The organism is Lactiplantibacillus sp. 30.2.29 (assembly GCF_018991255.1).
In the GTDB taxonomy this organism is placed as follows: domain Bacteria; phylum Bacillota; class Bacilli; order Lactobacillales; family Lactobacillaceae; genus Lactiplantibacillus; species Lactiplantibacillus pentosus.
In genome coordinates this window covers 1-57,671 of record NZ_JAGYGU010000013.1, presented here as the reverse complement: position 1 = coordinate 57,671, position 57,671 = coordinate 1, and the positions used below count along the sequence as shown (strand labels likewise).

General features: G+C 46.2%; 50 protein-coding genes, 1 other RNA gene and 2 other annotated features (1 of these 53 running past the window's edge). Of the genes, 8 read left to right on the top strand and 43 right to left on the bottom strand.

Translation table 11 applies throughout. The features are described from left to right. From KGF65_RS08800 to KGF65_RS08765, 8 genes are all read right to left on the bottom strand, one after another. A protein-coding gene (locus KGF65_RS08800; RefSeq protein ID WP_101873237.1) for a TIGR00282 family metallophosphoesterase crosses the window boundary here: on the bottom strand, window positions 1-445 show its 5' portion. The gene continues 362 nt to the left of window position 1, outside the view; the window shows 445 of its 807 coding nt (coding positions 1-445); it begins with the start codon at window positions 443-445; its stop codon lies off the left edge, out of view. A gap of 123 nt (window positions 446-568) precedes the next feature. Further along, complete coding sequence (rny, locus tag KGF65_RS08795; RefSeq protein WP_050339349.1) at window positions 569-2,128, bottom strand: ribonuclease Y; 1,560 nt, start codon at window positions 2,126-2,128, stop codon at window positions 569-571. A gap of 230 nt (window positions 2,129-2,358) precedes the next feature. After that, the gene (gene recA, locus KGF65_RS08790; protein ID WP_216748359.1) at window positions 2,359-3,495 is read right to left on the bottom strand and encodes a recombinase RecA; all 1,137 of its coding nucleotides are present in this window, start codon (window positions 3,493-3,495) and stop codon (window positions 2,359-2,361) included. Between the two features lie 91 nt (window positions 3,496-3,586). Then, window positions 3,587-4,849 carry a competence/damage-inducible protein A gene (locus KGF65_RS08785; RefSeq protein ID WP_216748360.1) on the bottom strand — a complete coding sequence of 421 codons (1,263 nt, stop codon included), beginning with the start codon at window positions 4,847-4,849 and terminating at the stop codon, window positions 3,587-3,589. A 466-nt stretch (window positions 4,850-5,315) separates the two neighbouring features. Then, window positions 5,316-5,900, bottom strand: coding sequence for a CDP-diacylglycerol--glycerol-3-phosphate 3-phosphatidyltransferase (gene pgsA / locus KGF65_RS08780; RefSeq protein WP_003639171.1), 585 nt, complete (start codon window positions 5,898-5,900; stop codon window positions 5,316-5,318). A gap of 22 nt (window positions 5,901-5,922) precedes the next feature. Beyond that, window positions 5,923-6,795 (bottom strand): RodZ domain-containing protein, encoded by an 873-nt coding sequence (locus KGF65_RS08775; RefSeq protein ID WP_050339353.1) that lies wholly within the window; start codon window positions 6,793-6,795, stop codon window positions 5,923-5,925. A gap of 103 nt (window positions 6,796-6,898) precedes the next feature. Beyond that, the gene (locus tag KGF65_RS08770) at window positions 6,899-8,200 is read right to left on the bottom strand and encodes a pitrilysin family protein (RefSeq protein WP_050339354.1); all 1,302 of its coding nucleotides are present in this window, start codon (window positions 8,198-8,200) and stop codon (window positions 6,899-6,901) included. After that, a complete protein-coding gene (locus KGF65_RS08765; protein ID WP_105923992.1) occupies window positions 8,197-9,462 on the bottom strand; it encodes a pitrilysin family protein in 1,266 nt (421 codons plus the stop codon). Before KGF65_RS08765 ends, KGF65_RS08770 begins: the two co-directional genes overlap by 4 nt. A gap of 209 nt (window positions 9,463-9,671) precedes the next feature. Between KGF65_RS08765 and KGF65_RS08760 the strand changes: the two genes are divergently transcribed. Then, on the top strand, window positions 9,672-11,027 hold the full coding sequence (locus KGF65_RS08760; RefSeq protein WP_050339356.1) for an aspartate kinase: 1,356 nt from the start codon (window positions 9,672-9,674) through the stop codon (window positions 11,025-11,027). Between the two features lie 261 nt (window positions 11,028-11,288). Here KGF65_RS08760 and KGF65_RS08755 read toward each other — a convergent pair whose 3' ends face one another. The 16 genes from KGF65_RS08755 to ezrA all read right to left on the bottom strand — a co-directional run bounded on the left by KGF65_RS08755 (window position 11,289) and on the right by ezrA (window position 31,540). Beyond that, window positions 11,289-12,128 (bottom strand): amino acid ABC transporter substrate-binding protein, encoded by an 840-nt coding sequence (locus KGF65_RS08755; RefSeq protein ID WP_050339357.1) that lies wholly within the window; start codon window positions 12,126-12,128, stop codon window positions 11,289-11,291. A 15-nt stretch (window positions 12,129-12,143) separates the two neighbouring features. Further along, window positions 12,144-12,785 carry an amino acid ABC transporter ATP-binding protein gene (locus KGF65_RS08750; protein ID WP_050339358.1) on the bottom strand — a complete coding sequence of 214 codons (642 nt, stop codon included), beginning with the start codon at window positions 12,783-12,785 and terminating at the stop codon, window positions 12,144-12,146. Between the two features lie 12 nt (window positions 12,786-12,797). Then, the gene (locus tag KGF65_RS08745) at window positions 12,798-13,439 is read right to left on the bottom strand and encodes an amino acid ABC transporter permease (protein ID WP_056952760.1); all 642 of its coding nucleotides are present in this window, start codon (window positions 13,437-13,439) and stop codon (window positions 12,798-12,800) included. A gap of 203 nt (window positions 13,440-13,642) precedes the next feature. Further along, window positions 13,643-13,873: a binding site (T-box leader), on the bottom strand. A gap of 47 nt (window positions 13,874-13,920) precedes the next feature. Beyond that, entirely contained in the window at window positions 13,921-14,727 is an 807-nt protein-coding gene (gene minD, locus KGF65_RS08740; protein ID WP_003639179.1) for a septum site-determining protein MinD, read from the bottom strand. Further along, window positions 14,727-15,395 (bottom strand): septum site-determining protein MinC, encoded by a 669-nt coding sequence (locus KGF65_RS08735; protein WP_101873232.1) that lies wholly within the window; start codon window positions 15,393-15,395, stop codon window positions 14,727-14,729. Before KGF65_RS08735 ends, minD begins: the two co-directional genes overlap by 1 nt. 21 nt (window positions 15,396-15,416) lie before the next feature. Next, the gene (gene mreD, locus KGF65_RS08730; RefSeq protein WP_003639181.1) at window positions 15,417-15,935 is read right to left on the bottom strand and encodes a rod shape-determining protein MreD; all 519 of its coding nucleotides are present in this window, start codon (window positions 15,933-15,935) and stop codon (window positions 15,417-15,419) included. 12 nt (window positions 15,936-15,947) lie between these two features. Beyond that, on the bottom strand, window positions 15,948-16,793 hold the full coding sequence (gene mreC / locus KGF65_RS08725; RefSeq protein ID WP_003639182.1) for a rod shape-determining protein MreC: 846 nt from the start codon (window positions 16,791-16,793) through the stop codon (window positions 15,948-15,950). Between the two features lie 70 nt (window positions 16,794-16,863). Beyond that, on the bottom strand, window positions 16,864-17,868 hold the full coding sequence (locus tag KGF65_RS08720; protein WP_003639183.1) for a rod shape-determining protein: 1,005 nt from the start codon (window positions 17,866-17,868) through the stop codon (window positions 16,864-16,866). A gap of 221 nt (window positions 17,869-18,089) precedes the next feature. Further along, entirely contained in the window at window positions 18,090-18,728 is a 639-nt protein-coding gene (locus KGF65_RS08715) for a JAB domain-containing protein (protein WP_050339362.1), read from the bottom strand. A 1,079-nt stretch (window positions 18,729-19,807) separates the two neighbouring features. Further along, a complete protein-coding gene (locus KGF65_RS08710; protein WP_105923993.1) occupies window positions 19,808-21,133 on the bottom strand; it encodes a folylpolyglutamate synthase/dihydrofolate synthase family protein in 1,326 nt (441 codons plus the stop codon). 141 nt (window positions 21,134-21,274) lie between these two features. Then, entirely contained in the window at window positions 21,275-23,944 is a 2,670-nt protein-coding gene (locus tag KGF65_RS08705) for a valine--tRNA ligase (RefSeq protein WP_216748361.1), read from the bottom strand. 51 nt (window positions 23,945-23,995) lie between these two features. Further along, window positions 23,996-24,229, bottom strand: a binding site (T-box leader). Between the two features lie 37 nt (window positions 24,230-24,266). Further along, entirely contained in the window at window positions 24,267-24,761 is a 495-nt protein-coding gene (gene tpx / locus KGF65_RS08700) for a thiol peroxidase (protein WP_050339365.1), read from the bottom strand. A gap of 160 nt (window positions 24,762-24,921) precedes the next feature. Beyond that, window positions 24,922-26,151 (bottom strand): glutamate--cysteine ligase, encoded by a 1,230-nt coding sequence (locus KGF65_RS08695; protein ID WP_101873226.1) that lies wholly within the window; start codon window positions 26,149-26,151, stop codon window positions 24,922-24,924. Between the two features lie 1,007 nt (window positions 26,152-27,158). After that, window positions 27,159-28,376 carry a tRNA uracil 4-sulfurtransferase ThiI gene (thiI, locus tag KGF65_RS08690; protein WP_105919792.1) on the bottom strand — a complete coding sequence of 406 codons (1,218 nt, stop codon included), beginning with the start codon at window positions 28,374-28,376 and terminating at the stop codon, window positions 27,159-27,161. Between the two features lie 17 nt (window positions 28,377-28,393). Next, complete coding sequence (locus tag KGF65_RS08685) at window positions 28,394-29,548, bottom strand: cysteine desulfurase family protein (protein WP_216748362.1); 1,155 nt, start codon at window positions 29,546-29,548, stop codon at window positions 28,394-28,396. Between the two features lie 270 nt (window positions 29,549-29,818). Beyond that, window positions 29,819-31,540, bottom strand: coding sequence for a septation ring formation regulator EzrA (gene ezrA / locus KGF65_RS08680; protein ID WP_216748363.1), 1,722 nt, complete (start codon window positions 31,538-31,540; stop codon window positions 29,819-29,821). 170 nt (window positions 31,541-31,710) lie between these two features. Between ezrA and KGF65_RS08675 the strand changes: the two genes are divergently transcribed. Together KGF65_RS08675 and rpsD are read left to right on the top strand one after the other, a co-directional pair. Further along, window positions 31,711-32,172, top strand: a complete 462-nt coding sequence (locus tag KGF65_RS08675; protein ID WP_021338328.1) for a GAF domain-containing protein — start codon at window positions 31,711-31,713, stop codon at window positions 32,170-32,172. A 201-nt stretch (window positions 32,173-32,373) separates the two neighbouring features. Continuing rightward, window positions 32,374-32,982, top strand: coding sequence for a 30S ribosomal protein S4 (gene rpsD / locus KGF65_RS08670; RefSeq protein WP_003641475.1), 609 nt, complete (start codon window positions 32,374-32,376; stop codon window positions 32,980-32,982). Window positions 32,983-33,075: 93 nt separating this feature from the next. On the opposite strand, the gene KGF65_RS08665 is transcribed toward rpsD, so the two are convergent. The 3 genes from KGF65_RS08665 to KGF65_RS08655 form a co-directional block, all read right to left on the bottom strand. Then, a complete protein-coding gene (locus KGF65_RS08665) occupies window positions 33,076-33,840 on the bottom strand; it encodes a LytTR family DNA-binding domain-containing protein (protein ID WP_216748364.1) in 765 nt (254 codons plus the stop codon). Window positions 33,841-34,061: 221 nt separating this feature from the next. Then, window positions 34,062-34,391: a hypothetical protein gene (locus tag KGF65_RS08660; protein WP_216748365.1), complete on the bottom strand. Its 330-nt coding sequence runs from the start codon at window positions 34,389-34,391 to the stop codon at window positions 34,062-34,064. A gap of 172 nt (window positions 34,392-34,563) precedes the next feature. Next, the gene (locus KGF65_RS08655; protein WP_101873222.1) at window positions 34,564-35,172 is read right to left on the bottom strand and encodes a DUF1054 domain-containing protein; all 609 of its coding nucleotides are present in this window, start codon (window positions 35,170-35,172) and stop codon (window positions 34,564-34,566) included. A gap of 131 nt (window positions 35,173-35,303) precedes the next feature. On the opposite strand from KGF65_RS08655, the gene KGF65_RS08650 reads away from it, so the two are divergent. After that, complete coding sequence (locus tag KGF65_RS08650) at window positions 35,304-35,768, top strand: YueI family protein (protein WP_088771042.1); 465 nt, start codon at window positions 35,304-35,306, stop codon at window positions 35,766-35,768. Window positions 35,769-35,842: 74 nt separating this feature from the next. On the opposite strand, the gene KGF65_RS08645 is transcribed toward KGF65_RS08650, so the two are convergent. The 10 genes from KGF65_RS08645 to gshAB form a co-directional block, all read right to left on the bottom strand. After that, the gene (locus KGF65_RS08645) at window positions 35,843-36,469 is read right to left on the bottom strand and encodes a DUF1648 domain-containing protein (RefSeq protein WP_101873221.1); all 627 of its coding nucleotides are present in this window, start codon (window positions 36,467-36,469) and stop codon (window positions 35,843-35,845) included. Next, window positions 36,456-36,746: an autorepressor SdpR family transcription factor gene (locus KGF65_RS08640; RefSeq protein WP_003639197.1), complete on the bottom strand. Its 291-nt coding sequence runs from the start codon at window positions 36,744-36,746 to the stop codon at window positions 36,456-36,458. Before KGF65_RS08640 ends, KGF65_RS08645 begins: the two co-directional genes overlap by 14 nt. Before the next feature lie 301 nt (window positions 36,747-37,047). Then, a complete protein-coding gene (locus tag KGF65_RS08635; protein WP_105923968.1) occupies window positions 37,048-38,253 on the bottom strand; it encodes an NRAMP family divalent metal transporter in 1,206 nt (401 codons plus the stop codon). 58 nt (window positions 38,254-38,311) lie between these two features. After that, window positions 38,312-39,058: a LamB/YcsF family protein gene (locus KGF65_RS08630; RefSeq protein ID WP_216748367.1), complete on the bottom strand. Its 747-nt coding sequence runs from the start codon at window positions 39,056-39,058 to the stop codon at window positions 38,312-38,314. A gap of 16 nt (window positions 39,059-39,074) precedes the next feature. Beyond that, on the bottom strand, window positions 39,075-39,857 hold the full coding sequence (locus tag KGF65_RS08625; RefSeq protein WP_101873218.1) for a putative hydro-lyase: 783 nt from the start codon (window positions 39,855-39,857) through the stop codon (window positions 39,075-39,077). Continuing rightward, on the bottom strand, window positions 39,799-41,178 hold the full coding sequence (locus KGF65_RS08620) for an acetyl/propionyl/methylcrotonyl-CoA carboxylase subunit alpha (RefSeq protein WP_101873217.1): 1,380 nt from the start codon (window positions 41,176-41,178) through the stop codon (window positions 39,799-39,801). The genes KGF65_RS08625 and KGF65_RS08620 overlap by 59 nt, the downstream gene beginning before the upstream one ends. A gap of 19 nt (window positions 41,179-41,197) precedes the next feature. Continuing rightward, window positions 41,198-41,626 (bottom strand): biotin/lipoyl-containing protein, encoded by a 429-nt coding sequence (locus tag KGF65_RS08615; RefSeq protein ID WP_101873216.1) that lies wholly within the window; start codon window positions 41,624-41,626, stop codon window positions 41,198-41,200. A 4-nt stretch (window positions 41,627-41,630) separates the two neighbouring features. Then, on the bottom strand, window positions 41,631-42,635 hold the full coding sequence (locus tag KGF65_RS08610) for a biotin-dependent carboxyltransferase family protein (protein WP_216748368.1): 1,005 nt from the start codon (window positions 42,633-42,635) through the stop codon (window positions 41,631-41,633). A gap of 3 nt (window positions 42,636-42,638) precedes the next feature. Continuing rightward, window positions 42,639-43,352: a 5-oxoprolinase subunit PxpB gene (gene pxpB, locus KGF65_RS08605; RefSeq protein WP_088771035.1), complete on the bottom strand. Its 714-nt coding sequence runs from the start codon at window positions 43,350-43,352 to the stop codon at window positions 42,639-42,641. 349 nt (window positions 43,353-43,701) lie between these two features. Then, window positions 43,702-45,951: a bifunctional glutamate--cysteine ligase GshA/glutathione synthetase GshB gene (gene gshAB / locus KGF65_RS08600; protein ID WP_216748369.1), complete on the bottom strand. Its 2,250-nt coding sequence runs from the start codon at window positions 45,949-45,951 to the stop codon at window positions 43,702-43,704. 363 nt (window positions 45,952-46,314) lie between these two features. Between gshAB and KGF65_RS08595 the strand changes: the two genes are divergently transcribed. The 4 genes from KGF65_RS08595 (at window position 46,315) to KGF65_RS08580 (ending at window position 48,862) form a co-directional block, all read left to right on the top strand. Beyond that, window positions 46,315-47,595 (top strand): replication-associated recombination protein A, encoded by a 1,281-nt coding sequence (locus KGF65_RS08595; protein ID WP_050339385.1) that lies wholly within the window; start codon window positions 46,315-46,317, stop codon window positions 47,593-47,595. A 60-nt stretch (window positions 47,596-47,655) separates the two neighbouring features. Then, window positions 47,656-47,843, top strand: a non-coding RNA gene (ssrS, locus tag KGF65_RS08590) — 6S RNA. A 185-nt stretch (window positions 47,844-48,028) separates the two neighbouring features. Then, a complete protein-coding gene (locus tag KGF65_RS08585; protein ID WP_021338337.1) occupies window positions 48,029-48,313 on the top strand; it encodes a hypothetical protein in 285 nt (94 codons plus the stop codon). Window positions 48,314-48,379: 66 nt separating this feature from the next. Then, on the top strand, window positions 48,380-48,862 hold the full coding sequence (locus tag KGF65_RS08580; protein WP_003644650.1) for a universal stress protein: 483 nt from the start codon (window positions 48,380-48,382) through the stop codon (window positions 48,860-48,862). Window positions 48,863-50,192: 1,330 nt separating this feature from the next. Here the strand turns inward: KGF65_RS08580 and KGF65_RS08575 are convergent. From KGF65_RS08575 to KGF65_RS08550, 6 genes are all read right to left on the bottom strand, one after another. After that, on the bottom strand, window positions 50,193-51,089 hold the full coding sequence (locus KGF65_RS08575) for a helix-turn-helix transcriptional regulator (protein WP_003639202.1): 897 nt from the start codon (window positions 51,087-51,089) through the stop codon (window positions 50,193-50,195). Window positions 51,090-51,539: 450 nt separating this feature from the next. Continuing rightward, window positions 51,540-53,114 carry a glycerophosphodiester phosphodiesterase gene (locus KGF65_RS08570; protein WP_216748370.1) on the bottom strand — a complete coding sequence of 525 codons (1,575 nt, stop codon included), beginning with the start codon at window positions 53,112-53,114 and terminating at the stop codon, window positions 51,540-51,542. A gap of 71 nt (window positions 53,115-53,185) precedes the next feature. After that, window positions 53,186-54,298, bottom strand: a complete 1,113-nt coding sequence (locus tag KGF65_RS08565; RefSeq protein WP_003639204.1) for a D-alanine--D-alanine ligase family protein — start codon at window positions 54,296-54,298, stop codon at window positions 53,186-53,188. A 102-nt stretch (window positions 54,299-54,400) separates the two neighbouring features. After that, window positions 54,401-55,429, bottom strand: a complete 1,029-nt coding sequence (locus KGF65_RS08560; RefSeq protein WP_209042088.1) for a zinc-binding alcohol dehydrogenase family protein — start codon at window positions 55,427-55,429, stop codon at window positions 54,401-54,403. Window positions 55,430-55,450: 21 nt separating this feature from the next. After that, a complete protein-coding gene (locus tag KGF65_RS08555; RefSeq protein ID WP_216748371.1) occupies window positions 55,451-56,425 on the bottom strand; it encodes a DUF2785 domain-containing protein in 975 nt (324 codons plus the stop codon). Between the two features lie 160 nt (window positions 56,426-56,585). Continuing rightward, a complete protein-coding gene (locus KGF65_RS08550) occupies window positions 56,586-57,515 on the bottom strand; it encodes an L-lactate dehydrogenase (protein WP_050339390.1) in 930 nt (309 codons plus the stop codon). Window positions 57,516-57,671: the final 156 nt, after the last annotated feature.

Sequence of the window (57,671 nt, the reverse complement as noted above, 5' to 3'; positions counted from 1 at the left end):
CAAAAATATTGGGCGTCTCCTCACGTAACTTGGCGACTAATGGTTGCACGGTCGTGAAGGGATCCGCTAAGTTTTGGCCCATAAAGACGTTGCCTTGTAAATTGATCACCGCTAACTTGACCGCATTGACCTTGACGATGGTATATCCCACGCCCGGCGTCGTTGCCGGTGGAAAGTTCAGTGGTCGGACTAACTTCTTGGCACCATTGATAAAATCAAAAATTTCATCGTTATCCCAAGTATGATTGCCCATCGTAATCACGTCAGCCCCAGCCGTCAGGATATCTTTATACACTGCTTCATTGATTCCCCGTCCACGAGTGGCATTTTCACCATTGACAATTGTGACTTGTGGCTTGTAGCGCCGTTTTAATTTGGGTAAGTACGTTGTAATTGCCGTTTGACCGACATTGCCCATGACATCCCCAACAAATAGAATTCGCATAGATTGCTCCCTTGTTTTAACGTTATACCAATCATTTTAGCATTATTTTGCCTTGAAAACGCGCTTGAATGTGACGGAAAATAAAAAAATGAGCTCAGGTTAAGACCTAAGCTCACTTCCCGGTTATTTAGCGTAATCAACTGCTCGAACTTCCCGAATAACCGTAACTTTGATATGACCGGGATATTCAAGTTCATTTTCAATCTGCTTTTTAACATCGTGTGCCAAAACTGTCGCCTGTAAATCAGAGATTTCATTTGGCTTAACGATGACCCGAATTTCACGACCGGCCTGAATGGCGTAACTCTTCTTGACGCCCGCCTGTTCATTTGCAATCGCTTCTAGCTTTTCGAGCCGATGGATGTAATTCTCCAATGACTCGCTCCGAGCACCTGGCCGCGCGGCTGAAATCGAATCAGACGTTGCAACCAATACGGCAATAATCGACTTCGCTTCCACATCACCATGATGAGAAGCAATCGTATTGATGACTACCGGGCTCTCTTTGTACTTCGTTGTTAATTCCACGCCAATTTCAACGTGGGAACCTTCGACCTCATGATCGACGGCCTTACCAATATCGTGTAATAATCCTGCGCGTTTCGCGAGTGTAACATCTTCACCAAGTTCAGCGGCCAAAACGCCCGCCAACTTCGCAACTTCAATTGAGTGATTCAAAACATTTTGACCATAACTGGTCCGATAATTCAACCGACCAACAAGCTTGATTAAGTCAGGATGCATCCCGTGCAATCCCAAGTCAAAGACAGCTTGCTCACCAGTCTCACGGATTTTTTCGTCCATTTCTTTACGTGCTTTTTCAACCATTTCTTCAATCCGAGCAGGATGAATCCGCCCATCTTGAATCAGTTTTTCAAGCGCGATCTTCGCGATTTCACGACGAATCGGATCGTAACCACTGAGAACGACCGCTTCAGGCGTATCATCGATAATTAAATCAATCCCCGTCAGCGTTTCTAGCGTTCGAATGTTACGACCTTCCCGGCCAATAATTCGGCCTTTCATGTCATCATTTGGTAGCGAGACAACCGATACCGTGGTCTCAGAGACCATATCGGCAGCACTCTGTTGAATCGCTTGGACAATTAAGTTCTTAGCCTCTTTTTCAGACTGCGCTTTCACCTCATCCGTATTTTCTTTAATCAACACGGCGCGTTCATGCGTTAATTGCTCACGAGTCTGGGTCAAGATTTGGTCACGTGCCTGTTCTTGTGATAAGGCGGCGACCCGTTCTAACTCAGCTTGACGTTGCGTGATTAGTGAAGCTGCACTTTGTTGCTGTTGTTCGACACGTTTTTGCTCATTGGCAACTTTTTCTTCTTTTTTGCCTAAAGCATCCTCGCGCTTTTCAAAAGTATTCTCTTTGTGATCTAAAGTTTCTTCACGTTGAAGCAACCGGTCTTCTTGCTTTTGTACTTCATTCCGTCGTTGCTTTAACTCTGTTTCAACTTCAGCCCGGTAACGATGACTCTCTTCCTTAGCTTCAAGGACTTTTTCTTTCTTATGAGTCTCCGCTGCCCGTTTGGCCTCAGAAATAATACCTTCGGCTGTGTTCTTGGCAACATCCAATTCTTTTTCATGGACGTTCTTGCGTACATAGTAACCAATCCCATAACCGACAACAATTGCGATGACTGCGAGGATTATACCGAAAACATTCATGTTTCCACCTCCGCATCACCAAAATCCAGTTAACATAAAATCAACTACAAATTTTCAGATGTTATATTTTGATTATTTACACACTTGTTATTCTAATGTTAGAAACGAACAGTGTCAACTTAAAGTCTTATGGCAACGGACAATCGGCGCCCCTAACTGAGGAGAAAACCAGCGGATTATGTACACAAAACGTCCAAAATAAGTATTTTGGACGTTTGACTAAAGAACGATTATTTATCGGTTTTTGAATCATCAAGATCTAAAGATGTTTCAGTTGCAACTGGCTTTTTAGTCTTGGCTTGTGCCTGTGACTTGTCACTAGGTTTAGTTGCCTTATCCTTGGACTTGTCATCAGCTTGGTCGTCTTCTTCACCCGTCTGGTCCATGCCGTATGCATCCCGGACTTTTTGACGAATCTCAGCCATGACATCTGGATGTTCATCCAAGTACTTCTTCGCATTCTCACGACCTTGACCAATCCGGTCATCACCGTATGAATACCATGAACCACTCTTCTTAATAATATCCTTTTCAGCGGCCATATCAACAATTTCACCGGTTTGTGAGATTCCTTGACCGTACATGATATCAACTTCGGCCCGCTTAAATGGCGGCGCAACCTTGTTCTTCACAACTTTGATCCGAACACGGTTCCCAATGATGTTGGTTCCTTCCTTGATTTGTTCAGCACGACGAACTTCAAGTCGAATCGTCGCATAGAACTTCAGAGCCCGACCACCAGGGGTCGTTTCAGGGTTTCCAAACATCACGCCAACTTTTTCACGAATTTGGTTAATAAATAGTGCGATGGTCTTTGTCTTGTTCAAAGTCCCGGATAACTTCCGCAACGCTTGTGACATTAACCGGGCTTGTAACCCAACGTGGGCGTCACCCATTTCACCTTCAATTTCGGCCCGTGGTACTAACGCCGCAACTGAATCGACAACTAAGATATCAACCGCGCCACTGGAAACTAAAGCATCCGCGATTTCAAGACCTTGTTCACCAGTATCTGGTTGTGAAAGTAACAAATCATCAATGTTGACACCTAAATGTTCCGCGTAAACCGGATCCAAGGCGTTTTCAGCATCGATATAGGCGGCCGTCCCGCCTTGCTTTTGAACTTCAGCGACCGCGTGTAGTGCAACGGTCGTTTTACCGGAACTTTCAGGGCCATAAATTTCAACGATTCGGCCACGTGGGTAACCACCAACGCCTAATGCGTCATCTAAGGCTAGTGACCCGCTGGAAATTGTTGAAATGGTCGTCTGGGCAGCGTCACCCATCCGCATAATCGCCCCTTTACCAAAGTTCTTTTCGATCTTTTTTAGGGCAGTATCTAGTGCTGCTTTCCGTGCATCAGCCAAATTATTTCCTCCTTTGGTGCTCGTTTCTGACTCTTAATATCATAGCTGTTCACAGCTAGAATTGCAAGCAAAAAGCGAACAAAAGTTCGTATTATTTTTTCAGTGTCGAATCGGCCGCCAGTGCATGCCGTAATAGGTCCAATCCGGCCATCACGCTGCGCTGACGAATACGTTGTCGTCCCCCCGCAAAGTGGAATTGCTGAGCAATTGGCGCTTGCTGCCGATAAGCTAAGCCAAGCCAAACCGTGCCAGCCGGTTGCCCTTCTAGCTTATCGGGACCTGCGACACCGGTGAAACTGACGGCAACGTCCGTCTGTAGCTGCTGTTGTGCGCCTAAAGCCATGGCTTTAGCAGTTGCCTCGGACACCACCCCATCGGTATCAATGATGTCTTGAGGCACATTGACCAGCTGATGCTTAACTTCATTTGCATACGTCACAAAGCCACCTGGAAAAACTGCCGAAACACCTGACACGCTCCCAAGGGTACTCTGAAACAAGCCAGCGGTTAAGCTTTCGGCGGCCGTAATGCTCAAGTTAGCATCAATCAGCTGTTTAACCACCACGTTGACCAATGAATTATCATCACCGTAGCCATAGAAATAGCGTCCAATCAACGCTTTGATCTGTTGGTCAACTTGGTCGATCGCCGCTTTGGCAGCCGACTCAGTCTTAGCCTGGGCACTCAAACGTAAGGTCACTTCATTCGTCTTGGCATACGGTGCAATCGTCACCGCCGTCTGATTGTCAATTAGCGGTTGTAACTTGGTCGCAAGTGCCGATTCGGTTATCCCGTAAAATCGCATCACCCGCGAATAAATCTGAGCCTGGTCGCCATAAGCTGCTGCCAGCTTCGGCTTAGCTTCCCGGTCAAACATCACCGCTAACTCACGTGGTGGCCCTGGCAACAATAAGAAATCCGCGCTGTCAGACGATTGATAAAACGCACCGACCGCCATGCCGTTATGATTGACTAACGGCTGAGCGCCTTGCGGATACAGCGCCTGTTGCCGGTTGTTAGCGGTCATGACCTGTTCATTTTTTGCAAACCAGTCGGTCATTTTTTGCATTGCTGCTGCATCTTCGACTAACGGTACATTTAAATAATGTGCCAATGTCTGCTTCGTTAAATCATCCGCAGTCGGTCCGAGACCACCCGTTAAAATCACTAAATCATTGCGTTGTGCCGCAATTTCAATTACTGCTGACAGCCGTTGCGGATTATCACCCACCACGGTCTGATAGTAACTGTCAATGCCTAACTCAGCCAGTCCACGTGCAATGTGCGTACTGTTCGTATTCGTGATTTGTCCTAATAAAATCTCGGTACCGACCGCGATTATCTCTGCCTGCATGCCAAAGAACCTCCTCGTAATCACAACGATTACATCCAATGTGGGCGCCGTTCAGCGCGTCCTACATTTAGTATATACGAAAATTAAGTCCGACCCCATTAAAAAGATTACCTTTTTTTCTCGCAATTCGGCTAACTTGATAAAACTGGCTACGCGTTGTGCTGATTATTCTTTAGCGTTAAGGATGATTAAATCATGCTATTCCTTAAGTTCAAAAGCAGCCAGCTTAGAAACGCCGGAAAATAGGGCGAGTTGGCGCAAATTTGCAGTGGTGGTAACATCCTACACCGGCTTACGTTCCAGCAATTGTCAGCCGGCCCCGGAAGTCGGAATCGGACGCGCATCGGCTGACGAACAGGAATCTGATGCTACAGACTTTGACATTGAACTTACGGTTTAAACAGACCATCCCAAATAAAAAAAACGCCCACTAAGCAATCCGCTCAGTGAGACGTTTCAATCAAGCTTATTTAAACCCATCTGCGAAAACATCCCGGTTTTGGACGAAGTAGTCCACGCCAGAATAAATGACGAAGAATAGGCAGATGTACAGCATAATCAGTGCAAATGGCACGTTGATCGCTGCAAACAACACATTATTCAACAACAAGAAAATAATGGCAATCATCTGTGTCGTCGTTTTAATTTTACCAGGCATGGCAGCTGCCATGACCTTACCGTTGTTTTCAACAATCAACAAGCGTAAGCCCGTCACTGCTAATTCCCGGCACATGATAATTGCAACGACCCAATCAGGAGCGGCATTCATCCGCACCAAAATAATAAAAGCCGTCATCACTAACATCTTGTCCGCAAGTGGATCCGCGAACTTTCCAAAGTTAGTGACTAAATGTTGTCCCCGGGCGATTTTTCCATCCGCTAAGTCGGTTAACGAAGCGACCGCAAAAATCACCGTTGCCACAACCTGGGTGACTGGAATCATGGTACCAGCCCACACCACTTGCCCCCAATTCAGGGGTAAGACCATAATCAAAATAAACACCGGAATCAAGATAATGCGAAACACGGTCAATTTATTAGGTAAATTCAAAGTACCCGCCTCCTCCGCAACACTATTTGATGGTTAACGTGATTGTCCGAACTTTAGAACTACTGTTGTTCGGATTAAAGTTGAACGCCTTCCCATTAATGGTGACGGTGGTTTCAGTGGCGTTACCAAATTGGAACTTGACCGTCTTCGCATTGCTTGGCAGCGTTAACGTATGTGAGCCGTTCGCTGACAACGTGCCTTGCCAAGTCTGACTCCCATTAGTCGTGACTGACGTCCAAGCAGCCTTGCTTGACTTGATAACGACTTTGTTCTTGTCGGCACCATTCGTTAACGTAAAGGCCGTATCACTGCTACCGTTGGCTTTAATCGTCTGTTCCTTGGTCGAAGAAGCCTTAGAACTAGATTTGGCCGAAGAACTGGCCTTCGATGAACTGACTTTCTTCTTCGAGCTTGAAACTTGGACCGACGAACTGTCCGCACTCGTACTAGAGCTCGAGCCAGCATGCGTCCGAACTGCCATAAACCAAATAAACAAGAGAATCAAAACGACGATGGCCGTAATAATGATCGTCGGTAGATAATTTCGAACACGGTTGGCTGGTGAAGCGGGTTGCTCACGACTGGCCACCCGGGTCGGTTGAACTTCATCAACGTTATCAACGATTTTTTCAGTGTGCACACTCGGCAACTCGTCACGATATTCTTCTAACAGCGCGTTACCATCGAGATCGACCGTATCCGCATACTGCTTAACAAACGCCCGGACATAAAAATCACCCGGTAACTTGTCAAACTGTTCGTCTTCAATGGCAATCAAATAGCGCTTTTGAATTTTGGTGATTTGCTGCAAATCATCAATCGTAAGCCCTTTCGCTGTCCGGGCGGCTTTTAGACGCGCCCCAATCGTTGTTTTTTCTTCGTTATTTTCACTCATTGACTTTTTCTCCACCCTAAGTCTATTTTCAAAATCTTACGGTTAATAGTATATCACAGCAACTAAATTTAGCAGCCCCATGACAACTAAATTTCAGATTTCTTTAATTCTTTGCTTGTGGCCGAATTTGATATTCACTAATCGCCTGTGATTGCAATAACTGCTCAGCAACAGCAGTTAAATCATCCAAGGTCAAGCTATCAATAACCGCTGGCTCATCAAAGATCGTCGCCGTTCCAAATAAGCGCTGATCATAACGATTAGCAACGGCCTCCAGGGAGTTAGCCATAAAGACGACCCGGCCAATCATTTCCTTTTTAACTAAGGCCAACGCATCGTCCTGGTCAACCACCGACCGACGCCAATTTTCCAAGACGTCAATAATGGCCGTATCAAATTGCGCAGGGTCATCGGTCTCACCGCTAAAAGTGACAAAGTTGAACCCATTTTGCAATTCAAAATCATAACCAAACGTATCGTCGATGATGCCTTGATCATATAACCGTAAATAATCGGCGGAAGTATCACCGAATAATAATTCTAATAAAACATTGACTGCAGCACGATACTTGAGCGCTGCCGCACCACTTTCAATCGGCACGAGGCCTTTGACCCCCACGATTGACTTGGCACGGTTGACTGGCATGTCAATCGTCCGATAAGGAATAATGTCATGACCGTCAGCAGCCGTTTCAGGAATCTTACGTTCAATTGGCTGAAAAGCAGTGAAGTCTTTGGCGTCTTGATTGGCTTTGACGAGTGCCAGCACTTCATCTGGATCAAAATTACCAACCACAAATAACGTCATATTTTCTGGGTGATAGAACGTGCGATATGCTGCGTATAGATCATCCGCGGTAATCTTAGCAATCGAATCAGTTGTGCCCGCGATATCATACTGTAATGGGTGATTAGGATATAAATTACCAATCATACCAAAGTACAAACGCCAGCTTGGATCATCATCGTACATTTCGATTTCTTGACCGATGATGCCCTTCTCCTTTTCGACGGTTGCCGTTGAAAAGTATGGGTCCTGAACAAAGTCCAGTAAGGTCGTCAAATTTTCCTTGAGATGACGCGTCGCCGAAAACAAATAGCTGGTTTTAGTGAAACTGGTAAAGGCGTTGGCACTGGCCCCATACTGACCAAAGATTTGAAAGGCGTCGTGGTCAGCCTTCTCAAACATTTTGTGTTCTAGAAAATGCGCGATTCCATCTGGAAAACGTTGCAATTCAGTACTGCCCGCAGGCACAAAGGTGTTATCAATGGAACCATAGTTGGTGGTCAACGTGGCATATGTTTTGTGATAACCGGTCTTCGGTAGCATGGTCACGGTCAACCCGTTAGCTAGCTTGGCTTGATAAACACTTTCATTAAATTGATCATATTTTTTTACTTTCATTTGGACTCCCCACTTAAGAAAAAGCCGTTATTCAGGGTCGCCATTTTTGCAACCGCAATAATCTGTTCGCGTGTGACGCTTTGAATCTGACGTAACCAGTCCGCGTCTGACACGTGCTGTTGCGTCAAATCGTCAATCAACGTTTGAACGGCAACGGTTCGTTGACTATCCAGACTGGATTCAAAGTCGTTGATCAGCCCCAATTTGAGTTGGTCAACGAGGTTATCCGTGAAGTCGCCGTTTTGAATCGCAGTTAACTGATCCGCAATAATCGCCAACACTTGGTCATGATTCTTACCATCGATTCCGGCTTGCACTTTCAGCACACCACGGAAGGTATCGAGTGAACTGCTGGCATAGTAGGCCAGACTGGCTTTCTCGCGCACATTAGTGAAAAGTTTGGATAACGGTGAACCCCCAAACAATTCATTGAAAACGAGTGCCGCGTAGTAGTGATCGCCACGATAGAACACAGGGAAATCGTACCCGAGGTTCAGCTTAGCTTGACTGAGCGCTTGTTCTTCATGAACTTCAACGTAGTCTTTTAGATTATGATGTTGATAAAATGGCCGTGGCCGACCCGTTGACCGGTCTTCAAACCCGACTTGCTGCCACTGTTCCAGTACAGCCGCTTCATCGATATCACCAGTCACAATGATATCGATTTGGTCATCTTGTAACAGTTGCTGATAGTAACGATAAAGTGATTGTGCATCGATGGCTGCTAAATCGTCAATCACCCCAAAACTAGGGACTTGTTGGGCCGGTTCATTCGCGAACAATGCGGCATTTAGTTGTTGGGCCGCATAGTATTGCTTGTCGTCAGCAACCGATTTGATAGCCGCTTCTAAGTTGGTCTTTTGCCGGTCAAATGTCGCTTGGTCAAACTGGTGATCACTGGCAAGCGGCTGCCAAATGACCCGTTGTAAGAATTGAATAGCCTGATTAGTCAATGGCTGATCCGTGGCTAAATAGCGTTCATTGGCCACCGTAATCGCTAATTGTAAATTATGTGTCGGCCCCTTACGACTGACACCGGCACCAAACGCTGCGCCATACATGGCTGCGAGTGCATTGGCTAACGTCCGCTGGTCAGGATAGTCTGCGGAACTCGTTTCTAATAAGTTTGAGAGTAGTGCCCGCTGAGTGATCGTCGACCGATCCAGTGGTGCACGAAAATTAATCATAATTTGATTGGTTTTAAATTGATGACTGACAACGGTCGTCAATTGAACCCCTTTTGCTAACTGAGTTTGCAACATTTTTCCTCCTTGCATATGTAATAAATAATAAGCGAAAGGCCGAGTTGACGCAACTTTCCGTCTTGAATGCACGCCAATTTTTTCATAATCAGTTTCAAAATGGCGATTATACCCATTAAATTAAATTATCGTGAGTAACAAATAACATTGCCAAGTCGCGTTTTGTCTGCTATTCTTTTCATTATTGATAAAATTAAGGAGCGGTTAATGTGAAAGTAATTAAATTTGGTGGCAGTTCACTAGCTAGTAGTCGTCAACTGCAAAAAGTCCTCTCAATCGTCGAAGCTGATCAACAACGTAAATATGTGATCGTATCAGCCCCAGGTAAACGGTTTGACGGCGACACCAAGGTCACCGATTTACTTATTCAATATGCACGTCAAACGATTCATCACCAAGATACGCAAGCCGTCATGAATACGATCATTGACCGCTATGCAGAGATCGGTCACGGGTTCGATGTGCCTGAAGCCCAACTGACACCGATCTTCGAGACGATTCGCAACTTACCAAAACAAGCTTACGCTGACAACACGTATTTAATGGCAGCTTTTAAAGCCCATGGCGAACGGCTGAACGCGCAACTTGTCGCGGCGGTCTTCCAAAAAAGTGGCCTCAATGCCCGCTATTTGGATCCCAAGGACGCTGGTATGGTCGTCACGGACGTGCCAGATGATGCGCAAATCATCAAGAGTAGCTATGATCAGCTCGCCAAATGGGCCAATAGCGAACAAATCTTAGTGATTCCCGGCTTTTTTGCCTATAACCGAAACGGTCAGATTTGTACCTTTTCACGCGGTGGCTCCGATATTACCGGTGCCATCATCGCCCGCGGGGTCAATGCCGACCGCTACGAAAACTTTACGGATGTCGATGCCATCTACGCGGTCAATCCCAGCTTAGTGGAAAAGCCAGCAGCCATCAGTGAAATGACGTTTACCGAAATGCGTGAACTTTCTTACGCCGGCTTCTCAGTGTTCCACGACGAAGCCTTGATTCCTGCAATTGAAGGCAACATCACTGTCAACGTCAAAAATACCAATCATCCGGAAGCACCAGGTACGCTGATTCAATCAACGCGTGAACCGAACCCAGACTTCCCAGTGACTGGTATTGCAAGCTCTTCCAGTTTTTGTTCACTATACTTACGTAAATATCTGTTGAATAAGGAAGTTGGGCTCGGTCGCAAGATTCTAACGATTTTAGAAAATCACCACATTAGTTATGAGCACATGCCATCCGGGATCGACGATTTAACCATCATTTTCGATGAACACCAATTAACACCGGAACTCGAGAAAACGTTGGTTGCCGAAATTTCAGCGGCAATTAACCCGGATGAAATCTATTTCACCCATGACTACTCGATTCTGATGCTGGTCGGTGAAAACATGCGCAACCGGGTCGGCATCATGTCCCGGGCAGCAACTGCCTTAGCCGAAAACAACATTAAGTTAATCATGGTCAACCAGGGTGCGTCCGAAATCTCCATCATGTTCGGTGTGCACGATAACGATGCGGATCAAGCAGTGGTTGCGTTGTACCACGAATTCTTCAAAGCATAGGCACTAGCGACGTCGGCTTAGCATACATGACAAGTTGACAAGTTCATCTGACCGGGCTAGTTCGTCAAGCTGCTGGTCATACACGCTACCTCAAACTAGATTCAGCCCAAACAGATGTTGTCTCGAATCCAGTTTGAGTCCACTATCTGACAGGCATATTATTGTAAACTATTAAAAAATCTGTTGATAGCCATCATCAAATTGATGGCTATCAACAGATTTTTTAATCCAGTAATAACGATTGATTTAAATCACGCTAACTTAGTTCTCAACCTTCTGATTACCAAACCACTTCTTATTGATCTTGTCTAACGTACCGTTAGCTTTCAAGGTCTTCAGTCCAGCATTGATCTTCTTGCGCATCGTCTTATCGCCTTTCCGCATCCCAACGGCGAAGTCTTCGGACTTGAAAGTGCCCTGTGTTTCGTTGTAATCCGCTGAATTGGCTTCGTGCTTGATATAATAGTTCGCATAGACGCTATCAATCAATAATCCCTTAATACGACCGGCATTCAGATCCAAGAAGGCATTCGTAAAGGTATCGTATTGAACAGGCGTCTTCTTAGCAATCTTGTCTTTCAGGAGCTTGGGATTATTTTCAAGTGATTCATAACCCGAGGAACCGGACTGCACACCCAGCGTCTTACCCGTCATATCGTCAAATGAGTTGATATGATTCTTCTTCAACGAAACTAAGACTTGCTTGTTCTTCAAATAAGTATCGCTAAATGCCACGACTTTTTCCCGTTGTGGATTCTTCGTATACCCATTCCAGATCAGATCAATCGTGCCGTTACGCAATTCAGTCGCGTTCATGGACCAGTCAATCGTTTGAAAACTAATTTTGATACCGTACAACTTGAAGACGGCGCGTGCCAAGTCAATATCGTAGCCGACTAACTTCCCCGACTTTTCACGAAAGCCCATCGGCACAAAGCTATCATCCAAACCGACGACCACGTAGCCCCGCTTTTTGATCGTCGACCAGGTGTCCTGCGTATCCGCACGCTGCGTCACATTCTGACCACAGCCACTCAATGTCGTCGCGACACCCATCAACATCACCAGCAGCAGGCCTAGCGAAAATAATCTTTTCTTCATCTATTATGCCGCCTCCTACTGTTGTTTATTCGGTTCAACGTGGAACATTTCATCCGCAATATTTTCAGCGAAGGTCAAATCATGGGTCACGACGATTTGAGTCATGCCATCCGCCTTTAATCCCAAAATCAACTTTTCAACTTCTTGACGCAAATTCGGATCTAGCGCTGAGGTCGGTTCATCGTAGCAGAGCACATTAGGCCGCATTGCCAATGCCCGTGCGATTGCGACCCGTTGCTTTTGACCACCAGATAATTGGAACGGATACTGGTCGGCGTGGTCACCTAAGTTCAAACGGTCTAATAGTGTCTGGGCTTGTTTCGTGGCTTCATCGGTAGATTGTTTCAAGACCATCGTTGGCGCTAACGTGATATTTTGCATCACGGTCAAGTTGGGGAACAGTTCAAAGTTTTGGAACACGACTCCAATCACACTGTCATTACTGCGATTCGTGTATGGGTCAAACGGTTGTCCGTCAACCAGAAACTCGCCAGCGTTAACTTTTTCGAGTCCGGTAATGCAGCGTAGCAGCGTGGTCTTCCCAGCGCCAGAGGGGCCAACGATACTCAGAATCTCGCCGTCCTTAACGGTTAAGTTCAAATCCTTGATGATGGTACGGCTGCCAAAACTTTTGGTAATATTTTTGAGTTCTAACATATGATGACCTCCCTATTTCCAGTAACTGTAGTGTTTTTCGACGCGTCCGAGGATAAAGGTCGTGACCGCCGTTAGGGCTAAGTAGATGACCCCCACGAGTACCAATGGAATCAACGTCACATCGCGTGAAGTGGCAACGTTGCCGGCACGCAATAAGTCGCCCAATCCGATGACGTAAACTAAGGATGAATCCTTGATCAAGTTAATGACTTCATTTCCGACTGATGGTAAGACGATTTTGATCACTTGTGGCACTACGATCTTCCGAATCGTTTGCCAGTAGCTCAACCGTAGCACTCGTGCACTCTCATATTGACCGTTATCGATCGATTGTAAGCCACCACGGAAGATTTCCGCAAAGTAGGCGCCGTAGTTCAAGATGAAGGCAAAGAGCGCCGCGTAGTACCGTGGAAAGACGATGCCAATCAGTGGCAGTCCGTAGAAGACGAAGATTAATTGAAGTAATAATGGCGTGCCCCGCATCAGCCAGACGTACAAGTGTAATAACCATTGCAGTGGCTTGAAGTTGGTCATCATGCCGAGCCCGACGACTAACCCTAATGGTAACGACCCAATCAAGGTCCAAATAAAGATTTTAAGTGTCATAACGGCACCAGATAATAATGATGGCAATATTTCTAAAATATAGTGCATGTGCTTTCCCTCCCAAATTTACAGGTCACAAGTCATTTTGTCTATCGATCGTCATGATTTGAGGAACTAAAAAAACCGTCCACTCAAGCCTAACGCTCAAGAGGACGGTCATCCGTGGTTCCACCTCAGTTCGTAATAACCTCACAGTTATTACCTCAGGGAGTTTCGTGATAATAAAAAAATCGTCCTTAGGTCATCATACCTAAGAGGACGATTTAATCGCGGTTCCACCTCATATTCATTAGTTGCTCACACAACTAACCTCAACGAGTTTATCACTAAACTCCGCCGCTAACGAGGCCAACCGGAACGACCTACTTACTTCAGTCGTCCAACTCACAGATGTGGTTCGTCATAAGTCTTGGTTATCTTCCCATCATCGATAACTCGCTGAACAAGATGTTCACAACTACTCTTCTGTTCCCTGTTTTTTAATGTTGAATCCATACTAATTGAAAATTAATCAACCGTCAAGCCTTTTTTACTTGTTGCGATGAAAAATTCCGGCAATTCGTGACCAAACACCCGCTTTAGGGGTCTCCAAATTCATCAATGGCACCGTCTCGCCTTCGATTCGACGCGCAATGTTCCGGTAACCCTGCGACGCTGGATTCTTAGGATCCAAGACGATGGGTTCCCCATTGTTAGAAGTTCGAATGACGGCATCATCATCAAACACGATTCCTAATAGATCAATCGACAAGTGATGGGTAATTTCATCAATATCCATCGTCTCGCCATCTTGCATCATGCGCGTCCGAATCCGGTTAATGACTAGCTTGGGCGCTTCAGCTAACGGATATTGTTCTAGTAAACCGACGACCCGGTCGGCATCGCGAATGGCTGAGATTTCTGGCGTTGAGACAATAATTGCCGCATCAGCACCCGCAATCGCATTCATGAAGCCTTGTTCAATTCCGGCTGGACAATCTAACAGAACGTAGTCAAAATCAGGCTTCAACTCATCCACGATGGCCCGTACCTGGTCTGGATTCAATGAATCCTTATCCGCATTTTGCGCTGCGGGTAACAGGAATAAGAGGTCATCAAACCGCTTGTCCTTAACTAGCGCTTGCCGTAATTGTGCCCGGCCCGCGACCACATCCACAATGTCATAGAGGATTCGGTTGTCGAGACCAAGAATCACGTCCAAGTTACGCAACCCAATATCTAAATCAACTAAGCAAACTTTCTTGCCCATTAATGCAAGGGCCGTCCCTAAATTGGCCGTCGTGGTCGTCTTACCAACGCCACCCTTACCAGAGGTGATGACAATTGCTTTTCCCATCAAATCCGTCCTCCATTTCGTGTAAATAGCTTCGGTCGTACCCGTTTTAATTGATTAAGTGGCTGATAGTCTAACGCTTGAATGTCGTTGATATAAACCACATTGGTCCCCTCAACGACTTTTTCGAGGTCAACTAATTCTAACAATTCGCCCACTCGCACCCGCGGTACCGTCGCCAATGGACTCACGATGACCGCGTCGTTATGGTCGGGATAGCCGGCTTCCAGAGCACCGTGAATCTCACCCATCACAAAGATACTCCCAGTGGCTCGGAGCACCCCGCCCTCATGAATCTTACCGAAGAACAGCACGTCCCCCGTAATTTCAACGACTTGACCGTTACGAATAATCTGATTAACTAAGTGAACCGTATCGCGTTCAATCATCGCGAGCGCATCAGCGGTCAAAATCACGTCCGCCGTGAGCTTATGAATACTGAACAACGGATACTGCTGAATCAACTGCGTGACTTTTTGACTCTGGTCAGCCGTTAACAGCCGACTTGCTGTATCTAAATCAAACGAGATCTGCTCATCACTGGTGTTATCAGCCTGCAAGCGGTCGAGTAAGACTTTCAAGTCAACCATAATATCGTCAAAACTGGCTGCTTGACGCAAAATTAATTCATAGCCATCATTGCTGGCCTTTAAAACCACACTCTGCTGCATGTTAGAATTCCTTTCTGCCGACTAAATAACACTCAGATATAACCGACGCATTGGATAATATAAAATCACAAAGATTGCTAGGTTGACCGCAATCGTTGGTCCTAGCGTGTACACGGCAAAGTCCGCCAAACTACTTGAGATGACGTGCCCCATCGTGTACCAAATGTACGTAAATGCTTCTAAAATCGTTAAATTGATAATATAAATCATCAGTAATGTCAAAAAATTCAAATCCAACCAAGGTTTGATCTGTCGGCATAAATACACGATCAACGGTAAGCCCACCATGTAGACGCCGAAGACCCCGGTATAATACCAGTCAAAGACCAACCCAACAAAGGTCGCCCAGATGCCGACTGGTAACGCGTCGTGATCATCCAAGAAGACGGCGAAGACCAACCACAGTAAGGTCAGATGTAGCACACTGGCATAGGGATAGCTGAACAAATGCCCAGCAAAGACATTCGAGAGCGAGCCGTCTAAAAAGAGTGCAACAAATAACCCGATTGGAAAAATGACTCTTAATCTTGAGAAACTCACCGTTGCACCTCCCTATTGTTCAGCGACCGTCACGACCGTTAAGTCACTCAAGTCAGCTGCGGGCGTAATTTCAACTTCGGAAGCCAGCCCATAATCATCCTGCTTGACCTTGGAAACCTTACCAACGTACAGGCCTTTTGGCGTATTCCCACCCAGACCACTCGTGACGACTTTATCGCCCTTCTTGATCTTAACGTTAGAGGTCACGGAGCCCATCTCTAGCAAATTGCTACTCTTATCATAGCCTGAAATAATCCCATTAACGGTCTTACCAGCACTATTGGTAATTTGAATGGCAAATTTATTGGCGGAAGAACTCGTGTTAGAAATCAACTCAACCTTCGAATTGGTCTGATTGACTTCGACGACCCGGCCAATCAAACCAGATTGTGACATGACGGGCATGTTCTTCTTAACGCCGGCCGTCGCACCTTTAGAAATCACCAATTGGTTCATCCATGAAGAAGGTGTCCGGGTCAAAACATTAGCCGTCACCGTTGTGTAATCAGATAGCGAGTCGTTCAGTTTGAGCTCCTTGCGTAACTGTTTGTTTTCGGCACGCGTCGTTTGCGCACTGACCTTGGCTTGGGCCAATTGGTCAACTTGTTTCTTTAATTTTTGATTTTCTTGATAGGTGTTCAACAAGTCAGAAACTGAGTTGGTCGCGCTTTGTAAACCATTAACCGGCCAGGCAATCACCCGGTCAACCGCACCCGCCACGTCATTTCCAAATTGTTGAATCAATGGTGGTGTTGATTTTTTATCACGAATGGCCACTGAGACACTCATCAAGCCGAAACTAATAATGAAGATAACAATTGCAATTACCAGTTTACGGTTAGAAAAAAACTTTTGCATAATGAACCCCCGGTCGAAAATTCAATGAGTTAACAATAAATAAGCGGGAAGACGTCTTCCCGCTCACCTGTTATCGCTTTTTCATAACGTCGATGCTCTTGAGTGATTCACCCGTCCCAACGGCAACGCAGTCGAGCGGTTCGTTTGCGATGAATACTGGAACTTTGGTTTCATCTGCAATCACTTCAGAAAGATTCTTCAATAAAGCACCACCACCGGTCAAAACAATCCCGTGGTCAATTACGTCTGAGGCAATTTCTGGGGAAGTTTCTTCAAGTGTTTCTTTGATAGCAGAAATAATTTCAGAAACGACTTCTTGAATCGCTTCGGAAACGTCTACTGATGAAATTTCAACCGTCTTTGGTAATCCAGATAACAGATCCCGACCCCGAATGGTTGAGCCTTCAATTTCTTCAGCTGCTTCTAAGGAAGCTGAACCACAATCAATTTTGAGTTGTTCTGCAGTCCGTTCACCGATTAGCAAGTTAAACTTCTGACGAACATGATAAATGATTGAATCATCAATCTTATCACCGGCCATTCGAATTGAACGGCTTGACACGATCCCACCTAACGAAATCGTAGCCACGTCGGTCGTCCCACCACCAATATCAACGACCATGCTACCAGTTGGATCCATTACTGGCAAACCGGCACCAATCGCAGCGGCAAATGGTTCTTCGATAACGTACGCGTCACGCGCACCGGCTACTCGAGTTGCATCGATAACGGCCCGCTTTTCAACTTCTGTGACACCACTAGGTACACAAACCATCACGTAAGGCTTCCCATTTGAGCGGCCTAACGTCTTTTGAATAAAGTACTTCATCATCGCAACCGTCGTATCGTAGTCTGCGATGACCCCGTCCTTCATTGGTCGAATCGCCACAATACTTGCTGGCGTTCTCCCAATCATATCCCGTGCTTCTGAACCAACTGATACAATTTCACCAGTCTTCGTGTTCTTCGCAACTACGGATGGTTCCCGTAATACGATGCCCTTGCCGTCAACGTACACAATTGTGTTGGCAGTACCGAGATCGATCCCGATATTTTTTGTCCCAAATCCGAACACTATATTCATCCCTTCATCATTAACAAATTTAATTTTTTATTTTAGTCATAATAGTAAGTATTATAGCATAGTCGCACTGCATTGAAAAAGCACTGCCTGAAACCTAGCATACCGTAAATCAATAAAAAATACAGTTTCACTATTTAACTTAGATAAAATTTAACAAAAAACGCGATCAGGCCGATGAACAATCGGTCCTAACCCCGTTATTTTACCACATTCTATTGCGAATCCGTATTACAATTTATTAAGCCCTGTTCCGCAAAACTATAGTAATCGTTTACACCGACAATAAAACTATCCAACAATGGCATTCCCATCAATTCGCAAGCCAATTGGAGCCGCTTGGTAAATTCAATATCCTTAGTGGATGGTGTGACGTCACCACTGGGATGATTGTGAACAATGACAATTCTCGCCGTCACCGTCATCAACGCCAACTTAATGATTTCACGTGGCTGTGCGGGACAACTATTGATTGTCCCCTGAAAAACAACTTCACGCCGCAATACGCTGTTTTTGGTATCCAGGCACAAGAGTTGCAGCTGTTCCTGCTCAAGATGCGCATAATCTTCCAACAACGTCCGCGCTAATTGTTCACTACCATACACCTGGTCTAACAATCGACGCGCCGGGCGTGGCAATAACTGCCCACATCGTAATCCGATTATCAGTCGGTTCCACACTGGATCCTTAGACGATTCATGTAACCAATCCGTCGCTTCCTCTAACGGATACGACCGTTCAAACATCCAGACAGCGTGATCGACCTCCTCCGCTGGTAAATACGTCGCAAAATACTGCTGAACTAACTCATGCGCTTGGGTCACTGGTACGTATGCCTCTTCTAATATCGTCATCAAAAACACCCTTTCTAATTAGTAGATACGCAAGCACGACGAGTCTCCATTATTTTTATGGAAGTTTTTTAAAAAAGTTTTTTCGAGTAACATTATTTATCATTGAAACGTGCTGAAGTTCAAGGGCAGCCAGCTGAGACCCGCTGGAAAAAGTGCGACTCAGCGTAAACTTGCTGTTGTGGCGGCGTCCTAGGCCGGCTTCCAGGCATTCTGGTCAATGGCCGGAACGTGGTGGACACAGATTTAAGCCGACAAACCACGTCTTAAATACTGGTCTTTCACTAACCAAGCCAAAAACGCTTGCTAAGTGAAATTTCACCACTGGGCCTTGCCCAGAATGCCTTCCAGCCTGGGATGGTACTCGAAAGGCAGACATTTGTGGACCCAACTTTTTGTTGGATTAGTCGTTGATTCTTAGCCCACAGATATTTTGATATTCCACTGTCAGACTAGTTTCGAATGATAGCTAAGCTTCCTAACCCATGTTTTAACTTTTCAAATCAGCAGTTTCACTGAATTTGTCAGAACTTTCCTTAGTCGTTTGAGATAGTAAAGTCTCAAATTATAAACGAAGGTAATTTATCGACCAAATTCAAGATTAATGTCCGTTGAATTTAGTCGATAAAATTCAACTGATTTTTCAGTGATTAAGCGTGATAAAGCATTATTGAGGCCAATTAAAAGTTTGCCTGAAGGACTAGTCATTTAATATTCAGAGGTCAATTGTACCCAGATAGGTGGCCGTTCATCTGCCATTCGAGTGGCTTCCCGACTGGCGGGGCCGGCTGACAATGCTCAATAGCCAAATTATTCTTAGTCGGAAGTGGGTTGCTTCCGGCTTAGAATAAGACTCGTATTTGAAATTGCACAGTGGTTTTCTGTGTGAGTTCAAATCGACGTCGGCTATGTTCCAGCAATTGTCAGCCGGCCCCAGAAGTCGACGTAGGATGAGCATGTGCAGACGGACAGACATCCGACAATGTGGCACGTTTCAATGATTTTTCATGCCGTTAACAGCTTAAAAAAATCAGCGCACCAAGCTAAAAATTTAAGCTTGGTGCGCTGATTAGTTGTGTGGGTTAATCTGCATCCGCCTGTTTGAAATAAGCGCGGACGTCGCTGATGAAGTAGAGCGAGCCAGTCAGCAATAACACGTCGTCACTCGACATTTCTTGCAACGCCTGCATTAGTGCGGCTTGCCAGTTGTCAAAGACGGCTGCTGAATGACCGCTAGGCATCTCAGCGGCTAATGTGCTGGGATCAGTCGCTTGCCGCTTGGCGTTGGGACCTGCAAATTGTGTTAACAACAAGTGGACGTTGGGTAAAGCGCCCAACGTTTGAATCATCTGTTGATGCTGTTTATCTGCTAAAACGGCAAAAATCACATACACCGTTTGCTGTCCAAAACGTTCACGTAAAGTTGCCGCCAATTCGGTGATTGCGGGCTCGTTGTGTGCACCGTCAATCATGATCAGTGGGTCCGCATTTAACCGTTCAAAGCGACCCGGCCACTGAGTTCCAGCCAGCGCCTTTTTGACATCACTCGCACTAACAGGGACTTGCGTCTGTTGGTGATAAGTGAGGTAAGCCGCCAGCGCGACCGCTGCGTTATCGACCTGATAATCGCCGAGCAACGGGGTCGTCAAATCTTTAAAATGTTCATCTAAACCATCAAAGTTGAACCGCTCCTGCCAACCCTGAGGTGCTAATAACTTAGTCGTGAAATCAACATCCAGCGTCTGTAGCGGTGCTTGCTGGTCTGCCGCCGTTTGAACCATGACATCCTGTGCTTCAGCTGGTAGTTTTCCCACAACGACAGGGATTTGTGGTTTGATAATTCCCGCTTTTTGGGTCGCAATCGCCGTCAGTGTATCACCTAGGATCTGCATATGGTCGTAGCCAATCGTCGTAATCACACTGACAGCAGGTGTCCAGACATTGGTTGAGTCATATAAACCACCCAGGCCCACCTCGATGATGGCAATGTCAATTGGTTGGGCGGCGAAGTATAAGAACATCATGGCCGTTATGATTTCAAACTCCGTCGGTCCTCCGCTCTCCAGGGTTGCATCTAGCTTGGCGACTACCGGTTGCACCTGTTGAACCAGTTCCACCAAGTCAGTATCGCTGATTGGCGTCCCATCGACACTGATGCGCTCATTGAAACGCGTGATGAACGGTGACGTAAACGTCCCGACTGTCAGTCCATCAGCCATAAACAGTTCCCGTAAATTGGCAACCGTTGAGCCTTTGCCATTGGTCCCCGCAACGTGAATCCCATGGACTTGTAATTGTGGGTCTCCAAGTTCATGTAAAAATTGACGCATCCGCTGCAATGTCGGCGCCTTTTTAAATTTCGTTCGGCCGTGAATAAAGGCTAACGCATCCGAATAAGTCTCAATCATTTTTGCCTTTCCTCCCTAAGATGCCACCTACTGACATCGTTTCTACCCGTTCATTTAAAATAAAATGGTAACCCTCCCGAACAACTGGGACGATTACCATTTTACCAATTAACTCAGCGATAAACTGAGTCATACGACTAACTAAGCTTGCGCTTTAATGTCGACTAGCCGTTGCTTCAAAGCAGCCAATTTGGTTTGGTTATCAGCTAATTTTTCTTTTTCACTATTAACCACGTCTTCAGGTGCGTTGGCCACAAAGCGTTCGTTACCGAGCTTCTTAGTCGCACGTGCGACTTCGCTTTCAAACTTCGCCTGTTCTTTTTCTAGCTTCTTGATTTCTTCATTCAGATCAACCAATTCAGCGAGTGGGATGTAGACTTCCGCATCACTAATCACTTGAGTCATGGCTAACTTCGGTGCAACCACGTCAGCGCCAATTGACAAGGTCTTCGGGTGTGCAAACCGTTGAATGTAATCTTCATTAGTCTTGAAGACAGACTGTAGCCGGGCATTATCCGTCTTGATCAACAAGTCGACCGCTGACGACATCTTGGCATTTGCTTCAGCCCGGATACTCCGAACAGCCGTAATCAATTCAATCAATGATGCCATATCACTTTCAGCGTCCGCATCGTCAAATTCTGGATGGTCCACTGGATATTGCGCAACGACTAATGATTGGCCTTCATGTGGCATCGACAACCAGATTTTCTCTGTAACGAATGGCATGATTGGGTGGAGTAACCGTAAGATTTGGTCGAGCACGTAGGCTAACACATTTTGCGTGTTGGCTTTAGCTTGTTCGTCATCCCCGGTCAGCACTTCCTTACTCATTTCGATATACCAATCACAGAAGTCATTCCAGATAAAGTTATAGAGCGCGCGACCGGCTTCACCGAAGTCAAACTTATCAAAGGTCGTCGTCACTTGTTTAACCGTGGCATTCAAACGGCTCAAAATCCACTTGTCAGCCAACGTCCATTCACTGGCAGCTGGTAAGACCGGTTTGTCCATCGCGCCCAAGTTCATGATAACGTAGCGGCTGGCGTTCCAGATCTTATTGATGAAGTTCCAGGCAGCGTCCATCTTGGTGTAGCTGAACCGGACATCTTGTCCAGCTGTCGAACCGTTTGATAGGAACCACCGTAAGGCATCGGCGCCATACTTTTGAATGACATCCATTGGGTCGATCCCATTGCCGAGTGATTTGCTCATCTTACGGCCCTGTTCGTCACGAATCAAGCCGTGCAATAACACGTGTTTGAATGGCCGTTTACCCGTAAATTCAAGGCTTTGGAACATCATCCGTGAAACCCAGAAGAAGATGATATCATAACCGGTAACTAACGTGTCAGTTGGGAAGTAGCGCTTGAAATCTTCCGCATCCGTATCTGGCCAACCCATCGTTGAAAATGGCCAGAGGGCACTGGAGAACCAGGTATCCAAAACATCAGGGTCTTGTTCCCAGTTTTCGGGATCCTTGGGTGCATCCACCCCGACATAAGTTTCACCAGTCGTCTTGTTATACCAAGCTGGAATCCGGTGACCCCACCAGAGTTGCCGCGAGATAACCCAGTCATGAACGTTTTCCATCCATTGATTGAAGGTATCTTCAAAACGGTCTGGCACGAATTCAACTTTGTTATCAGTCTTTTGATTATTCAAAGCTTGTTCAGCGAGTGGTTTCATCTTAACGAACCACTGCGTCGACAGCCGGGCTTCAACTTGGACACCTGTCCGTTCAGAGTGCCCAACACTATGCACGATTGGATCGATCTTAAGCATCAAATCTTGATCTTCCAAATCTTTGACCATCGCTTTACGGGCTTCAAAGCGGTCCATACCTTCGTACTTACCAGCGTTGGCGTTCATCGTAGCATCTTCGTTCATCGTGTTGATGCGCTTCAAGTCATGCCGGTTTCCGACTTTGAAGTCATTTGGGTCGTGGGCTGGCGTGATTTTAACCATCCCAGTCCCAAATTCAGGGTCAACGTAAGCATCCGCAATAATCGGAATTTCACGGTCGGCTAATGGCAAGATGACCTTTTTGCCAACTAATTCCTTATAACGTTCATCACTTGGATTGACCGCTACGGCCGTATCACCCATCATGGTTTCAGGACGAGTCGTTGCAATTTCAATGTAATGCTTACCATTGAACGTGTAATCCTTGTCCGCAAATGGGTACTTGACGTGGTAGAAGGCACCCTGGTCATCTTTATGAATCACTTCAATGTCAGATAACGCGGTCCGTGCTTGCGGATCCCAGTTGATGATGTATTCGCCACGGTAAATCAAGCCCTTGTTGTATAAGTCAACGAAGACTTTCTTAACTGCGTCTGACAAGCCATCATCCATCGTGAACCGTTCACGTGAATAATCTAATGACAGCCCCATCTTGGCCCATTGTTGCTTGATGATTGACGCATATTCGTCTTTCCAATCCCAGACTTGTTGAATAAACTTCTCCCGTCCGAGGTCATAACGACTAACGCCTTGTTCACGAAGTTTGGCTTCAACCTTTGCCTGGGTGGCAATCCCCGCATGGTCCATTCCTGGCAACCACAGTGTATCGAAGCCCTGCATCCGCTTCTGACGAATAATAATATCTTGTAAGGTCGTATCCCAAGCATGGCCTAGATGCAACTTACCAGTAACATTTGGCGGCGGAATCACGATTGAATACGGTTTAGCTTTCTTATCGCCCGAAGGCTTGAATAAATCTTGGTCTAGCCAAGTTTGATAACGGCCCGCTTCAACGGCGGTCGGATCATACTTAGTTGGCATATCAGTAGTTGGTTCTTCTGACATTGGGGCACATCCTTTCCATTTAGGTACAAAAAAATCCACTCATCCCAATTGAGTTAGGACGAATGGATTCGCGGTACCACCTAATTTTAAAGCAATCACAAGTAACTGCTTTACAGCTTAAACATCGTTGTTAACGAACGGTGTATCCCGTTCGGCTATTCCTACTTAAACGTTCAGAATAACAGCTCGCAAGCTACCTTCGTGCTGAAACGCCAAACGTGTTCCACTACTCACGTTCTCTCTAAAGACGTCATTCAGCACTACTCTCTTGCTCATTGCTAGTTGTCACTATTGTAATGAATTTCCTGGTTATCGTCAATCTTTATTCGAATTGTTTTAAAGCTTCCAGTGCAGCCACATAGTTTGGTTCATGACTGACATTGGGCACGATTTCGTGATAAACGATCTTGCCGTCCGCATCCGCTACATAAATGGCGCGTGTCAACGTCCCATTATTGGGCAGATAAAGATTCGTTGCATACCCAAAGGAAAGCTCCTCATCAGAAGCCACCGTCAGATTTTTCACGCCTTCCTTAGCACACCAGCCAGCTTGATCCGCTACTGAGTTGTTGGAAATCGCGACAAACTGAACGTGGGGGTACTTATCGGCTTGTTGATTGAACTTCTTAGTTTGAATCGAACAAACGCGCGTATCAATATCGGGCATGACACTCAATAGGACTGGCTTACCAAGTAAGTCTTTGGTCTTGATCTTCTTATCATGCGTCGTAAATACTTTGAACTTTGGTAATTGATCGCCATCTTCTAGTGGCTCACCGACTAGGTCTAATGCTTGATCATGAAATAATACTTGCACGAAAAACACCCCTTCGATAACTAATGATTGACAATGTATGCCTTGAAACTAGTATAGCTTAAATTTACCGCAATTTCAGGTGCTTCGCAAACTTTAGCCTCATCAATCGTTAATTTATTTTTAGCCTCCTGGTCGGGATTATTTGCAACAAGATAGTGCGTTAAATCCGACGTGCGGCAAGGTGCAGTGCCAATTGGGTGGCTTGCGTGACTGACCCCTGCGTTTCGTGACACCAACGCGCAGCCAAAGTCAATGCTGGTGCACGTAGTCTGGCTGCAATCAACGTTGCCACGTCTTCTGCTGCCGATTGATGTAAGCTTTGCCCAAGCTCACGTAACGTCGCAGCCAACCGCATCCCCGTTTCAAAATATTGGGTCCTCGCAGTCGGCGCTTCTAACGCCACGTGCTGGTTAGCACGTTGACCGGCGTCAATCCACGCGTCCGGGTCAGTGGGACTTGGCAACCACAACATCAATGCGGTAAACCACGTCACCACTTGAAGTTGTTCATTGGTCACACCGATGATCGACCACGGATTTAAATCTAACTGGCGTAACTCTAAATACTGAATGCCCGTTTGGCGCAAGGTCGATAAGTCACGACCACCACGCAACCGCACTTGTCCATAATACTCTTTGACCGCGCTTAACTGCCCACGGGCGACTGCCGTCTGCAAACTATCACAATACTGTGTCAGTGACGCATAGGAAACATGCAGGCCAGGCCGATTCACGTAGCCTTCAGGACCATTGCGCAGACTACGTACTAACCGGTGGCTCTCATGAAACCCCGAATTTGGCCAAACGTGTGGCGTACAGCCATATAAATAAGTTAATATCCACCGATAATGCAAATAATTTTGCGCGATATGCAAGTAACATTGATTCCGAAAACTGACCTGGTCGGTTATTTCTGTCTGCGTCTGAAATAATGCGGTCAGCAGGTCCGGATTTAAGCTGATATTGCAATGCAGACCAGACAGCATTTGCCGGCGCCGGCCGTATCGTTGCGCCAGACCCTCACGATACGCAACCGCCGCGCTGTCCAACTTCGCAATTGGAATCAGCGCTTCGTCCTCAGGCAAGGTTGGTGGGACACTCAAGGGCCAAATCAGTTCAGGCGCGATTCCCTGGCGAACCTGGCGCGTTAATCCAGTCAACGCCCTACCAGCAGCTTCAGCATTGGGACAAACTGGGGTTACTAATTCGACCTGAGTTTCAGCGAAGTCCCGCTGCAGCCCAGATAATTTTCCAATCAAAGCGGGCGCTAAATCCGTTTGCGCCAATTGACCAGTTTCAACGATCCGCTGACCTTCACGCTCGAGGCCGACTTGGAGCATATTCGAATTAATTGCTACTGCATTTAATTTCAATAACTGTTGCCAATCCATGCCCACCGCCCCATTTCTAACGCTATCCTAGCATACCTAGTCCATCGGTTCATAAATGATGACCATTATTTTAGGTCAGCTAACACATTAATTCAACAATATTGATATATTACTGACATTTTGTGCTTGTTATTCTCTAGCATTATAGATGATTAAATCATGCCATTTTTTAAGCTCAAGAGCCGCCAGCTGAGACCCGCTGGAAACAGTGCGAGTTACCGTAAACTTGCTGTAGCGGATGCTTCCTACACCGGCTTTCAGGCATTCGAAAGGCAGACATGTGCGGACCCAACTTTTGGTTAGATTAGTCTTTGCTTCTACGCTATGGGGCCAATTTGATATTCAACTGTCAGACCGGTTCTAACAATAGATAAACTCTTTTGCCCATGCGATAAGGTATCTGACAAACATCCTCACTGAACTTGTCAGGATTTTCTCAAGTCGTTTGAGATTGCAAAATCTTCAATAACAAAGGTAATTTATCGGTTAAATTTAAGATTAGTCATCATCAAAATTAATAGTATTAAAATGAGTGAATCATATTCAGGCAATCTTCTTAGTAATTAAATGCCATCAGTCATCATCGACACCGATTAAGCTTTGCCTGAAGGACCAGTCTCCTAGTATTCAGTGGTCAATTGCACCAAGTTAGGTGGTCGTTCATCCGCCATTCGAGCGGGTTACCGACTGTAGGGGCTGGCTGACAATGCTCAAGGGCGAAGTTCTTCTTGTCCGGGTGGGGTTCCCGGGCTAGAAGAAGACTCGTATTTGAACTCGCGCAGTGGGGTTCTGCGTGAGTTCAAATCGATGTCCGCCCTGTTCCAGCGTTGTCAGCCAGCCCCGGAAGTCGGAATCGGATGCGCATCGGCTGACGAACAGCAATCCCAACCGGCATGATTTAATCATGCTTCATGACGAATTAACTAGCACAATGCGGATGGCTTATTTTATCTGAGCAACAAAAAACGAGCACCCTGTTTAGCTAGGCACTCGTTTTTAAATAAAAATTAAAGTAGTTCCGCAAAAACGTCTTCTTGAGCATTAAGGTAGTTTTCACCGGGTTTGATCTCGGTCATCTTAATTCCCGCTAAAGCACGTTCCATTAAACCATCAACGTCGATGCGTTCTTCGTATGCACGTGAACGATCCAACTTCGGATGAGTCTTTGGTGCTGGTGGCGCAAAGATCGTACAGCAATCTTCAAATGGCATGATTGATAGATCATAGGTGTCAATGTCTTCAGCAATCTTGATGATTTCCGTCTTATCCATTGAAATCACTGGCCGTAAAACGGGTAAAGTCGTCACATCATTGATAGCAATCATACTATCCATGGTTTGTGAGGCGACTTGCCCAAGCGATTCACCGTTAAAAATCGCCTTGCCATGCCGTTGACGCGTCACTGCGTCCATCAACCGCATCATCAAGCGCCGTTGCACGGTCATCAAGTAGCCTTCTGGAACCTTTTCCTTGATTTCCTCTTGAATCTCAGTGAATGGAATCTGGATAAACTTGACGCGACCAGAGTAACTGGCAAGCGTCGAGGCTAATTGTTTGGCCTTGGCGAGCGCTTGTTCACTCGTGTATGGCGGACTAAAGAAGTGCACCATCTCCATGTCAACGCCGCGTTTCATCCCGAGATAACCGGCAACTGGTGAGTCGATACCACCAGATAACATCAACATCCCCTTACCAGCAGTCCCTACTGGCAGGCCACCAGCACCTTGAATCGTTTCGGATGACAAGAAAATCCCATTCAACCGAACTTCGACACGCAGGACGATGTCTGGATTCTTCATCTTAACTTGAATCCCGTCGACGTGGTCAAGAATTTGACCACCCAACATATCGTTGATCTGGTTCGTGTCATATTCGAAGTGGTGGTCAGAACGACGGGTGTTGATTTTAAACGTCATTCCCGGTTGATACTGGGCTTTGATCATTTCGATCGCCGTCGCGTAGACCGCATCCATATCCGTATCCACTCGAATACTTGGTGAAAAGTTTTGAATCCCGAACACTAACTTCAAACGATCCATGACAGGTGCAGCATCTTCATCATTTAACATGATGTGCATCCGGTCACGGTTCGCATGAACTTTTAGCGTTGGAAAATCGTGCAACGCGTTGCGGACGTTACGGCCCAAGCTATCGATAAAGTTCCGCCGGTTCTTACCCTTGGTCGACAACTCGCCGTAACGTACCATAATTTCAGTGTACTGCATGAACAAGTTCCTTTCCGTTATGCATCTGCATTGATTTTAGAGAATTTTTGATAAAGCTGATCAAAAACTTTGATAAATTGGTCGGCTTCTGCCAACGTATTATTTTCATCAAGACTGACCCGGACGGCACTCGTGGCAATATTTTCTTGCACGTGCATCGCCATCAACGTACTTGACGCCATGTGTTTCTTAGACGAACAAGCACTAGTCGTCGAAATATAGATGCCCTGATCTTCAAACGCGTGGACGATGGTTTCGCCCCGCACCCCATTGATCGTGAAGCACAGGATATGTGGTGCAAATCCATCAGTCGGTTGGCTAAAAATCGTGACTTTCGGGAACGTCTTGATGTGGTCGTAGATTCGCTGTTTGATGGCACGTTCGCGAGTGACCTTTTCGTCCTCACCCGTCAATAATAGACGTAGGGCCTTCGCCATTCCAGCGATTGCGGGCAAGTTTTCAGTCCCCGAACGCCAGTTACTTTCTTGACCGCCACCATTCATGAGCGGTGCTAATTTGCGCCCATTCCGCGCATAAATAAAACCAATACCGCGGGTCGCATGAAACTTGTGTCCGGAGAACGTCACAAAATCGACCCGGTCATTCATGATCATGTTCTGAATGCCCTTGCCGATACCTTGAACCGCATCAATGTGGAAATGAATCTTCGGATATTGTTTCAACAAATCCGCGACTTCAAGTAACGGTTGAATCGTACCAATCTCATTGTTGACGGCCATCGTGGAAACCAGAATGGTGTCCGGACGAATCGCTGCTTTCAAATCAGCCACGTTAATACGGCCTTCCTGATCCACTGGTAAGTACGTGACTTCATACCCCAGTTCTTTCAACTGTTCCATCGAATTGTGGATAGCCGGATGTTCGACCGCTGTGGTAATCAGATGTTTCCCAAAGGCACGTTTCTCAATCGCCGTCCCCTTGAGCACCCAATTGTCGCCTTCCGTCCCACCTGACGTGAAGAAGATTTCGTGCGCCTGAACGCCGAGTAAATCGGCAATCTGTTGGCGCGATTGTTCCAATAAATGAAAGGCTGTTTCACCAAAGTTATGCAAACTAGAAGGATTCCCCCAAATTTTCTGTGAGACCTTCGTATAAGTATCTAGTACGGCGGGAGCAGCTTGCGTCGTCGCACTATTGTCAAAATAAATCATTACTACGCCTTCTCTTTCCAAGAAAGTGTGCCTTGCACTTACTTTCGATAAGAATTCTTTGCAATTATACCAAAAATTAGGACTGAAACAAGATTTTTTGTTTCAAAAACGCGATTAATCGACGCTAGCAGCAGTATCGCTGAAGCTCACAAGCAATCATCCTGCAATTGTCGGGCATTTTTTGACGCCAATCAAAAACCAGCTGGCCATGGTTGCGTTCATCACAATCACCACCAACTGGTTGGCATTTATCTTCTTGATTGGCGCTAACTAAGCATCAGCATCTGAACTAGCCGCCTGCTTATTAGCATAGTAGCTGTCCTCGATTCGCTTGTAGGAGCCAGGATCGACCTTATCGACCGCCGTCGCAATAACTTCCAAACTCCGTGCGTAGTCATGCGTTTCGTTGAACAAACGTTGCGCTTCAACGCTCGCTTCTTGAACATCTTCATGACTATTTTTATAACGATTGGCATATTGCAAGAGTTGTTCGGCAATCAATGCAGCATCCGTCAAATCATCGGTCTTCTCTTTTAAGGTAGCCATATCGGCCTGAATCACGATGAGTTGCTTCGTAATATCATCCATGTTAATCACAAGTTTATTGATATCATGGTCTAAGCGCTCGATTTCCTTAGAAACGACCCTGAAGTAATCCAGATAATCCTTAGGTAAACCTGGCAGATTCAGATTTTCCACTTGGCGTTTGACCACATGGATTTCAAAATCAAACCGTTGCAAGGTCTCATGAGCCTTAGATTCCTCAGCAGTCAAGTTGGCAACACCCTGGTTGATTGCCACTTGTTCCTCTTCAATGCCGGTGAGTTGTTTGTCCTGCTCCTCAAAGTGAGCTGCAATCTCACTGAAGACCGCTTGCTTACTCGTAATCGCAGTCGTATCGGCTTGATAAACCGCCTGAATATTCTTCAATTGCTCGTTCAATTCACGCGTCCGTTCAACTTCATTGTTATTGAGTGTATAACTTTGTGCCAACCGGTCCAATTCGACTTGTAAGCGGTGATTTTGATTCATCGCGTGCGTCAAGAACTTGCTGATCTCTTCTTGGCGTTGGTCAACGATGGCTTTAGCGTCGATTTCTGCCTGCATCACATCGTACAAATGGTCGATACGCTTCTCAATGGCATGATTGCCATTTTCCGCATCGGTGACTTTCAAGTCGCCCAGTAACGCGGTGTTATCATCGATGGCTTGTTTGAGTCCTTGAATCTCAGGTTCGATTGAATCCACTTCAAAGTGAAAATGTTGGGCGGTCAATTGTTGATAACCACTCGCTAGTTCAGCTAATTGATCAGGAAAGCCACTCACTAAGTCTTTATAAATCGGTGGAATCCGGTCAATATCCATTTCAAGGGCACCGGTATCATGATGTAACTGGTCTAGGACCTTTTCAGCCGCATCGTGATCGCCAGCCTTCGCTAATTCAGAAAAATGATCGAAGTCACTTTCCAAGTTGGCGAGCTGATCTTCAAGTTTGTCGATACTCGGGCCAAACGAGAAGTTTTGCGACAACAACGTCTTCCGCAAGTTTTGATATTTTTTCTCTAAACTCGCAACCGCTTGACGGTGGGCCGCATCGGCGTCATCTAAGGCTTGTAGCCCGTCACGAATTTCGGCCTGCCGCTGTTCGATTTGATCCAACAGTGCCGCGACTTTTTTTAGATTTTGTTGGGCGTCTAAGAACTTGATGCCGCGCGCCTCGGTGGTAATTGTCGCCAATTTATCGCTTACTGCGGGCAACTGGTCGTTTTCCACTTCTTGACCAGCACTCTGCAACGCTTCCAACTTTTCTAACGAGCCGCCCGTTAGTCCGAGTTGTTCAATTTTTTCGAAATCCGTGGTCTGTGATTGTTTCACTAACGCTTGTTGGCGCTCCGTCAGTTGGCGGACTTGCTTGTCAATATAATATTGAAAGCCCTTGACCGCCGCGTAGATGACAATCGCAACCACCACAATGCCGATTGCTACTTGCATACGAATACCCCTTACATTAATTATTCCGTTTTAATTGCGTTGCGCCTCACCCTGCTGAGAACCGCAGCCTTGCTTTTTTCTGAAAATCCAATTAAAATCTATCTTAAATTATAACATAGACGTAACTAACGGACAGTAACAATTTGTTAACATTCAAGGAGGATTTTCACATGGCTACCACCGAAACATCACTTATGAACCAACAGCTCGACGCGTTACTTTTTCAAGAAACGAACTTGGTCGCGAACCTAGCCAACGCTAGCGCCCTCCTCAACAGTACGTATGACGACTTGAACTGGGCCGGCTTCTACTTATTTAACGATGAGACTGGCGAGCTCGACCTCGGTCCCTTTCAAGGCAAAGTTGCCTGCATGCACATCAAAGTCGGTGCAGGGGTCGTTGGTACGGCCTTTGAAACGCAAACTAACCAACGGATCGCGGACGTTCATCAATTTCCAGGCCACATTGCCTGCGATAGTGCCAGCAATTCTGAAATCGTCGTTCCAATCACCAAAGACGGTCACCAAATTGGCGTCCTCGACGTTGATTCCCCATCCTTAGACCGTTTTAGTGCCGAAGATGAGGCTGAATTGACTGAATTCGTTGCAATTTTAACGACGCACATTGACTAACCATTACTAAACGTGTTATGCTACTCTTTGTGTAAAATAATGCAGCAGTAAGTGGGTAAGCTCGTCAACAGATTGGTGCCAATATTTTGGTCAGTTAGTAACCTGCGGCTGCAATGGTGAACCCTGCAGTCCAATCTGAACGAATATCGAACTTACATCGGATTATTTTACTCCAACTAAAATTATTGGAGGAAACATTTTATGTCTCGTTATACAGGTCCAAGTTGGAAAATTTCCCGTCGTTTGGGAATGTCCCTTTCAGGTACTGGTAAAGAATTAGCTCGCCGCCCTTACGCACCTGGTGATCATGGCCAAGGTCGTCGTGGTAAGCTTTCAGAATACGGTACTCAATTACGTGAAAAGCAAAAGTTACGGATGATGTACGGTTTAACTGAACGTCAATTCGCTAACTTATTCATCAAAGCTGGTAAGATTCGCGAAGGTAAGCATGGTGTTAACTTCATGATCTTACTCGAACGTCGTTTGGATAACATGGTTTACCGTTTAGGTTTGGCAACGACTCGTCGTCAAGCACGTCAATTAGTAAACCATGGTCACATCACTGTTGATGGCAAGCGCGTTGACATCCCTTCATACGAAGTTAGTGTTGGCCAAGTTGTCTCAGTTCGTGAAAAGTCCAAGAAGTTGGCTGTTATCACTGGCGCCGTTGAAGCCGTGGTTGCACGTCCTAACTTCGTTCAATTCGATGCTGATAAGCTTGAAGGCTCATTAACTCGTTTACCAGAACGTGAAGAACTTGAAGCAGATATCGACGAATCATTAATCGTTGAATACTACAACAAGCTTTAATTTCCGGTTATTAAAAACCGTCGCGGTTGCGGCGGTTTTTTTTGTGTCCTTTTAACGATTTAGCTGCTCAAGAATCAGGCTCTGCTGGACACGCTACTGAACCCCAATGACGCCACCCTCGCCTGCATTAAAGCTTCGAATCCTTCTCCCCACTTCAGCCAGCATCCTCCTAGCAACCGGTATCTGATCACCATTATTCATCATTAACATTTGAAGCGAGCGATCCATCACTTCAATATTGGGCACATTCACTACAAATGACCGATGAACGCGAATGAAGCTCGGGTTAGCAACCACTATTTCCGATAGCTTTGCGGTCACGGTTCGTTTGGAAAAATTAGTCACCACGTCAATCTTGTGTGGTTCATCAGCCGTCTGAAAGTAGTTGACGTCCAACAGCGGCAGCTGCAAACTGATCGATTTATTTTCAACGAAAAACCAGCCCCCGTTCTTCTGACTACTACCAATCATCGGCAAACGCAAACTCGCTTTCAGATCAGTCACAATTCGCCGATTCAAGTCGCTGTCGCCTATGCTGTACGTATTTAGTGGGTAAACACGTGACTGGATAATCGCCATCGCATTTACGGGCTGCGTAGTGACTAAACTGATCACTGCGAATTTATCAACCGCTCTAATCAGCCGGCAAACCTTTAAGGCATACGTGTCCCAATGGGCAAAAACCACAAAATAAACCTGATAATTGGGTTTTTGCGTCAAATAACGTGCGACGCGTTTTAATGACGACAAATGGCAGACGCGTTTGACTAGCGATAATTCAGGCCCACCATTGAACTTCTGGCAAAAACATTCCCCACTCGCGAAATCCTCAGAACAAATGCAAACATCGAATTTCATTGATTTTCCCCCATCAACGCTGTTTTTCATGGCAACACTAGAAGACAAGATACAATGATTAAACCTAACGCTTTACACCACAAAGTCTAGCATATCGCTTGGACGTTCTCTATCAATCGCGTCTCTTGTTTCATACACTAAAACGGACAGTTGATCTAAGCAGCGCTATAGCGACTTAAATTAACTGTCCGTTTCCACTCAATCTGAATGACATCAATAATTTAAAGATAAGGATCAAAAATGGTTGGCGTTTCAGCAAGCTGCGAGATTAGATGGCGATTCTTCAATTCTTTTTCACGCAACAGCAGCAACATGTGCCACGTATATTGGTACAATTTCTGATTATTAGTTGGCAGCATCACCGGTACCATATCGTTTTCGCGAAAATTATGATACAAGTCAATCATCACGAATTGAGTCCCCTTGCCGTTCCTCAATTCGTGTATCATCCGTTTCAGGCCGTTTTTATATGAAATCGACTGCTGATTATCAACAAGCTCTTGATAGGCAGTTTCAATCAACTGTTCCAAAGTTTCGGCATCTGCATCCATCCTAATTACCCCCTTGTGCCTTACAAAATTTTCGCTAACTCGAAAGATTTTGTCTTTCAACAAGGTTATAATCCTTTTGGCCACCGGCTACCAGCTATTCTCCCAAACAGGATACTAGGACGCTTAAGTGGCTGAATGCGATTTTTCACCCGTCTCCGTCGCCCGCTTTTGGCTATCTATTGTTCATCACCTGATCATAAATCGGGAGTAACTGCTCAAACGTTGTCAAAATTGTCGCCGTTAGTTCAGCCGGATCATCAAACAATGGGTCTCCCACTTGGACCGACCGCCCCACGACCAGTTCACTATGTTTATACTGATCAAATTTCTGAATTGCGGCCGTAATGTTGGCTGGGGAGGCGGGCATCGTCTTAGCCTCACCGTGATTATTGCTGATGACAAAACCAGTGGGCAACGCCATGAGCTTGGGCGTTAAGTCTTTAATCGCCATTTTAGCCTGAACGCTAGGCTTGCATTCGTCCAAAATATCAAAATAGATAAAGAGCCGGTCGGGCCACAAACCGAGTTCAAAATGCGGCCAGGCCTTATAACTCCGCTTATTTTGACTAAAAGCCACCCACGTATCTACCGGCGGATTCTTGTGGCGCCGCAGATGTTTGGCAACATGGGCATAAAATAGCGCACCGTTTGGCTGTTGTAAGTGGTCAATAATCAGCGGTGCCAGTTGCTCAAACTTCGGGTCAATCACCGTTTTGATCAGCTGCATCCGTCCAGCCAGTGTTGGGTCATTAAAGATTTCAAAATCTTGATTCGTAAACACGAGACTCATCTCCATCAGTCGTTTACACTAACCATACCGCACCACCAATCCGAACGCCATCCCCTTCTCTTCGCTATTCTGACGGGAACATGCTACAATGATAATTACTATCTAGGAAAGGATGTTAGACAATGGCTGAAACAGACAAACAACCGGTCGATCGAATCGAAACTGCCATCCACGGGACGCCAAAGCTGCATCCCGACGAACAACGAAAGTACCTTGGGACATTTCGTGAACGCGTCGAAGTCGCAGTGACCGTGGCGCAAATTAAGCAGGCAGACTACGTCGATGCACTGACCCAGGCTTTTGCGGCCCATCCCGATAACCAACTATTCATCAATGGCAATCTGGAACAGGACTTGATTGGGCCCTACATCAAGGCTGCGAGTCACGCCAATATCAAATTCACCATCAAAACAGATGATATTTATCGCACCGCTGATGACAATTACGCCCTGGTGTTCACCGCGGCAACGGCTATCAACCAAGACGATATTGATATTGCCCATCGCTATCCAGCACAAGGCACGTCGACTGACGAAGATGATAACAAGCCAGCTGGGTTGTTAGATAAATTCAAAAAATTATTATAAGCATTCAGATAACAAAAGCCCGGACGACTTTAAACTTGAAGTCGTCCGGGCTTTTTTCATGCGCTAACTATGCGCTAACTATGCGCTAACGCACTATACAAACTCATTGCAAATAACGCCAAGATAACGACGACCATGACGATGATCGCAATCACCTGCGTGGTCATGACGCTTAATAATAACAATATCCCGCCACCAACTAAGGTGTAACCTAACCAATACCGCACGCGCCGCCAAACCATCGGATGAATCGGCCGGGTGCCACGCCGCACCTGTGCGTACTGATTGGCGCTAATCGTCGGCAAGTAGTTGCCAATTGCCATGAAGATGAACGCCACCAAGCTGATGGCAATCCGCCAAATATCCATCCGATGACCCAAATTGTAGCTGATCGTGGTGGCATAAATCACGCCAGACAGTACGGGCACGATCCAAATCATCATCCGCTCAAATCGTGGCGCTGGTCCTTTGTGGGTCGCATTCAGACGTGTAGCTCCCACGCAGATCAGTTGAAAAACCACCATTAACAATGGCAAACCAAAAACGACCACCGCTTTACTTGCCATGCCATTCGGCTGATTATCCAAGTTGAAATGAATTGCCATTCTGACTGGTAACGCTTGATAGTTGACCACGCCATACAAAATCGGTAATAAAATCACAATATAACTCAACCATAATTGCACACTACGCTTCATCATTATTGTCATCCCCCTGCTTGCCACTGAACCGATACAGCCACGTCAACATCTCTTCGAACACACTCGCATTTAACTCATAATACAAATAATTTTTTTCTTTAGTGACGGTAACCAAACCCGCGGACCTCAATAATTTAAGGTGATACGAAACCGTCGCTTGGCTCAAGTTAAAGTGCGCGGCAATCTCGCCCGCCGACTGTCGATTCTGTCGCAACTCCTCCAGAATTTGCCGTCTCACCGGGTCAGCAATCGCCTTGAACGTTGTATTCAATGCCATCTGAACCCCACCTTCTCACTATCTATTTAGATATATCTCTAAATAGAGTATAACAACGAGTTGTTTGAAATACAAGGGAGTATTTAGAAAAATTTCGAAACAGGTTTTCTGGATGCTTTGATGCTTGGTTTCAACGTTTAGGTCAACCATTTCGACGCAAAAAATCGGTTTTTAAGTTGGGGCTTAAAAACCGATTTTTTGTTGTAAGTTTCCGAGGGATAGTGGTGGTTAGTCTTAATGTACCAATGCCTACTCGTACTAATCAGTTGATTACACCTATTCCAGCTTAGATTAACATCCTTTAAATATGAATCGACATGATCGTTCGAATACCCGCAAATGCCATAAAGATCACGACCACCCAACCACTGATTAGCAACCAGACCGGATGACGATAACTTTGCCCCATAATTCGATGCGACGTTGCAGCAATCAATAAAATTGCCAGTGCAATTGGTAGGATTAATCCATTGAGCGCGCCAACGACGACCAGGACCTTTGCTGGATTACCAATAAAATAAAAGATTATCGTTGCAGCTGCTATAAAACCGATAATTAGCCAACGACGCCAGCGTGGATTCGTTTCACTTGCCGTATGGTAATCTAAAAACGATACCGATGTGAATGTCGAGCCAAGTGTTGACGTCATTCCTGCTGCTAACAATAATAATCCAAAGAATTTATACCCAAATTCACCAGCCGCAACTTTGAAGATTGTCGCGGCCGGATTACTGGCATCTAATTGATGTCCGCTGACAACCACCGCTAATCCTGCCAAAAATAGCATGACGCGAATGACTGATGCAACACCAATTCCGGTCAGTGCGCCTTCATTAACTGTCTTTAAATACTGCGAACCATGTACACCGCCTTCCAATAAGCGATGTCCACCTGTAAAAGAGATGTAACCACCAACCGTACCACCTACAATCGTGACGATGGAATAAAAGTCAATGTTACTAGGTATGAAAGTGTGTTGTACCGCACTCTGATACGGTACGGTCGTCACAGCAAGAATATAGATTAATATCAAAATCTTGATAACTGCCAGTCCCTGAACAGTACGATCTACAACCAGTAGAGCATCCTTTACTAAAAAAAGACTAATTGCAACAATCGCCGCAATAATGGCGCCATTCTCAGGAGAGATCCCAAAAAGAACGTTTAACCCAAGACCTGCACCACCAATATTACCAATATTAAAAAAGAACCCACCAATCACAATCAGGACTGTTAACAGATACCCAAGTCCAGGAACGACTTCATTAGCCAATACTTGAGCGTGCTTTCCGGAAACAATAATAATACGCCAAATGTTTAATTGGACAACAATATCTACCAAAATACAAATTAGGATGGCAAATCCAAAATTGGCACCTAGTTTTCCAGTAAAAGTCGCAGTCTGGGTCAGGAATCCTGGGCCAACTGCCGCCATCGCCATCATAAAAGCCGCGCCCATTGCAACATTTAATGCTGAACGCTTACTAATCGCCTTCTCGTTCTTCATCTCATTACCATCCCTTCAAGAACCCACGCTTCGATGAACCAATATTAGTCTACACAAATCAGAATGCGGTAACTGTTACCTGGTTTTCAATTAATGCAGCGTGAATTCGTTTGACAAATGCTAACGCCTTAGGACCGTCCCCGTGTACACAAATCGTATCGGGTATGATTGAAACCTCACTACCATCGACTGCAGTTACAACATGGTCTTTAACCATTCGTAACACCCTTTGAACGGCAATGTCTTCGTCTGCTATCATCGCATTGGGTTGATTGCGGGGAACTAGCCTGCCATTAGGCAAATATTGTCTATCCGCAAAAACCTCCTGGGCATAGGGTAAACCAACCTGACGAGCCGCTTTAATCAAATTACTATTCGCTAAGCCAATCAAAGAAGTACTCGGGTCAACACTTGCAATCCCATTACAAATTGCCGTTGCAAGTGTTAAGTCATCAGCCGCCATATTGTATAGTGCACCGTGTGGCTTGACGTGGTGCAGTGGCGTACCACCACAAAACGCTTGCAACGCCCCAAGCTGATAGATGATATCTGCTTGAACTGCCGCCGGAGTCAATTGCATTTTACGACGGCCAAAGCCAACCAAATCAGGAAAACCGGGATGTGCGCCAATAGCAACCTGATTTTTATGCGCCAATGCAACGGTTTTCTGCATGACTTCTGGATCCCCCGCGTGAAAACCACAAGCAATATTCGCTGATGTAATCACCGCTAACACCTGCTCATCCATCCCAAGTGAGTATCTCCCAAAGCTTTCACCCAAATCACAATTTAAATCAATTTTCATCTCAACACTCCTCGTATTATTCACCCAGAACTTTTGCCAACTCAGTATCCAAAATATCAGTCATTAACATATGTCCAGGTGCATGCGTGATGACTAATGGTAATTTGCTTTGCATTACCACCGCTTGCGGGGTTACACCACACGCCCAGAAAACTGGTATTTCCCCGTTATAAATTGGGACTGAATCCCCAAAATCAGGCTTTGATAAGTCAGTAATTCCAAGTGACTCTGGTTGTCCAACTTGGATTGGCATACCATGCACTTGCGGTAGCCGTTCTGTAATTGCAATGGCCTGAGCAATTTGGTTGGCAGGAATTGGTCGCATACTGACAACCAAATTACCGTGAAATCGCCCTGCCGGAGTCGTTTTAATATTAGTGGTATACATTGGGACATTTTTCTTCAACGTAATATGTCTCATTTCAATACCGTTTTCTAACAAGGCTGACTCAAATGAAAAACTACAGCCAATCAGAAACGTCACAAAATCCGATTGCCAAATTGAACTCACCTCATACGGACTATCAACGAGCCGACCATTCCTATAAACTCGATATTGAGGACAATCTCGAGCAATATCGATATCTGTTGCAAATACACTCAACTTTCTTGAACCCACATCTGTCACTTCAAGAATTGGACAAGCCTTACGATTACGCTGAGCAAACAACAAAAAATCATAAGCTTCGCTCTCTGGTAAAATAACCAAATTTGCTTGCGTATACCCTAGGCACTGGCCACTACTTTGTTCCCGATATAGTCCTTGGCGACACGCTTGTCTGAACATTGCTGGTGTCATGGTGTGACCTCCTATTTTTTACAACTTCATCAATAAATTCAATATCGAACTGATTATCTAGCCACTTAGCGTTATGGATGAGTTGATCAACGAAATCAAGATTGGTTGGAACCCCCATAATTACGGTCTCTGAAATTGCAACTTGCAGTTTTCGTATTGCAATTGCTCTAGTTGGACCATAGGCGATGATTTTTGCAATCAGTGCATCATAATTTGGCGGAATCATATAACCCTGATATAGCGCAGTATCCACACGAATGCCATTTCCACCTGGCAAGTGTAGTCCAGACACACGTCCAGGGGCTAGCGCCGTTACACGACATTCAATTGCATGACCGTCTAGTTGAACATCCGATTGTTGAAGCGATAAGGGCTCTTGGTTGGCGACCGCCAGCTGTGCATCTACCAAATCTAGACCTGTAATCAATTCTGTAACCGGATGTTCAACTTGAATACGCGTATTCATCTCCATAAAATAATATTGTCCGGGTGCACAATACAGAAATTCAAGCGTTCCAACACCACGAAACCCCAATGTCTTGGTGACATTGCGTGCAAGCTGTTGTAAAGTTGCTCGACTCTCAACATCAATACTACTTGGTGCTTCCTCGATTACTTTTTGATGATATTGCTGTAGTGAGCAATCCCGTTCCCCCAAGCTCAAAACATGTCCATGCTCATCCACCAGCACTTGAATCTCGATATGCCGCGGTTTCAGAATTAACTTTTCTATATACATTTCTGCATTCCCAAAAGCGGCATTGGCCTCCTCACTAGCAATTGAAAACACCTGCTTCATTTCTTCTTCGCCATTAATAATTCGCATCCCTTTTCCTCCGCCACCAGCCACAGCCTTCAGCATGACAGGATATCCAATATTTGACGCTGCTTGACAGGCTTTCTGGACATCAGTCAACCGGGGGCTTCCAGGGATAACCGGTATATTGGCATTTTGCATGGCAGTTCTAGCTGCAGCCTTGTCGCCGAGTAGCGCAATTGTTTCAGGTGTCGGTCCAATGAATATCAAATGATTATCTATACATCGTTGGGCAAATTCAGCATTTTCTGACAAAAAGCCGTAACCGGGGTGAATCGCGTCAGCACCCATGACTTGTGCAGCACTGATGAGTCGCGCTTGATTCAAATAACTCTCTTGGGGCTCACCAGGCCCAATACAAATTGCCATATCTGCCATCCGAACATGTAAAGCGTCGCGGTCAACGGTCGAGTATACCGCCACGGTCTGTATGTGTCGCACCCGGCATGCCCGAATGATACGGACGGCGATTTCACCACGATTAGCTATCAGTACTCGTTTCATGAAGTTCTTCCTTTCAAATTCAATCCAAGCTCACTTCCAGCAAGTCTTGATCATACTCAACAGTTTCTTCATTACCAACACAGATTTTAGTAATTGTTCCTTCCTTATCCGAAACAATATTGTGCATCATCTTCATCGCCTCAATGACGCCAACCGTCTGACCTTTTTTGATATGGTCGCCAACTTTCACTAGTGGCCCTTCTCCTGGATTGGTAGCAGTATAATAAATGCCAACTAAGGGCGCCTTGATGGTTGATATTGAAGTTGCAGCACGGTTTGATTTTCTGGAATCACTACCATCAGCATCAGCTACTGGTAGCCCTGACGATTCACCGTCAACAGGCTGACGTTCCAGGTGATAGTGTCGGTCACCCTCTCGATAATCAAACTTTGTCACGCCATACGCACTCATCAACGCCATAATACTTTTGATTTCTTTAACATCCATGACTTCACTCTCCTGCTTTAAATAATCGTTCTATCTGTGCGGCAACCCGTCTATGAGTAAACGATATTTGTGGCTGCATCTGCCAAGGGGACACCTTCTCTGCTTGTTGACTGGTCCTTAACGACTGCCATTCAAATCTGAGTAGCTGCCCAGGTACTAGCTGAACCAACATGCTGAGATCCTTTGGGACAACAACCCCGATAACCGGATATCCACCAGTCGTTTGTCGATCAGCTAATAAGATAATTGGCTGTCCACCACGTGGCACTTGAATGCCACCCATAACGGTTGCTTCAGACAGCATCTCCGGCAATTCACCAGTATCTATGCTATCTCCCTTCAACCGAATTCCCATTCGATTAGACGATTGACCGACAACATAGTCGTTTTGAACGAATGTTGCACAAGTTTCTTTTGAAAACCAGTCAGCTTGTGGTCCAGGAGTAATGTGGATCACCACGGGTTGTTTTGCCGACTGCACTGAATTTTTCATGGTAAGCGCCCACTGATCCTGATGATTAGGTAATGGTTTGGGCCAACAATCAGGTAGAATCGTTTGAAGATAGTCGCCACTTTCCAAACGCCGGCCGTGAAATCCACCAACATGCGACAAAACACTTGTTGACCGTGATTTCAGAACCGGTGCAACTTGGACGCCACCGTTGATTGCCATATACCCATAACGACCTGCTCTCAGTTGCCCAATCTCTAGCCGGTCTCCTCGTTCAACAGCTAAGATAAAATTGGGGATAAGGCTACCATTCAGCTTTGAGGTAACCAGGCCCCCTCCAAAGGCAATCACGTTAGGACTAGTAAATATTAGTGTGGGGCCGATGATTGCATATTCGAGGACAGCTGCCTCTTTTGAGTTGCCAACCAAAATATTAGCCCGCATTGCGGCATTCTGATCCATACTCCCAGCAGTCGAGAACCCTGACGCCATGCCTAAATAGCGACCTTCATCTTGAACCGTTGTCAAAAAGCCACCGGATTCAACTCTAATCCCCATAATTCAACACCTCTGTTCAGTTAAGCTTAATTTTTGTGGATGCCGACGCCACTGCCAGTATTCTCGGGAACTAATTGCATCAAAATGAATGTAATCTCCCGCATGATAATAAATAACAGGTGTCCGATTGACATCGAATAACTGTACCGGCGTCTGACCAATTATCTGCCAGCCGCCCGGTGACTCAACAGGATACATCCCAGTTTGTGACCCGGCAATTCCTACCGCACCAGCTGGTACAACTTTCCGAGGTGTTTCTAGTCGTGGGGTCGCAATCTCAGAGGCTAAACCACCCAGATAGACAAATCCAGGTAAGAATCCCAACATATAAATAAGATAATCAGGATGGCAATGGGCAGTAATCACTTCGCGCGTTGTTAAATGTGCATGTTCTGCAACAAATTCCAAGTCCGGAGCAAAAGGAGGCTCATAACAAACCGGAATATGCAGAATATGCTTGGTTTTCGCGTCCTCAACAACAAGAGTTGACGCCGCATTATTGATAATTTGTGTTATCTGGGGCATCGTCAACTGGTCTGACCTGTAAAACACCGTAAGCGTACGATACGCGGGTACCATCGCTTGAATACCGTCTGATATATATTTTTTCAACTGATTCATCAATGCAAGTATGAATCGATTGATTTCAGGATCAATTCGGTTTGGCATCGTGATATTGACCGCTGACGCTCCTGCCGGAATAATTTTGTATTCCATTCTCAATCCTCCTGTTAATTAGAAAATGATTAGAAGTTAGCTTAACACATTCCAAGCCAAACTCAAATTCATGACGATGATTTGAAACATTTTAGCTCTTGATTTTTAGTTTGAGTGACTAATATATCAATGATTATTCAGTAAATAACTTTAAGATATATAGTTTTTAACGTTAATCAGTTAAAAAAATAACGGCTTATCAAAATTGATAAACCGTTATCTCTATAATTGTTTTCTAATTTTACTTGTTTACTGATCTCTTTGTCGTTTATTTGAGAAGATTATGTTTTAGCCGGATTTTATCTCTTTGGTTATAGAATTCAGTCAAAGCATTTTGCATTAACTAGCCCTACTCCGCAAACAACGTCTCCACCAGCGTATCTGCCACCGTCCGCGCCGTCCCAAATGTTGGGAATAAGTGTGGATACAAGTATGGTACGGCATGAATTCCCAGATAGACCGCCATTTCGGGATGCTCAGGCACTAATTCGGCGTATAGGTTGGGGATCATAACATCCACACCGGCCACGGATAACTGTAAGTCCGCCACCAACTTTTCAACCGCTTCAATATACGATTGATGCATGTCATCAGTCGCATCGAGGACGTCTGCCCCATTCCCAAAGGTCGCATCTTCACGCAATAAAATCTGTGTTCCACGACTGACGACCGAGTCTAAATCAAGATGGTAGGAAGCCAACCGATAACGTTCGATTGTCCCTAGTTGAAGTTCTGATTGTGGGTACTGGAAGGCAGGTCCACGCAATGCTCGGCCATTTTTGCGCGCAAGTAGGGCCTCAACGGTGGAACGACCATCCCCCACGATGTTAGCAGGGAGCCGCTCAACAATCGCCTGAACGTGCCCACCAATGACTAAGAAGCGATAGCTTGAAGCAACAACGACTTCTTCCGCCATTACCGCACTCGTTTGCTCAAATAATTGCCGGACGACTTGTTCGAACAACTGCCGTTCTGGCATGATCCGGAAAACGACCACTTTATGCGTCGCATCCGCAGCTTTTAACACGATACCGCCCGCTTGGACGTACCGGTCATAGTCGTCGATTAACTGGTTGGCCGAATGGTAAGTCTGTGAAGCGGGCACCTGTACCCCGTGTTCAGCTAAGACTTGTTTGGCGGCAGCTTTATGTTGCAAAACCGTCGTCAAGGCTTGTGGATTCAAATCAGTGCCGCTGCCATTGACCACCAGCCGTGATTGACCGAGCTTCGTTAATCGTAAAATATTTGCGGACTCGTCGATCACATCGGCCTGAATACCACGTGTCAGTGCCGCCTGCACCACCTGTTGGCTGGAAATATCCAGTCCAGTAAAGCCATCGAGTTCAAATGGTCGTTCAGTTGCTGCTTCCTGATAGTTAGCTGCCTGTTGCAACGCCCAAGTTAACGGTTCTGATTCACTGGCAATCCGCGCACTCGGCGTCTTTTTCGGATCGGTGACCCGTTGCTTTAACTGTTTCAACAACACGGCGTCATCATTCGGCAATCCATACGCTTTCACGAAATCGGCCAGTGCATCTAAAACTTGCGCTGCCGGAATGGCCTGAGCACTGGCGGTCGTTGGATTTTCAGCTAAAACCTGCTGGGTTAATTGGTCCGCCTGGGCATTGACTTGTGGCACCAGTTTGGTTGGTAAACCAGGCATCATCACGAAATAACTGGCCAATAGACGTATCAACGCGATGGCATTGGCGTCGACCCCGTTGGCCTTGGTTGGATCCAGGTCAAGGCCGCGGTACTCAACATAGTAGACCCCTTGGCGTGCCATCGTAGCTAACTGGCCATTACTGTGAAACCGAACTGGACCATCGAAATCGTTCACAGATAACAACTGCTTTTGACGCACTGCAGCCGTTAATTTCGCAACGTAGCGGTCAATCGTCGTGTAGTCCCCAGTGACCGGTTGGTAGCGCCCATCTGGATGCTGAACACTACTGCGCCGTGGCCGCGTCTTGGTATCGGTCACAGCTAATCGCGGTGATGCTCCAAATAGATACTGAATCAGCCAGTTCATCCGCACAAAGCCTTGTGCGACTTTCAAATAAATCGCGTTGCGAAAATCGACATAACTATGATATTGCTGATGAAAGACTTCGCTATACAGCCGCGTAAATAGTTGCTCATTGAGGCTCAAATTCACGTGCGTCCCAGTCGTCAGTAGTTTCTGGATGTCCGTCTGCTGAGCCAAGTCACGGCGGTGCTGGTAACTCGTTTGGTCAACATCCGCCAGTTGAATCGTCGATAAGTCTTCCGGCAAAACTGGTGTACTTGACAGCGGCCAGAGCTGTTCATCAGCCGCTAATGTCCGGCGAGCGGCCATGTTTAGCCCGTTCAAGTCGGCCATCAACGTTGGAATCGTGTGCCGAACGGGTGTGGCTATTTTTAACGTACTAGCCGCAAAGCCCGGTCGCAATTGCCGATTTTGCTGAGGACTGCCAAACCTCTGCGGATGTGGTGTGGTCGCGAGGTGGCCCTGGCGATCAATACGCTGCATCGTGACTTCCAGCCCGAGGTTCGTCTGATGAACGAGCGGGACCAAATGATACTGAACAATTGCTTTGCCAACTGCATCTAATTCCATAATTGATCAATCCTTATTTTTTATTTAGTCTTCTAAACCTATGCGCATTGTGATAATTGATTTTGAGGAATGGTGATTACAACGTGCCAGTAGTTGGTTTACCGTTGCCAGCCGAGTGTATAACCTAATCCAACTTTCAGGGCTGCCGACAACGCTAAAACGAGGCGGCATCGATTGAAACTCACGCAGCACCTCACTGCTTTTCGCGGGCCCAAGCTGGCGGATTTGGCGCTTAAGAACTGGTACGTTTAATCATCTTTATTGTCATATCATAACCAACACAACACGTAAACCTATTATTCGGTGTCGGTCACTGTAAATGCTATAATAGTTGGGACTAGTTTTGCAAGGAGGAATTACACGATGCAACAACCATTAGCTTATCGCATGCGTCCGAAAACACTTGAAGACGTTGTCGGTCAGCAACAATTGGTCGGTCCGGGCAAAATCATTGCGCGGATGGTCAAAGCCAAACGGTTATCATCCATGATTTTGTACGGGCCACCGGGTACCGGCAAGACAAGTATCGCCAGCGCGATTGCGGGCTCGACTAAGTACGCCTTCCGAATGCTCAACGCGGCGACCGATAGTAAAAAGCAACTCCAAATCGTCGCCGAAGAGGCTAAAATGAGCGGGACTGTAATCTTACTGCTTGATGAAATCCACCGACTCGATAAAACCAAACAAGACTTTTTATTGCCCCACTTAGAAAGTGGCCGCATCATTTTGATTGGTGCCACGACTGAAAATCCATACATCAGCATCAATCCGGCGATTCGCAGTCGGACGCAAATTTTTCAAGTTTTCCCACTGACCGCTGACGATATCCAGCACGCAATTGAACGGGCGCTTGCTGACAAAACTAACGGTCTCGGTAATTATCAAGTGGATCTGGATCCCGCTGCCATGCATCATCTCTGCACGGCCACCAATGGTGATTTACGGAGTGCGCTTAACGGACTGGAACTCGCGGTACTTTCTTCGACCCCAGCTGAGGATGGGACGATCACCATTTCGCAAGCCACAATTGAAGAATGTTTACAGAAAAAGGCCCTTTCAGCTGACAAAGATGGCGACGCCCACTACGATGTCATCTCCGCTTTTCAAAAATCGATTCGTGGGTCAGACGTCAATGCAGCCTTACATTATCTCGCCCGGTTGGTGGAAGCCGGTGACCTAAAGAGTATCATGCGCCGCCTGATGGTCATCGCATATGAGGACATTGGTCTAGCAAATCCAGCCGCATGTGCCCATACCGTCTCGGCTGTTCAAGCCGCTGACCAACTGGGCTTTCCGGAAGCACGCATTCCACTAGCCGACGCGGTCATCGAGCTGGCTTTATCGCCGAAGTCCAATTCTGGAATCAGTGCAATTGATGCCGCTTTGACGACGGTTCGCAACGGACACTTCGGTGATATTCCAGACGACATCAAGGACGCCCATTATCAAGGGGCGGCTAAACTCGGTCACGGTGTCGGCTATGATTTTCCCCACGACCACCCCGGAGACTGGGTCGCGCAACAGTACTTACCAGACGCGATCAAGTCTGACCAGTACTACGAACCGAAAACGAATGGTCGCTACGAAACTGCCCTCGCCCAGCAATACGAAAAATTATTAAAAGCCAACGCACGAAACCGCTAACAATCGCGAAGCTGTGCTTATAATTGCAACTTTTATTTTTATATGCTAGACTAAGAGTCGAAATTACTAAGGTGTGCGCATTGCTCTAAACAAAGTGTTGCCGAACAATTAATACTACTTTGGGATGTCCGTTAGCTAATCCCATAACATGCCTTATCCTTTGGTAGTTAGCGGATTAGTCAGAACGTCCCACCTGCCTTGAAGCGGGTCAATACTGAAGGGCGATTAACGGCACCACTAGTTTTTCCGGAAGTTTACTTCCGTCGGTCAGGACTTGTCCTGGCCCTTTTTTTATTCACAATTTTATGCGCCCGCTAAACGGTTGGTTCGCTGACGGTCCAATCTGCGCCCGGCATTTCATCCCCTGCGTTGCAGTTGTCTTCCGTTCTGGAATCCGCTAAAATAAAACCATCATCACTATTGGAGGCACATTTTGATTACTTTACTGCTCGTCCTTTATACCCTAATTGCCGGGTGGCTCAGTTACTACTTACTGACCCATCAGTCACGGCCGTTTCTATTTTTCGACCCAAATAAGGCACCCACCATCAAACACGTCGCCCGTTATGGTGGTAGTTTGATGTTACTCGTTACACTCGGTTGCCTGGTCGCCATTTTTGTCCAAACGACGATGTTGATCGCCATTGTGCTGGCCAGTGGTTCACTAATTATGATGGCCATCGCACTAATTTTGGTCAGTTTTATGCAAATCTCATAGAAAACGCTTTTTATTTTTTACGAAAACCTTTACAATATAGTTATAAAGTAATGAGGGGTGAGAATGATGTTACAACAATACCAACACATTTTAGTTCCTGTTGATGGTTCCTATGAAGCGGAATTAGCATTCAAGAAGGCGGTCGCGGTCGCGAAACGGAACGGCCCTAACGCTTCCGTTCACATGGTGCACGTGGTTGACACCCGGGCATTCCAAAACATTTCTAGTTTTGATACGACCATGGTTGAACAAGTTACGGATACCGCACAAAAGACACTGGACAAGTATGTTGCTGAGGCTAAAGCGGACGGCTTAGATAACGTCGATTACTCCATCGAGTATGGCGCACCAAAGACGATTATCGCACGGGACGTTCCTAAGGACATGGGCATTGACTTAATCATGATTGGCGCCACCGGTTTAAATGCCGTTGAACGATTATTGATTGGTTCCGTCACTGAATATGTCACCCGGATGGCTGTTTGTGACGTGCTCGTGGTTCGGACTGACTTAGAGAATAAGCCTGCACCAAAACCTAAGAAGAAATAAGCTTTATTAATCATAATCGACGCGCTAAAGGCTGAAAAGTCTTAGCGCGTCTTTTTATGCTTGATAGCGTTAAGTTACACAGGGTTTCAAAGTCCTCCTGATTGTCGTCTATAATGTTGACCCATTGTGCTAGTTATTCTTCAGCAGCAAAGATGATTAAATCATGCTGTTTTGGATTGCTGTTCGTCAGCCGGTGATCTCCTTATTCCGACTTCCGGGGCTGGCTGACAACGCTGGAACAGGGCGGACATCGATTTGAACTCACGCAGAAAATCACTGCGCAATTTCAAATACGAGTCTTCTTCTAGCCCGGGAAATTCACCCGGACAAGAAGAATTTCGCCCTTGAGCATTGTCCGCCAGCCCCTCCAGTCGGGAAGCCGCTCGAATGGCGGATAAACGGCCACCGATCTAGGTGCAATTGACCACTGAATCTTAAGTGCCTAGTTCTTCAAGTAAATGATTGAGCGGAAACTGTGATGCTTTATAGTATTTATGTACTGGAAGATTTCCTAAATGTTACTCGCTAATCCAAATGGCAACTGGTCTTGAAATTAGTCGATAAAATTGTCCTCGTTTATCGTTCGAAACTTTGCTATCTCAGGACGACCAAAGAAAGTTATGGCAAGTCCAGTGAACCCGATGATTCGATGATTTAAAACCCGGGAAGAAAGTTTAGCTATCATTGAGAACAAGTCTGACAGTTAAATGTCAAACGACTGTTAGCCAAGAATCAACGACTAATCCAACAAAAAGTTGAGTCCGCACATGTCCGCCTTTCGAATACCATCCCGGCTGGAAGGTATTCTGGGCAAGGCCCAGTGCTTCTCAGAGTGTGAGGCTCAGACGGTTGGGACTGAGGATTAGCCTAGCTAGAGCGTTAAGCGGTGCTTTTCCGCTTGGCGTTCTGGCGTAGCTAACCGGAAGTCCCAGTCTGACCCGAACACGTTTCATCCATACTGCAGCTAACGTGAAAGACCAGTATTTAAGACATGGGTTGTCGGCTTAAATCTGTGTCCACCACGTTCTGGCCATTGCCCAGAATGCCTGGAAGCCGGCTTAGGACGAACGTACAACAGCAAGTTTCCAGTAACTCGCACCGTTTCCAGCGGGTTTCAGCTGGCAGCACTTGAACTTAGAAAACAGCATGATTCATGACAAATTGACTAACACAATGCGTGATGTTGACTAGGAGATAACATCGTGAGAATGTCGCCATTGTGGGGCTACTGACAACGGCACAAAAAAGCCAGCTAACGACGCCGGCACTCATAGAAAGAGAGAATCCCTCCTACTAGGCTGGTCTAGCGTTAGCTGGCTCATATCGCGAATTAAGCTTCGTTTGCCACTTGCAATGGTGCAATGTGGTAAGCGGCCATTTCCTTGGTAATCTTTTCAGTTAAAGAAGTGTTGTGCGTAACGAGGCTCAACGCGTAGGCCACGTAATAGTGGTCGTGCGCGGATTGCACGTTGTTTAACACGACCTCGTTGGCGGCTTTTTGTGCATATAACCGATCCAACAAGTACAATGACTGGCTTTCTTGGGCCTTCTTGAGGGCTAAGTCGATCAACTCAAGGGCTTCTTCTGGGAAGTTGATCTTTGCATAGAGCTGTGCGGCTGAAGCGTAAATCAAAATCTCATTTTGCAAGTAGTCATCGTCGCCCATTGGCATCGCTTGCGCGTCGATCGTATGCAAGGTCGCCACGGCTTGTTTGACAAAAATCTCAGCCTTATCATAAGCCTGCTTACGTTCATAAGCCAAGCCGGTCCCCAAAGTGGCTAAAATAGCATACATATCATGACTAGACTTCACAAACTGGTTCAATAACAAGCCAAAGTTGAAGATTGCTTCGTCGGCGTTGTCGTTCAAGACAAGCTGTAAGTAGCCTTCGTAGTAGTAATATTGTTTCTTGTCATTATTACTACGCAATTGCTTTGGCCGGATCCGTTGAAAGACATCCTGCGCTTCTTGGAGCTGCGTGTGACGAATCAATGAATCAATTTTTTTGAAAGTCCGATATAACTGGTCATCATTTTCAATAATCACTTCTGACAAACGAATTCCTAATCGATTACAGATTTTCATCATAATCTTCATACTAGGAATCTTGCTTTTTTTCTCAATCAAACTGATCGTTGCCTGGGTACAAATACCCTCTGCCAATTCTTTTTGCGACATGCCCTTACGCTTCCGGAACTGCCGCACCTTTTCGCCTAATATTCTCATGCTTAACCCCTCTTTTTTGATCTGCCTTAAACCAAACTCAGTTGTACCTACCCTTACCCGACCCCACTTCGTAAGTAAGGGTATCGTGACACCTAATCAATCCTCATTAAAACGTTCGAATAATTGAGTCCTAGTCAATTGGACAATACCAATTACGCATATAATTATATTCACATAACGGAATTTAAGCAAGAAATACGCGTAATTCTTATTTAATATTAAGTTTATACCATGTTAACCGCGTTAGGTCATTTATTAATTATCGACTGACCCTGTTTGTTAACCAGCCAAATTAAGGCCTTGTTCATTAAAAGTGATAACTACTGAAAGCGATTCAAAGCCGAGCCAATTAGCCTTACATAAGGTCAAAATCAATTGTCATGACACCCTCAACAATCTGAATCCGTATCCTTAATAATTAAGCGGGCTTCTCATAGTCTTTTCAGCGGATTATAACCACTCCAGGAACCAATTTATCAATTGATAAAAATAATAATGGCTGCTGTCAGTCTGGACACGGCGTAACTGTCCAGGACGGTTGGTAATGATGCCATCCGCCCCCATCGCCGCTAAGCGCTGCATGTCAAACGACCGGTCGACCGTCCAAAAATAGACCGGTTGTTGGTGCCGATGTGCAGCACTGATCTGTTCACGGGTGGCTGTCAGCGCTTGTAACGAATAAAAATTTGCGACCGAATCTGCAAAATCAGTCAGATAAAATGGCGTAATGAACCCCACTGATAACTTGGCATTCCGCTGATGCAATCGTTCAATCACCCGGTAATCCAACGAATGCACGGCCCCCTGATGACGCACGATCAACTGCGCATAGCGGTCCGCAAACGGCCCCATCAATTGGTCAGCCGGTCCGACCGCTTTGATCTCGACTAATAGTGGCTGGTGTAACTGTTGGGCAATGGCGAAGTATTGTTTAAACGTACTCAACCGCCCCGTATGGCCATGTTCACGCAGCGGTAAGCCACTCAAATCATTGACCGGATAATCACGGACGGTTCCAGCTTGCCCAGCTAAAGCCTTTAGCGTCGGATCGTGCATCACGACCCAGTGTAAATCGGCAGTCGGCTGAATATCCATCTCCACCATATCGGGATGCGTCTGCTTAACGGTCTTTCTGAGCGCCGCTGTCGTGTTCTGTACGCCGTCATGGCCATTGACACCCCGATGGGCAATCACGGCTGGTGTGGTCTCAGGAGGCGTTCCTAGCCACCAACCCGCATAGCCTAGTAAACTCAATCCGCCAATCAGCATTAACAGTCGCCCCTGCCACTTTGACCGTACGCGTGTTTTCGAATCGGGCCAGTGAATCGACCACCACGCCATCAATACGTGCCACCACCAAGCTTGTCCCATGGCGAGCACAATGATAGCAAGCACGCGACTGACCAGTTGGTTACCGATGTTGCCCAGCGGCGTGATGCCACCCAGCCAAACGAGGCCAGTGCCAATCACCACTAGCCCCAGCCAACCAATGATTGCCAACAGCTTGGCAAAACTGGCTTTGAATACCGACCACCAATGTTTTTGTCGCCCGGCGCGCCAAAAATCACGCCAACCGGTCGGCATTGCCATCAACTGAGCAACCCCCGCTAACCATTTCCAGCTCGCTAACCAACAGAACAGCCACAACGGGATGACGACTGGCAGCCACTCATAACGGGTATTAAAAAGCCAGTTTTGCCAAACCGCTGGTAACTTCAAACTCGCCTGAACAGTCGGTAAGTAGCTGAACCAGCCGAGCGGTAACCACCACACCGCCAGTACAGCTATTTGGCACCATAAACGGCCAATTTGGCGGACCGTCCAGCGCCGACGACTACTGCGAACAGCGAATAACGGTAGCCAAAGACTCAGTAACAGTAAGCCCCCAAGTGTGACGATGCCGCCCAGCTGAATGCCCAGTAACTTCACCACTAGGGCCAGCCACAATCCGACTAGCCACCAGCTTGCGAATGGTCCGGTTAATTGTCGACGACTCGCCAACCATTGACCTTCGCGATGACTCACTTTGACCCCTCCTCGTAAAAAAAGGTGGTTGCGATGAATGACTTCATCCCAACCACCACGACATTCACCAATTATTCTGCGTCCAAAGCCACAAAATCGTAGTGAATTTCAGATTGACGTTTAAATTCATCAAACCCAAGTTGAATCAACTGATCGATCAAATCAGTATAACTGATTCCTGAGACTTCCCATAATTTCGGATACAAACTAATATTCGTGAAACCAGGTAAGGTGTTGATTTCACCCAAATAAGGTTCGCCATCTTCAGAAACTAAGAAGTCAACGCGGGCCATGCCTTTCAACCCTAAGGCTTTAAAGGCATCTAATGACATTTGTTGAATCCGTTGTGTTAAATCTGCGGGCAATTCGACAGGTAATTCGAAGGTCACACCACTCGCGTCCACGAACTTATTGTTATAATCGTAGAACGTATCCGTCTTAGGCACGTCGATGGCACCAAGCTTAGAAGCTTTCGGATCTTCGTTACCCAAGATTGAGCATTCGACTTCACGCGGATTGTCGATGGATTCTTCGACCAAAATCTTGTAGTCATACTTGAAGGCATCTGCTAAGCCGTCCAGATATTCCTGCTCGTTTTCAGCCTTGTGGATCCCGACCGATGACCCTTGGTTCGCTGGCTTAATGAATAAATGATCGCCAACGTGTGCTTGCAAATAAGCATAGGTCATTTGTTCCCGGTTTTCAGGCGTTACCACGACATACTTGGTGTTCTGAATGTGATGGTGTGTCAAAATCTGCTTGGTAATGTCCTTATCGAAACTAGCAGCAGAAGCTAACACGCCACTCCCAACATACGGCTTTTTCAATAGTTTGAAGAGTCCCTGTAAGGTCCCGTCTTCCCCTAAATTACCGTGCACAACTGGGTAGAAAATATCAATATCCTTAGCGAGTGCAAGGTTCTTGATGGGTGCTAATGGATCACTCATGTCCAACTTCGGCATTTCTTCGGCCACCACTTGATCCTCTGGTTCACCATCAAATACCCGCCGAGTTGCGGCATCACTTAGCACAATTCCGTCCTTTGTCAGTAAAAACAAATCAACATCGTACTTATTCTTGTCCATGGCATCATAAATGTTATGAGCGGAACGCTTTGAAACATCGTGTTCTGAAGAGTTCCCGCCAAATAACATCCCAACGTGGATCTTTTTTTGTGTCTCCATAATTTTGTTCATCCTATCAAGGTTTATTTCATACTACGGCTTAATTAATTCTACAATATCTGAGCACAATTGGAAACATTTTTGCAACCAAAACATGCTTTTTTAAGCATTGAAGGGCCCAGTCAAAACAACTTTACCTAACATTTGACCCGTTTCAACGATTTCATGGGCTTGCCGTAAATTAGCTGCATTGATGCCAGTCAACGTTTGTTTGGTCGTTGGAACGATGATCCCAGCATCCGCCAGCTGAGCGACGCGCGCCAAGATAATCCCCTGCGTCGCCATGGTCGTCAGCTGATAATTGGCCTTCGTGAACATGAACTCCCAAGCAAAGTTCAAGCTCTTGGGCTTCAGCAAGTCCATCGGTAGCGGCTTCTGATTCGTCACCACCGCCACAATCGTCCCGAGTGGTTGGACCAGTGGGGTCACGATTGGCAAGTACAGATCAGTAGAATGCAGTAGGATCGCATGCTCGACACTGTCTAGACCCGCAGCGGCCAGTTGTGGCGCCAAGTCCTGATGATAATCCAACACGACATCAGCACCAAGTTGCTTGACCCAGGCAGTCGTTTCAGGCTTACCAGTCGTCGTGACCACCGTGAGCCCGGCCCACTTAGCCAATTGAATCGCCATGGAACCAACTCCACCGGCACCATTAATGATTAAAACGCTGTGACCGACATTGGCATCCGCAGCTGCCGTATAAGGTAACTTTTCAAACAAAGCTTCCCAAGCAGTCAAAGTCGTCAACGGTAAGCCTGCCGATTCAGCGGTCGTCCAGGTTTTCGGTGCACAAGCCACGAGTCGTTCATCAACGAGTTGATACTGGGCATTACTACCAGGACGGTCGACCGCGCCAGCGTAATAGACGATATCGTCGGTCATGATCGCCGTAACGGCCTCCCCGACTGCCAGGACCTTTGCGACAGCGTCAAAGCCTAGTATCCGTGGTGTCGTGACTTCAGGCTGCCCCTGCCGTTGCTTCGTATCAATCGGATTAACTGACGTCGCCAAGACTTCCACGAGAATATCTCGTCCCTGTGGCCGTGCGACGTCAATCGTCACGTCCTGTAAACTCCGTGGGTCACTGATCAGTAATCCTTGTAAGACCCCAACTGCTTTTGCTTGCATTCAAAAGACTTCCTTTCAAAACTATCCTAAAAATTCCAATTCATCATCTAAATAATCGACCACCGCGGTTGGCAAATCATCATGGAGCGCTAAGGCTTCTAGCAACCGATTCCGATTAAAGATCTGCGTCCATTCTGCTTCACTATTGGGGTGACGGTGGGCCATTAACCGTTGGTGCCACCGTTTGAGTGCCATCAGCAAGTACTCACAATACAACTCATCCTTATTGGAAATCAGCGTCAAATAAGACGACAAGCGCTCTGGTTCGCCAAAAATCAAGGGCGTCGTCAGTGTTTGATAACGACTCATCAGGGCCGCCAATAACAGCAATTTATCCGCACGCGCTAATTCTGATTCATCCGCTAACTCGTCTAAAATATTGCCGATATGCGTATAGGCATGGGCCCACCCGGTCGTCCCAACAAAGCCGCGCGTATCCTGCTCAAGCAAAATATAAGCGGTCATCTGGGTAACGATGAGCTCCAAGCGTGCGGGGGTCATGAAAGTTAACCCCGCATGGTCGGCATATAGTAAAACTGATAATAATAAAACGGCAAATGAGCGCTGATAAACGGCGTCATTCTGTGGTTCATCGATATGGGCAAATAACACGTCATCTTGAATCAACTGGTCGAAAATATCGCCCAGCTGTTGCGTTGTCAGGACTTGCTGTTGCAAGGCCTCATTTAGTAAATAATAACCACCCTGGTCACGCACACGCGGATTGCGTGAGCCAATATGTGCCATCAACTGTCGAATCTGCTCATCACTGATGGCCGTCAACGTGCCCTTCGTTAATTGTTCGTGAAGGTCCGCAATCAAGGGCAGGACTTCCTCATCACTAGGAAGCGTCACCGTCGTTGTGACCGTCTGCGGCAACTGCGCAACCAGCCCGTCCATCCGAATTGGTAACGACTGATAGAGTTGTCCTGAGCGCAGTTGCTGTCTCAATTTTAAAACTGCATCTTTAACCTGCTTCAATTTCTCTGCTTGCATAAATGACCTCGTAAATATCCAATTTAACTTCTATTTTAGCATGTTGGCGCCCGTCTGCCCAAGAGAACCCACTAGTTTTATAAAGGACCATCAAGATCGACTGATGACTACTCAGGTCGCTCTTGATGGTCCCTAACTAAATCGTTTGATCATGTGTTAATTATGCGTTAACTTCGGCACCTGGCAGCACGTCGACCTGTGACTTGATAAACTTGGCTGAGGCTGCTAATGACGCTTGTTCATCAGCCGTCAGTTCAAGTTGGATCAAGGATTCGATCCCATTTTTGCCAATCACAGCCGGCATACCGACGTAAGTTCCAAATTGCGGGTCAAACGCCGAAACTGGGCAAGCGAGCTGCGCGTCAGCACTAACCGCTTCCGCCAAACGTACGCCACAAGTGGCAATCGCAAAATTGGTGTAGTGCTTTCCGGCCATGACAGCAAAGGCCCCCTGCCGCGCATCTTCTTCCAACTGGTCAAGATTCAAGCCAGGGAATTTCTTGATTGGCTGACCATTCACACTGACCGTGGACCAAGCGACAAATTGGGAATTGCCGTGTTCGCCATAAACATAGCCTGAAACATTTTTACCGTTCGTCCCAGTTGCTTGTCCCACATATTTTTGCATCCGTGCCGTATCGAGGAACGTCCCGGTCCCAAAGACCCGGTTGCGTGGGAAACCAGTCATTCGCTGTAAGTAATCGGTCATCACATCACACGGGTTCATGATATCAATGAGAATCCCCTTGAAGCCGGACGCCACGATCTTAGGCGCAATATCACGGACGATGGCTTGATTCAAATCGTATTCACCAAAGCGCCCCTTTGAACTGTTCATATCGATTGCCCCAATATTACCGGAAGCCACAATCAATACTTCGGCGTCTGCTAAGGCATCGTAGTCATTTAAAATGATTTTAGTTGTTGAGCTTAGCCGAGGAGACGCATCGTCTAAATCGAGCTTTTGGGCCTTCGCCAAGGCCTCATTCTTGTCAATTAAGACCAATTCATCAACAATTCCTTGTTGAACCAACGTATAAGCCACCGTCGCACCGACTTGGCCTAACCCGATCACACCATATTTACGCATGCTGCAAACTCCAATCTGTAGTTTATTTAACTTGGTAAGCGTACCTTGGAACCGCTATAAAGTCAAGCAGGACGCTGTCTCACGGGATTTTAAGGATGTTCTAATTTTGAGGTTTTCATGTATGGGGTAGTGACTTGTTCGTCGGCATTTGCTCGT

What these genes read in the sequence shown, in the direction of transcription:
- rny (WP_050339349.1), bottom strand. Translation starts at nt 2,128, where the DNA reads ATGAATGTTTTCGGTATAATCCTCGCAGTCATCGCAATTGTTGTCGGT.
- KGF65_RS08785 (WP_216748360.1), bottom strand. Translation starts at nt 4,849, where the DNA reads ATGCAGGCAGAGATAATCGCGGTCGGTACCGAGATTTTATTAGGACAA.
- KGF65_RS08775 (WP_050339353.1), bottom strand. Translation starts at nt 6,795, where the DNA reads ATGAGTGAAAATAACGAAGAAAAAACAACGATTGGGGCGCGTCTAAAA.
- KGF65_RS08770 (WP_050339354.1), bottom strand. Translation starts at nt 8,200, where the DNA reads ATGAAAGTAAAAAAATATGATCAATTTAATGAAAGTGTTTATCAAGCC.
- KGF65_RS08765 (WP_105923992.1), bottom strand. Translation starts at nt 9,462, where the DNA reads ATGTTGCAAACTCAGTTAGCAAAAGGGGTTCAATTGACGACCGTTGTC.
- KGF65_RS08755 (WP_050339357.1), bottom strand. Translation starts at nt 12,128, where the DNA reads ATGAAGAAAAGATTATTTTCGCTAGGCCTGCTGCTGGTGATGTTGATG.
- KGF65_RS08750 (WP_050339358.1), bottom strand. Translation starts at nt 12,785, where the DNA reads ATGTTAGAACTCAAAAATATTACCAAAAGTTTTGGCAGCCGTACCATC.
- KGF65_RS08745 (WP_056952760.1), bottom strand. Translation starts at nt 13,439, where the DNA reads ATGCACTATATTTTAGAAATATTGCCATCATTATTATCTGGTGCCGTT.
- minD (WP_003639179.1), bottom strand. Translation starts at nt 14,727, where the DNA reads ATGGGAAAAGCAATTGTCATCACCTCTGGTAAGGGTGGCGTTGGTAAG.
- KGF65_RS08735 (WP_101873232.1), bottom strand. Translation starts at nt 15,395, where the DNA reads ATGCAGCAGAGTGTGGTTTTAAAGGCCAGCAATGATGGCTATGAATTA.
- mreC (WP_003639182.1), bottom strand. Translation starts at nt 16,793, where the DNA reads ATGCAAAAGTTTTTTTCTAACCGTAAACTGGTAATTGCAATTGTTATC.
- KGF65_RS08715 (WP_050339362.1), bottom strand. Translation starts at nt 18,728, where the DNA reads ATGACGATATTAGAAGAGGCATACGTACCAGTGACCCAAGCGCATGAG.
- KGF65_RS08710 (WP_105923993.1), bottom strand. Translation starts at nt 21,133, where the DNA reads ATGATTGAGACTTATTCGGATGCGTTAGCCTTTATTCACGGCCGAACG.
- KGF65_RS08705 (WP_216748361.1), bottom strand. Translation starts at nt 23,944, where the DNA reads ATGTCAGAAGAACCAACTACTGATATGCCAACTAAGTATGATCCGACC.
- KGF65_RS08695 (WP_101873226.1), bottom strand. Translation starts at nt 26,151, where the DNA reads ATGGATTGGCAACAGTTATTGAAATTAAATGCAGTAGCAATTAATTCG.
- thiI (WP_105919792.1), bottom strand. Translation starts at nt 28,376, where the DNA reads ATGCAGTACACTGAAATTATGGTACGTTACGGCGAGTTGTCGACCAAG.
- KGF65_RS08685 (WP_216748362.1), bottom strand. Translation starts at nt 29,548, where the DNA reads ATGATTTATTTTGACAATAGTGCGACGACGCAAGCTGCTCCCGCCGTA.
- ezrA (WP_216748363.1), bottom strand. Translation starts at nt 31,540, where the DNA reads ATGCAAGTAGCAATCGGCATTGTGGTGGTTGCGATTGTCATCTACGCG.
- KGF65_RS08675 (WP_021338328.1), top strand. Translation starts at nt 31,711, where the DNA reads ATGGCTACCACCGAAACATCACTTATGAACCAACAGCTCGACGCGTTA.
- rpsD (WP_003641475.1), top strand. Translation starts at nt 32,374, where the DNA reads ATGTCTCGTTATACAGGTCCAAGTTGGAAAATTTCCCGTCGTTTGGGA.
- KGF65_RS08665 (WP_216748364.1), bottom strand. Translation starts at nt 33,840, where the DNA reads ATGAAATTCGATGTTTGCATTTGTTCTGAGGATTTCGCGAGTGGGGAA.
- KGF65_RS08660 (WP_216748365.1), bottom strand. Translation starts at nt 34,391, where the DNA reads ATGGATGCAGATGCCGAAACTTTGGAACAGTTGATTGAAACTGCCTAT.
- KGF65_RS08650 (WP_088771042.1), top strand. Translation starts at nt 35,304, where the DNA reads ATGGCTGAAACAGACAAACAACCGGTCGATCGAATCGAAACTGCCATC.
- KGF65_RS08645 (WP_101873221.1), bottom strand. Translation starts at nt 36,469, where the DNA reads ATGATGAAGCGTAGTGTGCAATTATGGTTGAGTTATATTGTGATTTTA.
- KGF65_RS08640 (WP_003639197.1), bottom strand. Translation starts at nt 36,746, where the DNA reads ATGGCATTGAATACAACGTTCAAGGCGATTGCTGACCCGGTGAGACGG.
- KGF65_RS08635 (WP_105923968.1), bottom strand. Translation starts at nt 38,253, where the DNA reads ATGAAGAACGAGAAGGCGATTAGTAAGCGTTCAGCATTAAATGTTGCA.
- KGF65_RS08630 (WP_216748367.1), bottom strand. Translation starts at nt 39,058, where the DNA reads ATGAAAATTGATTTAAATTGTGATTTGGGTGAAAGCTTTGGGAGATAC.
- KGF65_RS08625 (WP_101873218.1), bottom strand. Translation starts at nt 39,857, where the DNA reads ATGACACCAGCAATGTTCAGACAAGCGTGTCGCCAAGGACTATATCGG.
- KGF65_RS08620 (WP_101873217.1), bottom strand. Translation starts at nt 41,178, where the DNA reads ATGAAACGAGTACTGATAGCTAATCGTGGTGAAATCGCCGTCCGTATC.
- KGF65_RS08615 (WP_101873216.1), bottom strand. Translation starts at nt 41,626, where the DNA reads ATGGATGTTAAAGAAATCAAAAGTATTATGGCGTTGATGAGTGCGTAT.
- KGF65_RS08610 (WP_216748368.1), bottom strand. Translation starts at nt 42,635, where the DNA reads ATGGGGATTAGAGTTGAATCCGGTGGCTTTTTGACAACGGTTCAAGAT.
- pxpB (WP_088771035.1), bottom strand. Translation starts at nt 43,352, where the DNA reads ATGGAATACAAAATTATTCCGGCAGGAGCGTCAGCGGTCAATATCACG.
- gshAB (WP_216748369.1), bottom strand. Translation starts at nt 45,951, where the DNA reads ATGGAATTAGATGCAGTTGGCAAAGCAATTGTTCAGTATCATTTGGTC.
- KGF65_RS08595 (WP_050339385.1), top strand. Translation starts at nt 46,315, where the DNA reads ATGCAACAACCATTAGCTTATCGCATGCGTCCGAAAACACTTGAAGAC.
- KGF65_RS08580 (WP_003644650.1), top strand. Translation starts at nt 48,380, where the DNA reads ATGTTACAACAATACCAACACATTTTAGTTCCTGTTGATGGTTCCTAT.
- KGF65_RS08575 (WP_003639202.1), bottom strand. Translation starts at nt 51,089, where the DNA reads ATGAGAATATTAGGCGAAAAGGTGCGGCAGTTCCGGAAGCGTAAGGGC.
- KGF65_RS08565 (WP_003639204.1), bottom strand. Translation starts at nt 54,298, where the DNA reads ATGGAGACACAAAAAAAGATCCACGTTGGGATGTTATTTGGCGGGAAC.
- KGF65_RS08560 (WP_209042088.1), bottom strand. Translation starts at nt 55,429, where the DNA reads ATGCAAGCAAAAGCAGTTGGGGTCTTACAAGGATTACTGATCAGTGAC.
- KGF65_RS08555 (WP_216748371.1), bottom strand. Translation starts at nt 56,425, where the DNA reads ATGCAAGCAGAGAAATTGAAGCAGGTTAAAGATGCAGTTTTAAAATTG.
- KGF65_RS08550 (WP_050339390.1), bottom strand. Translation starts at nt 57,515, where the DNA reads ATGCGTAAATATGGTGTGATCGGGTTAGGCCAAGTCGGTGCGACGGTG.